Consider the following 57,671-nt stretch of genomic DNA (forward strand, 5'->3'; position numbering starts at 1 on the left):
CAGAAAAGCACCGCCACCAGTTGACAGGATGCCCTTTTCCTCGTCCAGCAAACGGCCGATGACCTGACTTTCCTTGGCGCGGAAAAACTGCTCTCCATCCCGTTCAAAAATTTCTGGAATGGTCATATTCGCTGCCGATTCGATCTCAGCATCGCTGTCGAGGAACGGAACGCCCAACCTGGCTGCCAGAGCGCGACCAACCGCGGTCTTCCCAGCACCCATCATCCCAACAAGGACCACAGTTTTGTGCAGATAAAAGTGCTGCCCTGTGTCCGCCGAGTGAGTGTTATGCTTTATTTCGCTCATTCTTCCGTGAATGACGTGATCTTGGAAAGAATGCCAGTTATAACTTGGCCAAAATCAAAATTTGAGGCAGCGTGACGCCATGAGCCGTGTGATCAAGTTCCTGATATATTTAGTTTGCCTGGGGTTCATCGGGCTGGTGGCCTATGCCTATGTCGGCCCGTATTTTGGCGCGGATTTTTCGGCCCCGCAAAGTGAAATCCGAGAGCCGGTCGTCCTGGATGTCGACTAAGCAAACGCTTCTGGCATTGGTATTGGCGGGTTCTGCGCAGGCGCAAGAGCCGCTGTCAGTCATTGAATGGCTGACCGAACCACCAGAAAACCTGCCTGGCACCGTATTACTTGAACCACCCGTGGCACAGAACGGAATTCAACCGAATATCGAGGTGACACCGCTTGAGGCATTGTCCCAGCCCTTGGGGCTTGTATCCTCGTCCGTGACTGGCCTGCCGGTCGATCTGTGGCAAGGCAGCGATCCCGAGCGGTTGGCGGAGTTAATTTCGCGCGTTCCCGTCAAATACAACCCTTCAATGCAGCGCCTGCTGTTCACATTGCTGCTGTCCGAAGCCCGGGCCCCCGCTGGTCCCAGCGCGGATGAAACCCTGCTACTGGCACGGCTGGACAGGCTGATGCAGCTTGGTGCGGCGGATCCCGCGCAATCATTGGTGCAACTCGCTGGCCCAACGAACACGCGAATGCGGTTCCAACGCTGGTTTGACGCGACGCTGTTGACCGGAGATGAAGACCGCAGCTGCACGGCCTTGATTGCGCAACCGCATCTGTCGCAGAACTATGCCGCGCAGGTGTTCTGCAAGGCACGACGGGGCGATTGGGCTTCGGCGGCTCTAACGCTTGAGGCAGCCCATGCGTTGGAAATCCTGCCGCCCGAAGAGCTGGCGGTTCTGGATCGGTTCCTAAGCCCTGAATTGTTCGAAGGCGCAGCCTATCTTCCCCAACCGGACGACCCAGATCCGCTTAGTTTCCGTTTGTTCGAAGCGATTGGAGAGCGCTTGCCATCGGCTCCGCTGCCTCGGGCGTTTGCAAATGCGGACTTGCGCGATGTTGCCGGGTGGAAAGCACAGATCGAAGCAGCCGAACGTCTGACACGAATTGGGGCTTTGACGCCAAATCAGTTACTGGGTCTTTATACCGAGCGTGATCCGGCGGCGTCTGGTGCGGTTTGGGATCGGGTTGCAGCGATTCAACGCTTTGAAAGCGCGCTGGAGAGCGGAAGTCCCGAAGCAATCGGCAAAACACTACCCCAAGTTTGGAAACAGATGCGCAGTGTTGGGCTCGAAGTTTCTTTTGCCGAGCTGTTCGCCAACCGTCTGGCAAGTGTCGCTTTGCCCGTGCCCGCGACAGAGAGCTTGCGCTGGCGCATTCTGATGTTGTCCGAGCTCTATGAAGAGGCTGCATTGGCAGCACCCGATCGCTCAACTGACACCCAGTTCCTGGTCGCTCTGGCTCAGGGTGATCCGGGACGTGCGGTTTCGCCATCCCCGCTGGCCGATGCTGTGTCACAGGGTTTCGAATGGGCCGCGCCTGTTCCATCTGACATTGATGCTTTGTTGGCAAATGGTCAGCTGGGTGAGGCTATTCTGGAGTCCATGCATCTGTTTGCTCATGGCGCGCGCGGTAACTTAGTGGATCTGACTGCCGCGATCGCCGCCTTTCGACGCGTAGGCCTTGAAGACACGGCCCGACGCGCGGCCCTTAATCTACTGATCCTGCAAGATCGTTGACGATGGGCGCCCCGGCTTCACAGAATCTGTGGATTTCCACGTTTCTTCAGGCTCAGGCCGCCGAATTGGGCGCTGCTACGAATACATTACTGGCCTATGGGCGAGACTTGAAAGACTTTGCAGCTTGGCTCGACCATCGGAAAGTGGGGTTCGATCAAGCGGATCGTGACGAGATCGAAGCTTATCTGATCGATTGTGATGCGCAGGGTCTGTCGCGATCCACCCGCGCCCGGCGGCTGTCGGCAATCAAGCAGCTATTTCGCTTTGCGTTCGAGGAAGGCTGGCGCGACGCGAACCCCGCTATTCAGATCAAGGGTCCGGGTCGGCAGAAACGCCTGCCAAAAACACTGGATGTACCCGAAGTGGATCGCCTGCTTGAGGCCGCAAGAACGACCGGACGCAGCAAGGCGGACCGGGTGCGCAATACCTGTATGATGGAAGTACTCTATGCCACGGGCATGCGTGTGACCGAGCTCGTGTCGCTGCCCGTCTCGTCGGCGCGCGGTGATCCCCGGATGCTATTGGTTCTGGGCAAGGGGGGAAAAGAACGCATGGTGCCCCTGTCGCCACCTGCCCGCGATGCACTTACGGCATGGTTGAGCGTGCGCGATCAAGCTGAAGATCAGACTGTAGCAGATGGTGGTCAACAGTCTCGTTTCCTGTTTCCGTCACGTGGCAAATCCGGGCACCTGACACGGCATCGGTTTTTTCTGCTGGTCAAAGAATTGGCGGTTCAAGGCGGCGTTTCGCCGGAAAAAGTCACCCCTCACACCCTGCGGCACGCCTTTGCGACACACCTGCTGGCCAACGGCGCGGATTTGCGTTCAATCCAAACGCTTCTTGGCCATGCTGACGTAGCCACGACCGAGATTTACACCCATGTTCTCGACGAACGTCTGGCTGAACTGGTGTTGCAGCATCACCCGCTGACGAAAGACCCCGACGCTGAAAAGGGCTAACCCCTTGATCGGACGGGGCAGCATCCCCATAACGAATGCAGGAACACGAACAAACAAGGACCGATGGAACCTGATTCTTCCCTGATCGACAGCGCCTTTTGGGTAACCTCAGGCGCTATTGTGCTTTTGCTTTTCCTGTCGGGCTTTTTCTCGGGATCTGAAACCGCATTGACCGCGTCTTCACGCGGGAAACTGCGTGCGCAGGCCGACAAAGGCTCGCGTGGCGCACAAAAGGCTCTGAAACTGACCGACGACAATGAACGCCTGATCGGGTCGGTTCTGCTGGGCAACAACCTTGTCAACATTCTGGCGGCATCACTGGCCACTGCCCTGTTCACGCGACTTTTCGGTGAAAGCGGCGTGGCGCTGGCGACACTGGTCATGACCCTATTGGTTCTGATCTTTGCCGAAGTTTTGCCGAAGACCTATGCCATCACGAACTCGGAAAAAGCAGCCTCCGCTGTGGCACCAATTATCAGTGTCGTTGTGACCGTCTTCTCACCCATCGTGGCGGCGGTGCGTCTTTTGGTGCGCGGTGTATTGCGCCTGTTTGGTGTGCAGATCGATCCCGACAGCAACATTCTTGCCGTGCGCGAAGAAATCGCAGGCGCGTTGCAATTGGGCCATTCAGAAGGCGTCGTTGAAAAAGAAGATCGGGACCGCATTCTGGGTGCGCTAGATCTGGGTGAGAGAGCTGTTGAAGAGATCATGTTGCACCGCTCGAATATCGAAATGATCGATGCGGACGCGGCACCCGAGGCGATCCTGAGACAATGCCTGGAAAGCCCGCACACGCGTTTGCCTGTGTTTCGGGACGAACCTGAGAACATCGTGGGGGTCGTCCATGCAAAAGACCTGTTTCGTGCGATGTATGCGCAAGCCGGGGGCACAGATGGAGACCCTAGCCGACTTAAGTCGTTCGACATCTCCAAAGTGGCGAATGACCCGTATTTCGTCCCGGAAACAACAACGCTTGACGACCAGATGCGGGAATTCCTGCGCATGCACAGCCACTTTGCACTGGTCGTTGATGAGTATGGATCACTTCGTGGCCTGATCACTTTGGAAGATATTCTTGAAGAGATCGTTGGTGAAATCGCTGATGAGTTTGACATCGATGAAGAAGTTCCTGTGACCCGCACAGATGACGGCCAATTCCTGGTCGAAGGCGCCATGACAATCCGCGATGTCAACCGCGCGCTGGATTGGTCTCTGCCCGATGAAGAGGCCAATACACTGGCCGGGCTAGTCATTCACGAGGCGCAGATGATTCCGGTTGTGGGTCAGGTCTTCTCATTCCACGGGTTCCGGTTCGAAGTGACCGCGCGCGAAGGAAATCGCGTTACCGGCCTCAAGATCCGCCCTTTGTGATACTTTTACAGACAATCAGGATCGGCACGTAATTTAGTGCCGGTTTTGGCTTTGGCGTAATCTCCCTAAGCGACAGGTTTTGTCGTATTTGATATTGCGTCCTCGCCCCCTCCGATCAGACTGACAAAAATAGTTCGGAGAATTCCATGAAACTCGAAACCCGTGTGGCAGTCATAGGCGGCGGTGTCGTCGGTTGTTCTGTTCTGTATCACCTGACCAAACTGGGGTGGTCCGACGTGATGCTGTTGGAACGGTCCGAGCTGACCTCAGGCTCGACCTGGCACGCGGCGGGTGGATTTCACACGCTGAACGGCGACACCAATATGGCGGCGCTGCAGGGCTACACAATCAGGCTGTATAAGGAGCTGGAGGAGATCACCGGCATGTCCTGCGGGCTACACCATGTCGGTGGTGTAACATTGGCCGACAACCAGGACCGGTTCGATATGCTTTTGGCGGAACGGGCCAAGCACCGGTTCATGGGGCTTGAGACGGAAATAGTCGGCCCCGATCAAATCAAGAAGATCGCCCCGATCACCAATACGGACGGCATCATCGGAGCGCTTTACGATCCGCTGGACGGCCATCTTGACCCGTCCGGCACAACCCACGCCTATGCTAAAGCCGCGCGTATGGGCGGAGCCACGATTGAAACCCACTGTTTGGTGCGAGAAACCAACCAGCGTCCTGATGGGACGTGGGATGTGGTCACCGACAACGGCACGATCCACGCGGATCACATCGTCAATGCAGGCGGATTGTGGGCCCGCGAGGTCGGTGCAATGGCCGGAGTCTACTTCCCGCTGCACCCGATGGAGCATCAATATCTGGTCACTGATGCGATCCCACAAATCGAAACCATCATCGATGCCGGAGGTGAACACCCGCATGTGATGGACCCTGCTGGTGAGAGCTATTTGCGTCAGGAAGGCCGGGGCCTGTGTATCGGGTTCTACGAGCAAACCTGTAAACCGTGGGCGGTCGATGGCACACCGTGGGATTTCGGCCATGAGCTCCTGCCCGATAACTATGACAAGATCACCGACAGTATCGAATTTGCCTACAAGCGCTTTCCGGTGCTGGCCGAGGCGGGTGTCAAATCAGTGATCCACGGCCCGTTCACCTTTGCCCCTGACGGCAACCCTCTGGTCGGCCCGGTCCCCGGGATGCGAAACTATTGGTCGGCTTGTGGCGTGATGGCCGGATTCAGTCAGGGTGGTGGCGTTGGACTGACATTGGCACAGTGGATGATCGAGGGCGAACCAGAACGCGACGTCTTTGCCATGGATGTGGCCCGTTTTGGCGATTGGATCAGCCCGGGTTACACCCGCCCCAAGGTGATCGAAAACTATCAAAAACGTTTCAGCGTCGCCTACCCGAACGAGGAACTCCCCGCCGCACGCCCCAACCGCACCACGCCGATGTATGACATCTTCAGCGATCTGGGCGCCGTATGGGGTCAGCAATACGGGCTGGAGGTTCCAAACTACTTTGCCCAAGACGATGAGCCCGGGTACGAAACCCCATCCTTCCGCCGGTCAGACGCGTTCAAGGCAATAGGCCGCGAAGTGCTCGCGGTGCGTGAAGGCGTCGGGATCAACGAAGTCCACAATTTTGGCAAATACCGCATCAACGGACCTTCCGCGCGAAACTGGCTCGATCGGGTCATGGCCGGGCGTATCCCCCAGCCAGGCCGTGTGTCCCTGACACCGATGCTGTCGCCCAAGGGCAAGTTGATTGGCGATTTTACGGTCTCTTGTCTGGATGAGGTCACGTTCCAACTGACCGCCTCTTATGGAAGTCAGGCTTTTCACATGCGCTGGCTCCAAGAGCATCAAGAGAACGGTGTCACAATTGAAAACATCAGCGATCGGTTGAACGGCTTTCAGATTGCCGGGCCAAAAGCCAATCGGGTTTTGGAAAGCTGTACGCGTGACGATATGTCAGACCTCACATTTCTGGATGTGCGCCCGATGACCATCGGCATGACTGATTGCATCGTGCAAAGGGTCAGCTACACAGGTGATCTCGGTTATGAAATCTACTGTGACCCGATAGCTCAGCGGCAGCTGTGGTGGACGTTGTGGCAGGCGGGCGAACCGCATGGCATGGTGCCGTTTGGCATGCGTGCGATGATGTCCCTGCGTTTGGACAAGTTCTTCGGGTCATGGATGCGAGAGTTCTCACCCGACTACACAGCTGCGGAAACCGGTTTGGACCGGTTCATCTCGTTTTCCAAAAACACAGACTTCATTGGCCGCGCGGCGGCAGAAGTCGAAAAATCCACGGGTAGTGCACGCAAGTTGGTGGCATTTCAGGTTGATGCAGACGATGCCGACGTCAATGCGTATGAGCCGATTTGGCTGAATGGAACAGTTGTCGGGTTCTGCACATCGGGGGGATATTCCCATTTCGCGCAAACATCCGTCGCGCTGGGCTTTTTGCCAACAGAGCGCGCCACTGATGGGTTGGAAGTCGAAATTGAGATCCTGGGCAAGATGCGAAAAGCCCGTGTTATCTCAAAACCACTGTTTGATCCGGATGGTCGCCGCATGAGGGGATGACTTGTCGATCTGCCAAAGGCATGGTGACGGGATGAACGATATTCCCGTCATAATGCTGGCCGCAGGACAATCCCGTCGCATGGGCGGTGCCGACAAGCTGATGAAAGAGGTCGATGGCGTACCATTGGTGCGACGATCGACCGAGATCGCAATGACTGCTGGTCCTGTCATTGTCGCCCTGCCTCCGCGCCCTCATCCTCGGTTTGATATTTTGGCAGATCTTGAAATACTGCGCGTTCCAATCGCTGACGCGGCAGAGGGCATGAATGCCAGCCTACGCGGGGCCTTGCGGCATGTAACCACTCAAGCCCCAGCCGTTTTGGTGATGTTGGCAGATCTACCTGAATTAACCTCTGTGGATTTGGCCACTGTGATTGGCGCGCGCAAAGACCAGCCAGACTATCTGATCTGGCGCGGTGCGACTGACAAAGGTAAACCCGGCCATCCCGTCCTGTTCGACCGCAGCCTGTTCACTCAACTCGGCAAACTGCAAGGAGACGAGGGAGCGCAATCAGTCGTGCAAGCACACAAAGACAAAGTGCATCTGGTGAGCTTGCCCGGACAGCACGCATTGCGAGATTTGGATACCGAGGAAGACTGGGACGCCTGGCAGGCAAACCGGACCCTTTAAATGAGCGCGGCCCGGTCATTTAAGACCGGGCCGGCTACCCAAATTAGGACTACCACTTTTCACCAATCAAATAAGCGCGACCAACTTGCCTTTGAAGACACATTGGTATGGAGCCGCAAAACCTAAACAAGACCCCCTCGTTAACATGCTGCTAGCGCTCATAAATGATCGAGCTAGCCATCGGCACCCCCTAGCGCCTCAGGCCCTCCGTAACTGGGCAAGTTCATATTTGCCGATCCGATGCCTCGAAACAACGTAAAATTGGAAGAAACGGTTAATTTTGGCCAAACGCGGTTGGCTTTTGCGCAACATCTCGCCTGAGGTGATTCAGCTTTAAGTTGACAACATTTTCCGCCTCTGAGTGCAAACCCAATTAAGCATTAACGTATTGCTCATTATGCTAACTCTTCAGGTTATTTACTGGAAAAATTGACGGGTTTCGATCAACCCCTACAACCTTAAGTCGATGACCTATGATCGCGCAAAAACGACGTTTCAACTGTAAGCGAAACATAACCAATTCAACTTGTTTGAAAGTTTGACAGCTGTTTCGGCAACAATCCTCTGATTCGCGCAGCCTAAAACAGACGGATTTTTCGAATCCTCTGCCATCTTCGCCGGAAGTAGACACCGGATTTATGGCAAAATTAAGTTTTCTTAATTGATCGGTCAGGAACGGCAAAGATTGGTCATCCATGTCTTGTTTCAACGCGCGGCCGACATCGTGCGCATCAAACAGGAGACCAAAATGAGCACCCGCAAATCCTCGCTTCTTTTACCGCGTGCATCCAACTGGATGGGCGTCAGCGCCCTGAGCGCCGCAATGCTTGCAACCACCGCCCTGCCCTCGTTGGCGGACGAAGCATTGGCCGATCTGGTCGAGGCTGTATCGCCATCGGTTGTGACAATCATTGCTGAACAAGACGCCACAACAACACCAACGCAGAGCCAGGACTTCGATTTAGAGAGCCACCCGTTCGGAGAGTTCTTCAAACGCTTCGGCGGACCCGAAGGATTCAACACACCTGAACGTGGACCGTCACAGGGTTTGGGATCAGGTTTTGTCCTGGATGAGGAAGGTTACATTGTCACCAATCATCATGTCGTCGACAACGCGTCCACCGTCACCGTAAGGCTGAGCGACGACCGTGAATTCGAAGCCGAAGTGGTAGGAACCGACCCACTGACCGATCTTGCCGTACTTAAGATCGATGCGGGCGAAAGCCTTCAGGCCGTAGATCTGGGCGACAGCGATGTCATCCGCGTCGGTGAAGATGTCGTAGCGATTGGCAACCCCTTCGGACTGAGCTCGACCGTCACTACAGGCATCGTTTCGGCCAAAGGGCGCAGCATCTCACAAGGACCTTATGCCGAATTCATTCAAACGGACGCGGCCATCAACAAAGGCAACTCAGGCGGGCCCCTGTTCAACATGGAAGGCGAAGTGGTTGGCGTGAATTCGGCCATCTATTCGCCCAGCGGCGGCTCGGTCGGTCTTGGTTTTGCTGTCACGTCCAACATCGTCGACCATATCACAACCGATCTGCGTGACGATGGTGAGATCAGCCGCGGCTGGCTGGGCGTATCGATCCAGAACGTCAGCCCAGAGCTTGCGGCTGCCCTTGGTATTGAGGCGTCAAGCGGTGCGCTGGTTTCCGATGTTGTCTCTGGCAGCCCGGCGGATGGTGTATTGCTGCAAGGCGACGTGATTTTGTCGTTCAATGACGACGCCGTTGATTCAAGCCGCGATCTGCCCATTCTGGTTGGAACCACCAAAGTCGGCACCAACAGTGTTCTGACCGTCCTGCGCGACGGCAAACAGGAAAAGTTGGAACTGACAATCGGCCAATACCAGACTGCCGAGGCAGACGTGGACCGCACAGTTGACAACAATGTGTCAGGCACCGCGTTAGGCGTAACCGTTGCACCGTTGACGGAAGCAGCCCGGGCTGAAATGGGCGTTGGAGACACCGTGGATGGTGTGGTTGTCACCGACCTGAAGCCCGATAGCCCGGCGGCCAAAGCGGGTCTGCAACGTGGCGATGTGATCGTAAAACTCGGGTCTCAAGACACCGCGACGCCGGACGCGTTGAAGGCTGCGTTAGACAGCGAAAAAACCGACCCGGCACTGGTGCTGATCAATCGGGGCGGCAGCCAAATCTTTGTCGCCGTTGAGATCGCCTGACCCGAGAGCCGCGCGCGCCACATGATGGGGAAATCTGGCGCGCGCCTCACCCCGGCGGATTTGATTTGTCCGCGATCCGTCGGGCTTGCCGGATGTGCACAGGGCGCATCCGGCAAGACCAAACCATGTGCTTTGTTCAAAAATTGTGTTTAAATCCCGATAGAAAGGATCCCCGATCATGAGCCGTCGCCTGCTAATTGTCGAAGACGATGAAGATACCCGTGAGTTCATCGCCAAAGGGTTTGGCGAAGAAGGGTATGTGGTCGAAGCTGCCGCCGACGGCCGCGAAGGATTGTATCACGCCACAGATGGTGGCTTTGATGCGGTCGTTCTGGACCGGATGTTGCCCGGGTTGGATGGGCTGTCCCTGATCAAATCCATGCGTGCGGCCGGTCTTAAGACGCCGGTTCTGATGCTGACCGCCATGAGCGCGGTGGACGAACGCGTCAAAGGGTTACGGTCCGGCGCAGATGACTATCTTGTCAAACCCTTCTCCTTTCAGGAGCTGCACGCCCGAATCGAAGCATTGTTGCGCCGCCCGCAAGAGGCCGAGGAGACGCCTACCCTCACCTGCAAAGACCTTGAGATGGATCTGCTGACCCGTAAGGTTACCCGCAACGGATATGAAATCACTCTGACCCCGCGCGAGTTCCAGATTCTTGAGTTTTTCCTGCGCCGCAAAAACCGTGTGGTGTCACGCACCATGCTTCTGGAAGGGGTTTGGGATTATCATTTTGACCCCAACACCAATGTGGTCGACGTTCATATCTCTAAGCTTAGGCGTCAGCTTGACGAAGGCGGAGACATACCGTTGATTGAAACCGTCCGCGGAGCGGGTTACATGATGTCTGATGGATAACCTACGGCTTTCCCTAAATAATTCACGGACTCGTCTTGTTGCCGCCAGTATGGTTCTCAGCACCATTCTGACGGCAACAGTATTGGCGTTGGTCTATGTAACAGCCAATCGCAGCATTGAATCCGAAACACGATCGGTCGTGTCCGCAGAACTAACCGGGTTGGCAGATGAATACGAAAGGCGCGGGTTGATCGGCCTGATATCAGCCATCGAGCGGCGCTTGCCGAGTGCCTCGGAACGGGATGCATTGTATCTTTTGACGGACCGAAACGGCGTCAAACTTGTCGGAAACCTGAAGTACTGGCCCGCGGACATCACAGCTGGGAGTGGCTGGGTTGATCTGGAACTGCGCCGCGCTGACAACGATCAACTGGTGCCTGTCTCTGCAGCCTCCATTCGGCTACCTGGTCGCGAGCGTTTACTTGTCGGGCGGGACGCCGTTGCGCGCCAGCAATTCGACCGGGTCTTGTTGCGCTCAGTTGTTTTGGCCCTGGGAATTGCGCTGGTTCTGAGTGTTTTGACAGGCTGGCTTTTTACCCGTCTGGTGTTCTCTCGGCTGTCCGACATCGCCAATACGGCCGACAATATCGTTTCGGGCGATCTATCCAGACGCATGCCACTGCGCGGAACCGGAGATGAGTTCGATCAAGTCGCCGGGACACTGAACAACATGCTTGACCGGATCGAAGAGTTGGTCAGCAACCTGCGCACAACGTCCAACTCGATTGCCCATGATCTGCGGTCCCCGTTGTCCCGACTGCGGCAGAGGGTCGAGGCCTTAGCAGACCCCAGCAAAAGCGATCAGGAACGAGAGATCGATATCGCCCGTGCAACCGGCGAAATTGACCATGTTCTGAGGGTGTTGGGACAATTGACCGAAATATCGCGCGCCGAGGCTGGTCTGGGCCGAGAGCAGTTCGAAGAGGTGGATCTGCAACAGTTGGTAAGCGACGTGGTCGAACTTTATGAGCCCGTCGCGGCAGATCAGGGCATCCGGCTAGAAATCACCGGTCAGGCCGCCCCTATTCAGGGACATCGCCCACTGTTGTCACAGGCTTTGTCCAACCTGCTCGAAAACGCTATGCGTTATGCCCCGGAAGAAACAGTCGTCACGATCTCGATTGCCGAGGATGGTGGTTTCACACGTCTGAGTGTCCGCGACCGAGGACCCGGTGTTCCGGCGGAAGATCTATCCCGGCTGCAATTGCCTTTTGTGACGCTTGATCCGGCACGCACCGAACGCAACGCGGGCCTGGGGCTGGCCCTGGTGGCAGCCATTTCTCACATGCATGGTGGTGGGTTCGTGGCGCGCAACTGTGAGCCCGGTCTTGAAACAACACTCAATCTGGCGCATCGACCCTAGGTCGGCACACCCTCGATTGCCATCATCTTGTTTTTATAGCGTTTATCTTCTGTCACATCCGCACCGAACCAGGTTGGTGGGATATATGACAGCGCCTCGGCTTCTGTAGCAAACTCAACTTCGACCAATCGCAAAGGTGCCAGATCGCCGGAAAACACGTCCAGTTCAAAAATGTGCCCGTCAGGCAAGTGTCCGGTATAGCGCTCTTTTTCGACCCGCCGCCCTTTGGTTTCAGGCCAGAATGTCTCGAATTGCTCGGCCGAGATTTCGGCTTCACGCTCAACCCGCGCCAGGTTACCTCCGCCTTTGAGCGTCAGGAAATAACTGTCATTTTTCTGGCGCAATCGCAGCTCGGTTGAATCATCTGGTGACGTCAAATACCCCTGACGCACCAGTGCTTTTTGCGTCCCGCTCAGATCTGGCAGCTCTGCGACAAGAAACTTGCGTTCGATTTCCATACTCATTTGGATGACACCACTCCGTTTTCCAACTCGCCATACAACGCTTGATACGCAGCACTGGCCGGGCTGCGCCCGGCATAGGTACTGACCGGTGCGCGATGCTGCCCCATTTTTTCGATGTCTGCCGCGAAAGGTACAGAGGTCTGCAGGAACCGCTTACTATACGCCGTGCGCATATTCTCCATTGTCTCGTGGTGCAGAGTCTTGCGCAGTTGCACCATGGAAAAGAACGCTCGCAGCTTTTTCTTTCTCAGTTTGTTTTCGTCAAAAAAGCGTATCAGCTGTTCGAATGTCCGTTCTGACAATGTCGTTGGGATGACGGGCACAATGATCTCATCTGCCGCCTTAAAGATGTTCTCGGACAGGGTCGAAAAATTCGGAGGGCAGTCCAACACAATCACGTCATAGTCGCTGCCAGCCGACGTTAGGGCTTTTTTCAGGCGCGAGCGTTTGTTCCGCATTCGACACAAAAACACATCGAAGTCGCGAAAGGTCAGGTTGGCGGGCAGCACGTCCAACCCTTCGAAGTCGCTGGCCCTAATGGCGTTCGTGAACCGTTTGACGTCTTCGAAAAAACGGGCTTCGGTCAGTTTTTTCGAGGGTTTGACCCGAAAATAGAAGCTTGAGGCACCTTGCGGATCAAGATCGCACAGCAAGACCTGTTTGCCTGCCTGCGCATAGGCATGGGCTAAATTCACCGACGTCGCGGTTTTGCCGACGCCCCCTTTGTTGCTGTAGCAGGCAATGATCTTCATCCCTCACTCCTCTGTCTGATGAAACAAGCTGCGAAACAGATGTCGAATGTCCGGCCCATCGAATTGCTGAAAGCTCGACATAACCCGATCCCGCTCGGCCCGTTGGCGTTGATTCATCATGGCGATAAGGCCACCCGCGGCCAGTCCGATCTGCGCATCAACGCGACCTTGTGTCGTGCTGTAACGGGAAACAAAACTCAGCAAAGCCGCTTGCTGTACTGAGAAGTCGTTAAACAGGCCAAGGTTATCCTGCAGCCTTTTCAATGGCTTGATGATGGCTTTGAAGTCTTTGGCGTCGAACAGTGGCACAAAGAACTCCATCAAATATCGCAATTTCTTGCAGTCGATCCGAAGATCATGCACCAGATCATCCGGTGTGTTTTCGCTGATGCTGCGCGCCAGTTTGCAGACCTTGCGATAACGTTTCCAGATCAACGCGCAGGCGTATTCATAAGCCCCGCGCTGTGCATTTTTGCCCGGTTCCAATTGACTGGGGCCGTCAAATACTGCGCTCAGATCCTTCATTGTCTTGTCGTATGCGGCGCTTCGTAACCGCCGCTTCAAGCGAGTAAATTCCTGCCCGCGCTCTTCCTGAAATTGTTCAAACATTGTTTGCAATCCTGCATGAAGATTAGGCGGGATCAGTTTGAAATACATGTCTTTTTCTAAAAGATAGACATCGAGATCGCGCATACGTCCCGTCGATGCCATGAGCTCTGAAAAGAGCCGCTTTAGTTCAACGGTCTGACTTTCAGAAAACACCCCTTTGAACAAACTAATGACCGAGCGGATTTTCCGTAGCGAGACGCGGTAGTCATGCAGGAATTCGGTATCGGTGTCCGCGATCACGCCTTCTTCGTTTTGCCGTGCGACCGCCAAGTATGTGCGGATGATATCGGCAGCGACCTCGATTGAGGGTTCGTTTTTGCCAAGATGAATATCGGGCTTGGCATGATAGGGGCGCATATCGGGAAAAAGCCCCTGATACACCGCTTCGAACCGTTCATCTTTTGCCGCTTTCTCGGCCAGAGCTGCACAGACCTTTGCAAACACCCGTTCGTATCCGCGCAACTTTTCGATCCCGACAACGGTCACTTGGCCAACATCCGTCGACATCGACCAAACAGAACCGCGTACTTGTGTCTTTTGCAGATCATCCAGAATGGCCAACGAGTTGGTTTGGATTTCGCCCTGCCCGACTGCGATCAACGCCCGCAGAACCGGGAATCCTTTCAATGCACTGCTTACAGGACCAGCTGGCAGATCCTGGGCAAACTGGTCTTTAGCTTCGCAGTGTTGGATGAATGACTGCCCATCGCTTCGCAAAAGCTGCAACATCCCATCGCTCTGGATCAAAAACCGACCCTTGGCCCTTAGCGATTGATCATGACAGTCTAACAACGTGAAAGATCTTGGTGCGGAATTGGGTTCGATTTTGACCGAAAGATGTTCAGGCATCTGGTCGAGTGTTGTTTCATTAAACAGGAATGGCAGTACGAAAAACCCTGCATTTTTCATCTTCATGAATTGCCTCTCCGAGGTCTGTCATGATGCGTACTGACCTCAATGAAAGCATGAGAACGCAGTTCAATCTGCCTATCAACAATAATCTGGACTGAACTCATCAATACGCGGGTGACAGCTAAAGACTGCGAGGCTAAGACAAGAAAATGACTGATCCTGTCTCAACCATTCGAAACCTTGGTCCGGCTTTTGAACAGGCCTGCGCAGAAGCTGGTATTCATTCAGCAGACGAATTGCGAGAGTTGGGCGCCGATGAGGCCTATAGCCGATTGCTGCGGTCCGGTACCAAGGCCCATTTCATTGGGTACTATGTGCTGGTCATGGGGTTGCAGGGTCGCCCTTGGAACGATTGCAAAGGTGACGAGAAAAAAGCCCTGCGGCAGAGGTTCGACGCGATCAAGGCCAGTGCGCGTCCAGCACCAGAAAACCAGATGATTTCAGAACTGGATGCGATCGGCGTGCGTGTTGCGGCCAACGATCTCAAGCTGGATTGATTGGCCACAAAAAAGGCCGCACCCAACAACGGATACGGCCCTCAAATTCTTTTAGAATGGCGGATTAGCCAACCAGTTCGATGCCCGAAAAGAAATAGGCGATCTCGACGGCCGCTGTTTCCGGTGCGTCCGACCCGTGAACCGAGTTTTCGCCAACAGATTCAGCGAATTCAGCGCGGATGGTGCCGGGCGCTGCGTCTGCGGGATTGGTTGCGCCCATGACTTCGCGGTTCTTTGCAATGGCGCCTTCGCCTTCCAGAACCTGAACAATGACCGGCTCGGACGACATGAATTCGCACAGTTCGTCGTAGAACGGACGCTCGGCATGCACGTCATAGAACTTGCCAGCCTGGGCTTTGGTCATGTGGATACGCTTTTGCGCGACGATGCGCAGACCTGCGTCTTCGAATTTGGCGTTGATCTTGCCTGTCAGGTTGCGGCGGGTTGCATCAGGTTTGATGATCGAAAATGTGCGTTCCAGTGCCATGTCGGCCTCTCCTTACGTGATGGCGCGGGGTTCGCGCCGAAATCCATCGCGCGCCGCGTAACATGGTATTGGCTTCGTGAAAAGTGGAATGATGGGCCGCCCAATTGATTGACCGTTAGATTGTATCCGGCAACGGGTCGCGAAGGTCGACCCAGCATACATAGAGCACCGCCAATAAACCAGCGAAGCTGCTGGCACACATCATTCCCAACACCAGGAACGGTCCGTTTTCTGCGCTGACCAGTGCGCCGGTTAGGGTCGTCAGCACAGCCCCAAATGCAACGATCATTGCGCCAGACAGGCCTGCTGCACTGCCTGCAAGCTTGGGGCGGACAGACATCAACCCGGCCGAGGCGTTGGCGTTTGTCAGGCCATTGCCGAAGCCCACAAAGATGGCCGAGCCGAAGAAAACCCAGACCGAACCAAGACCCGACAGAAAAAGCAGCAATCCGCAGAACGGCCCTACAGACGCAATCACGCGTCCAATCAAGATCATTGTTGTCAGTCTCGTCCTCGCCGCAATACGCCCGGTGATGAAGTTACCGACCATGAAACCTCCGGTGATGATTCCGATCCCCAATCCCAGCATCGCAGGGCTAAGATCGAACCACGCCGCCGCCACCAATGGCGCACCGGTGATGAAACTGTAAAACCCACCGATCGAAAACGCTGCACACAAGGCGTAGCCCCAAAACCTGCGCGCCCGGAACAGGTGCGGGTATTCGCGAAGTTGCGCAGCAAAGGTTGATGATCGATCTGTATTGGTTTCACCCATATCCGCCCAAAGCAGCGCCAGCATCCCTGCCCCCAGTGTCGAATACAGAACAAACCCGGCGCGCCATCCAAAGAGCGAATCCAACGCGCCGCCGAGCATTGGTCCAAGCATGGGTGCCAGTGCCATAGCCATTGCCACATAGCCCAGCTTGCTGGCGGCCTCATTTGGGGGATACATGTCGCGGATGGAGGCGCTGGATAAGACAGGCCCAGCAACGACCGCAGCCTGCAGTAAACGAAACCCCAGGAATACCCAGATCGACTCGGCCATTACGCATCCGACGGACGCGCACGCAAAGATCGCCATGCAGATCAACAACACAGGCCGCCGCCCATATCGATCTGACAAAGGCCCCATGATCAGTTGCAGTACGGCGGATACTGCCAGATACCCTGCGATCGACAGATTCACCACGGCATAGTCGACCTGAAAATCCTCTCCCATCCGTGCGAGTGACGGCAGGAACATGTTCAGTGACAACACCGATAGGGCTGTTGCAAAGACCAGTGTGACCAGAGATGGGGGCGATTGAGCCGGGCGCATGACGAAAACCGTTGTAAAATGCCAACCGGAACAGCGCTAACACATCCCTTGCACCTTGAACATGGCAGGCTCTGGCGGCGCCATCAACGCTCTGTTAAGAGCGCCCTATGTTACGGATCGAAAATATCACTTATGCCGTCGAAGGCCGCCCCCTTATTGACGGGGCCAGTGCCACCATTCCTGATGGCCACAAGGTAGGTCTTGTGGGGCGTAACGGCACCGGGAAGACCACCTTGTTCCGGCTGATCCGGGGCGAATTGGCACTGGAATCGGGCGATATCGCGCTTCCAAAACGGGCGCGGATTGGCGGCGTGGCGCAAGAGGTTCCCTCCTCCGATGTCTCGCTGATCAACACGGTCCTGGCCGCGGATACCGAGCGCAGCGCTTTGATGGTCGAAGCGGACAGCGCGACCGACCCCAATCGCATCGCCGAAATCCAGACCCGGCTGGTGGATATCGACGCCTGGTCCGCCGAGGCGCGCGCGGCGTCGATCCTCAAGGGCCTCGGTTTTGATGACGAGGATCAACTGAAACCCTGCTCGGACTTTTCGGGCGGCTGGCGGATGCGCGTTGCATTGGCGGCTGTGCTGTTTTCGCAGCCTGATCTGTTGCTGCTGGACGAACCGACCAACTATCTGGATCTTGAAGGCGCGCTGTGGCTGGAAAGCTATCTGGCCAAGTATCCGCACACTGTCATCATCATCAGCCACGACCGCGGGTTGCTGAACCGCGCAGTTGGATCGATCCTGCATCTGGAAGACCGCAAGCTCACTTACTACGCGGTACCCTATGATAAATTCGCGGAACGCCGTGCCGAACGACTGGCGCAGGCGGAATCCGAGAATGCAAAGTCCAAGGCGCGTATCGCCCACTTGCAAAGCTTTGTGGATCGGTTTCGATATAAAGCCTCCAAAGCGGTACAGGCCCAATCGCGGCTGAAGATGATCGAACGCATTCAATTGGTCTCTACCCCGCAAGAAGCCGCGCTGCGCGCCTTTTCCTTCCCGGAGCCTGAGGAGCTTTCTCCGCCGATCATACAATTGGAGAGCGGTGTAACCGGGTATGGCGACACCGAAGTGCTGCGCCATTTGAACCTGCGTATCGATCAAGATGACCGCATCGCCTTGCTGGGCAAAAACGGACAAGGCAAATCGACCCTGTCAAAACTGCTATCGGATCGCCTGCCCCTGATGGCGGGCAAAATGACCCGCAGCAGTAAGCTGCGCATCGGCTATTTCGCGCAGCATCAGGTGGATGAGTTGCATGTGGACGAAACACCGCTGGACCACCTGCGCCGCATGCGCCCCGACGAAGCCCCCGGTAAGTGGCGCTCACGCCTGGCCGGGTTCGGCCTGGGGGCCGATCAGGCGATAACCGAGGTCGGTCGCCTGTCAGGTGGTCAAAAGGCGCGCCTGTCACTGCTGATCGCCACCATCGACGCACCGCATATGCTGATCCTTGATGAGCCGACCAACCATCTGGACATCGAAAGCCGCGAAGCCTTGGTCGAGGCGCTGACGGCCTATTCCGGTGCCGTCATTCTGGTCAGCCACGACATGCACTTGCTTGGATTGGTCGCTGATCGCCTTTGGCTGGTGTCGGATGGAACGGTCAATCCGTTCGAAGGTGATCTCGAAGCCTATCGCTCGCTACTGCTGGGCCGTGACAAACCAGCCAAAACCAAGCAACCGACGGCAAAACCCAAACGTCAGTCCCGAGAAGCGGTTCTGGCCCTACGCGCCGATCTTCGCAAATGCGAGGACAGGATTGCGAAACTCGCAGAGATGCAGGACAAACTCTCGGCTAAGCTGGCCGATCCAGCGCTCTACGAAGACGATCGCGTCAGCGATCTGGAAGTATGGAACCGGAAGTTTGCCGAAGTCACAGATGCGATGGAAAAGGCCGAAACCCTTTGGGTCGCCGCCGCCGAGCGCTTGGAACGTGAAGAGGTGACAAGATGAGCCCAATTCCGGTTAAAGAGACGCAGGCGATGATCGCTGGCATGGAGCCAAAACTGCAGCCCGGTTTATATGCCTTTACTCTATGGCCAGAGGGTAAAAAATGGCCAGTCGGAACTCGGGCCAGCTGTGTGGAAGATGAAGGTCTTTCCCTTATTGTACCGATCAATGCGGCGAACGGGGATGCAGTCGCAATGCGCTGCATCACTCTTCAGGTCCATTCTTCGCTTGAAGGCGTCGGATTGACGGCTGCAGTTTCCACTGCCCTGGCGCAGGCTGGCATTCCAGCCAATATGGTTGCAGGATTTCACCATGACCATGTCTACGTTCCGGGCGACTTGGCGACGAAAGCTGTTGATGTCTTGAAAAACCTTCAGAAAGCTGCCGATACATGATCGAAACAGCGTTCCTGATTACGTCATTCACCACATTGCTTGTGGTAATAGACCCTCCGGCTCAGACGCCGATCTTTGTGGCGTTGACGCAGGGCATGGATAAAAGCATGCGGCGAGCCATCGCTGTCCGGGCCTGCCTAACGGCGGCGGGTATTCTGGCCATGTTCGCAGCTTTCGGCGAGGCTGTGCTGGGCTTTGTCGGCATCTCGATGGAAGCGTTTCGCGTGGCGGGCGGCGTTCTGCTGTTCCTGACCGCGCTGGACATGTTGTTTGAACGTCGCACCAAACGACGAGAAAACAGCGCCGAAGAAGAAGAACACCCCGACCCGTCGGTCTTTCCGTTGGGCATCCCCCTGATCGCCGGACCCGGAGCCATTGCCACCATGATCCTTCTGGCGGGTCAGCAACCGGGCATCGAGGGGCTTTTTGTGGTCATCGGCATGATGATCATTGTCGTTGCCATGGTGTTTGTGACCTATCTTACCTCGGGCGCCGTGGCGCGACTGTTGGGAAAAACCGGTCTAAATGTCCTGACTCGTCTGCTTGGAATGCTGTTGGCCGCCCTTTCGGTTCAGTTCATTCTGGATGGCCTCAAGGCCTTTGGCTTTGCGTCGTGAGACCCCATATTAATATGAAGATGACTTATTCCGGGTGACGGTATGGATGGTTATGAAATCGGGCGTTTGACCTATTTGGTCTTGCTGGGCGCGGCCTTGCTGATGTGGTTCTTCACCCACAACCGACAGTCGCTGGGCAAGACCCTGCAGCAGGTTATGGCCTGGGTGTTTATTTTCATTGGGGTCGTCGCTTTGGTGGGGCTTTGGGACGATATCCGCTCGACCGTGGGCACCACGCCTCAGATGGCGGTGTCCGGCAACACCATCGAAGTTCCCCGTGCCTTTGACGGGCATTATTATCTGCCAATGCTGGTGAACGGAGAGCCCATCACCTTTCTGGTCGACACCGGCGCCAGTCAGATCGTCCTGAACGCGCAGGACGCCAAACGTGTGGGCATTGATCTGGACCAACTGAATTATCTGGGCCGCGCGTCGACCGCGAACGGAGTGGTGCGGACGGCCCCTGTGCAATTGGATAGTCTCGCGCTGGGACCGATCCTTGACAACGGCGTCTCAGCTTGGATCAACGAAGGCGACTTGGACAAGTCGTTGCTCGGCATGGATTACCTGCACCGTTTTTCCAACATTCAGTTTGCCGATGGTAAGTTGATCTTGTCGCGCTGAACGCTCGAATAGCTATGCCATGTGGCTGGCCGATCTGACGCAAATGCCGTGACGCGTGGCAGCTGACTGAGCCAGAAGAACCCTCGGGTGAAAGCACGAAGATCACGCAACTTGTGACTGGTCAAAACCTGGCCCGCACCCTAGCGTCGCGGCATGAGCCATCCAATCCATGACAGCCGCTATTCCTGGCTTCGCCTTCTGATCACGCTCGCCATCGCAGCCGTGGCGAATGTCGGGATGTGGGCGGTGATCGTGGTCATGCCCGCCGTCGAAACACAATTCGGTGCCGGGCGGGCCGAGGCGTCGATGCCCTATACGCTCGCCATGATCGGCTTTGCCCTGGGTAACATGTGGCTGGGGCAGTTGGTGGACCGGTTGGGGGTGACCAAAGCATTGATAGGCGCATCGATCCTGAGCGCCATCAGCTACCTGCTGGCAACACTTGCACCTAACATAGCCCTGCTGTCCGTCGCGCATTTGCTGCTGGGATTGGGCACTTCGATCGGCTTTGGACCCCTGATCGCCGATATCTCACACTGGTTCATGCGCAGACGCGGGATCGCCGTGGCGCTGGTCGCCAGCGGAAACTATCTGTCCGGGGCGATCTGGCCCACTATGCTGTCAGGTATTCTGGCGCGGGATGGCTGGCAGCAAGTCTATCTGACACTGGCGGTACTGACACTGGTTGTTGTCATTCCCCTGTCCCTGCTGTTGCGCCGGCAGGTCCCAGTCGAGGCGCACACAACCGCCGCTGCCACTGCAAAGATCAATGCGCGCAGCGTCGGAATCTCACCAAGGGCGTTGCAATACATTCTTGGACTGGCAGGCATTGGATGCTGCGTGGCGATGTCGATGCCGCAGGTTCACATCGTGTCCTACTGCGTAGGTCTCGGCTATGGGCCCGCTGTCGGCGCAGAGATGCTGTCCCTGATGCTGCTGGGCGGCGTGGTGAGCCGCATCGTTTCCGGCCTGGTGGCTGACCGGTTGGGTGGCGTCCATACACTGCTCATCGGGTCGATACTGCAATGCATAGCCCTGTTCCTGTTCTTACCTTATGACGGGATGGTCTCACTTTATGTCGTCAGCATGCTGTTTGGGCTGGCGCAAGGTGGAATCGTACCCAGCTATGCGCTGGTGGTCCGCGAATACATGCCTCCGCAAGAGGCTGGTGCGCGCGTGGGTTTTGTCATGATGATGACCATTCTGGGCATGGCCTTGGGTGGGTGGATGTCGGGGTGGATCTATGACGTCACAGGCAACTACCAATTGGCATTCGTGAACGGGATTTTATGGAACGGTCTTAACATTGCCATCATCGTGATGCTTCTCAAAAGGTCTCGGCCCCGCAGACAAGAGGCACTCGTATGACAACCCTATCGCGTCGCGGCGTTCTCGCAGGGCTCGCTGCCCTGCCCTTCGGCAATCCCGCGCGCGCAGCGCGAAAGCCTTACGCCCTTTCGCCAGACGGCACCCATGTCAGCTTCATGTTTGACCTCTCGGGGATCGCGCAAACGGGGTCTATGCCGATCCGGTCGGCTGACGTTCAGATCGACACGCACAATTTACAAAACAGCGAGGTGGATGTGGTCCTGGATGTTGCGAAGGCAAAAACCCGGCTGCCATTTGCCAGAACGCCCATGCTCAGCCCTGGTGTCCTGAATGCAGAGCAGCATCCAACTATCCGGTTCTCCTCGACAAGTGTACAATTAGGGCCAACTGGGCGGATATCGGACGGCGCCCGCATCACAGGAAACCTGACCGTGCGAGGTGTAACTCGGCCTATCACATTGAACGCCAGCCTGTATCGACAGGCGGGTACAGACGAGGATGATCTTGATCGTTTGTCCATCCGGCTGACAGGTGGGTTGAATCGCCACGACTTTGGGGCGTCCGGATACCCTGACCTGGTTCAGGAAACCGTAGGTCTGGACATTCATGCTGAAATCATGCGTGTAACGTGATGCCAAATGGGTAAAAAACGACGCAATTGAGTCGAATAGATGCGCGCATCTTGTGATGGCGTCGCCAATCTGGGACCACTATGCGCACGATCATTTCTTTTGCCGCCCTTTTTCTTTCCGTCATTCTGCTGCAGCTTTCGACAGGCGGCGTTGGGCCGCTGGATGCAATCTCGGGCATAACACTGAACTTCACGACCGAGCAGATCGGTATTCTGGGTTCGGCACATTTCTTAGGGTTTTTTATTGGATGCTGGTGGGCGCCCCGCCTGATGGGCAGTGTTGGGCATTCGCGCGCCTTTGCAGTCTGTACCGCGCTGGGCGCCATGGGGTTATTGGGCCACACCTTGACCGACAACCCATATATCTGGGCCGCGCTGAGAATTGCGTCAGGTACATGTGTGGCCGGATGTTACACGGTCATTGAGGCCTGGCTGAATGCCAAAGTCACTAATGAGACGCGCGGGCGCGCCATGGGCACCTATCGCATCGCGGATATGGGCGCGTCTTTGTGCGCACAGTTGATCATCGCTATTCTGCCACCGGCCTCTTACGTCTCATACAACCTGTTAGCGATCCTGTGCTGCGCATCGCTTTTGCCACTTGCACTGACGCGGGCCAGCCAACCGAAAACACCCGACGCGCCTCGCCTGCGTCCGAAACTGGCCTGGCAAAGCTCTCCGTTGGCGGTTGCAGGCGTAATCGTGGCGGCGCTTAGCTCAGCCTCTTTCCGAATGGTTGGGCCGGTCTACGGACAAGGGGTCGGCCTGGGCGTGGATCAGATCGCCTTTTTCCTTGCTTCTTTCGTACTCGGCGGCGCCTTGGCGCAATACCCGTTGGGGTGGCTCGCAGACAAATACGACCGTCGCTGGGTTCTGATCTGGCTCTCTGCCGCCGCGGTGCTCAGTTGTGGTGTCACGATGGCGGCTAGCGGTGCTGGCACAATCGGAGTGATGCTAGCTGCCGGATTCTTTGGCTTGACGACATTCCCGATCTTTTCTGTCTCATCTGCGCATGCCAACGACTTTGCGACCACCGAGCAAAGGGTCGAGTTGTCTGCTGCATTGATGTTCTGGTACGCGTTAGGGGCAATCGCGTCGCCCTATGTCTCATCAACGTTGATCCAGCAATTCGGACCAAGCGCATTGTTTGCCTTTGTCGCGGTGGGTCATTTCGCGCTGATCCTGTTCGGTCTGGCACGGATGCGATCACGCCCGACACCGGATGAACGCACAAATTATGTCTATGCCCCACGAACTTCGTTCACTATCGGGCGCCTGCTGAAACGGTCACGGGAACACGACGACTAGGCGCTTTGAAGCCCGTCCCTAAGCCGAAGCAGCAACTCTTGTAATCTCAATAGCTCAGCCTGGTCCAGTCCGGTGTCTTCAATCATGCAGGCGGTGATTCCAGGTGCTTCGTTTCCAAGCGACGCCCCCTGATCTGTCAACGTAACATCGACCGCCCGCCTGTCCGTTTGACTGCGGGTTCTAGTGACGTACCCCATGGTTTCCAACCGTTTGACCAAAGGGGTCATGGTGCTGGTTTCCATACCTAACTGTTGCGCCAGCTCATTTATGTTTTGCCCGTCCCTCTCCCACAGAAGGGTGAGCGTAATGTACTGAGGATAGGTCACCCCCAGCCGTTTCAGGTACGGCGAGTAAGCACGATTGATCGCGTGCGACGCGGTGTAAACTCCAAAGCAGAATAGCTCGTTCGCTCGGGTCGGGATCTGGGCATTATCCATATTTTGGCTCCAAATATATCGTGCACGATATTATTCTTGACTTCCAATCTCGCCTCGTCAACTCTGCATTTAGGTCGCACACGATATAATGGAGGGCAAGATGTCCTGGCTACCCACACTTAAAACCGAAACACCTGAAGAGGGGTACGAGCTTGCCATCAAGCTTTCACGCATGGCCGTTAAACTGACGCAACCCGATGATGAGGCCCGAAACCGGATGCGCCCCGACTATGCAAACAACGCCGACAGCCTGATTGGCGCATCCCAGGTCGTAGCGGTTAATTTTCAGACAGTTTCAAAGGCCAATAACTTCTGGATGTGAGTTCGGGCATCTTTAGCAAGCCGCTGAATTGAAAAGGGCCGGGAAAACCCGGCCCTGTCTTCGTCTTAGTGATCTGTCCGCGGTTCTTCTTCGATCGCGTCCACGTTTTCGGGCTGATCTACAGTCGGCTCTAGTGCGCCGTTCACAACACCGCTGACACCATGCTCCATCGACAGACCCAGCTCTTCACCGAGCTTCTTGAGCGCGGGCATCTGAACGGCCATCCCCATGATCGAGTCCAGCGCCTGATTGACCACTGGCTTGTCACCTGTTGATGCACTGCGCCCATTGGCGCCACCGATACCACCAACCTGATGGATCTTGATCGAGTCGATTTTCTCGGCAGGTTTGACCATCTCCGATATGATCGACGGCATGGCTTCAATCCGCGCCAGATCAACTTTCATGCGGATCTGATCCACTGACAGAGCATTTTCGGACTCGACAATCGCACGTTTACCTTCCGCCTCGGCTAACATGTCGTTCTTCTTGGCCTCAGCCCGAATGTTCAGCGCATCGGCTTCGGCCTGCGCCTCTTCGCGGCGGGCTTCGGCGCGGTCAACGGCGGCCTCTTTGTCAGCCTGCGCGGCCAAGCGGATTGCGGTCGCCTGACGTTCAGCTTCACGAGTTGCTTCAATCAGCACGATCTGCTTCTGACGCTCGGCTTCTGCCACCTGACGGGCGGTTGCCACTGCTTCGGTCGCTTTGGTCGCTTCGGCACGAGCCAGATCGGCAGATGCACGCGCGCGGCTTTCCTCTTCGGATTTCTGCGCGATGATGATCTGACGTTCCTGTTCGGCTACTTCGATCTCACGCTCTTTGGCGATCTCCGCATCGCGGATCTTGCGCTCGCGTTCGATCTCTGCCGAGCGGATGGCTTCTTCCCGCGCGATCCGGGCGCGTTCGGTCTCACGCACCGAATCTTCGGTCCGGGCCGCTATCTCGGCCTCCTGCGCCACGCGCAGAGTCTCAACCTGCTGCGTCTGCTCAATGCGCGCCTGTTCTTCATCCTTTTCGATCAACAGCTTCTGACGCTGTGCTTCCATCGAAGCGCGGCGCACTTCAACCTCGGCATCGGCGTCAATCTGCGCGCGTTCTTTCTTTGAGGTCGCGATCACCTCGGCCAGTTTACGCATACCCACGGCGTTAAAGGCGTTGTTCTCGTCGAGTGCTTCAAACGGTGTCTGGTCCAGAGCGGTGAGCGAGACGGATTCCAGCGACAGACCGTTCTTAAGAAGGTCTTCGGACACTGCATTCTGCACCTCTTGCACAAAGTCGGCGCGATTTTCGTGCAACCCGTCCATGGTCATCTGGGCGGCCACGGCACGCAGACCATCGATCAACTTGCCTTCGATCATCTCGCGCAGTTGCTCGACATCAAATGTGCGATCACCCAACGTCTGAGCAGCGCGAGCGATACCCTCTTCGGTGGCCATCACGGAAACGTAGAACTCCACTCCGACATCGACACGCATCCGATCCTTGGTGATCAAGGCGGCCTCGTCACTGCGTTGAACTTCAAGGCGCAGGGTCTTCATGTTGACCGGGCTAACTTCGTGCAGCAACGGCACGATGATAGCACCCGCATCCATGATAACTTTCTTTCCGCCCTGGCCCGTCTTTACCAAACTGATTTCTCTTGTTGCACGCTTATACAATCGAGCCATCACAAGACCAATTAACAGCATTGCGGCCAAAACGACCACAACACTAATGAGTAGGAATGAAGCTTCCATGCAAAATCCTCCGATTTTTTGGGTTTGAAATATGGTTAGTCTGACAAGCCGACCAGAACGAACCGGTCGCGCCGTCGGTCGCGTAGAACCAGCACATCTGTGCCCTGATCCAGCGCATCCTTGTCCTGCAGCGGCTCGGCGCGCAGGTAGTGGGTATTGCCAAAGCGATCCATGACCCGAACCTCGGCCGGGCGGCCGCGTGACGCGGTGCCTTGGGTGATGACACCCCGGCGGCGGGCCAACATCCGCTCAGACATCGCCTCGGTCTCGGTCTTGGGCAGCAGGCGGGCAAAGACACCGCCAAAGCCACGGGCAAACCACAGGCCAAAGGCACCGGCTGGGATCACAGCCACCCAAGGCGGCAGATCAAAGCCCAGCACATCGCGCAGCGCCAGTTGCAGGCCAATACCCGACAGGCCGAAGCCCGCCAGCAGAACCACAAGCCAGATCATGATGGGTATCTTTCCAACACCCAACCACGCCATTGGACCCGCCGCAGAGGTATCGGGCACATCGCTTTCGACCTCTGCCAGTTCGAAATCGCCGAGATCGACATCCGGGTCGATATCCAGACCTAAATCACCAATGTCCAGATCGGGGGCATCCACCATATCCAGATCGATTTCCCCTTCGCCAGCTAGCAAGCTGCCACCCAAGACCAAAGCGATCAGTTCCACTGCCAAAAGGCCGAACAGAAGCGCAAGCGCCAGAGTAAAAGGCGCAAATGCACCCTCGAGTAGGAAGTCGAACATCAAATATTAGCCCTCGCTTTTGTATACATCAGTATACATTCAATATGGGAAGCCATAACGAGAATTCAAGAGGTTGTGAGGCGGCGCTCAACCTGCGGTTATTGCGAAGATCATGTCAGATACAATGCGAATTCCCGATTTTCCGTCTTTTTTCTGCTCGTAAGGTGCGAAAGTGACATCCATGCGACGGGCGGGCTTTTGCTGGCCGATTACATAAGGTAGACGGGCGCGCAGACAGATACGTGGAAACGCAATATGGCTCGGATTCTCATCACCTCGGCGATCCCTTACATCAACGGGATCAAACATCTCGGCAACCTGATCGGCTCGCAATTGCCGGCGGATCTGTATGCACGTTATCAGCGTGGCCGGGGGAATGAGGTGATGTTCCTGTGTGCCACAGATGAACACGGCACCCCGGCTGAGCTGGCCGCGGCCAAAGCCGAAAAGCCGATTGCTGAATACTGTGCCGAAATGCACGGCGTACAGTTGGACATCGCCAACCGCTTTGGGCTGAGCTTTGATCACTTTGGCCGCTCGTCCAGTGATCAGAACAAAAGGCTGACGCAACATTTCGCGGGAAAGCTGGATGAAGCTGGTCTGATCCGCGAAGTAAGCGAAAAACAGGTCTACTCAAACACTGATGGTCGCTTTCTGCCCGACAGGTACATCGAAGGCACCTGCCCCAATTGCGGCTATGACCGCGCACGAGGCGATCAGTGCGAAAACTGCACCAAACAGTTGGACCCGACCGATTTGATCGATCCGCGTTCGGCCATTTCCGGCTCGACCGATCTTGAAGTGCGCGAGACCAAGCATCTGTACCTGCGCCAATCGGCGATGAAAGATCAGTTGGATGCCTGGATTGACAGCAAGGCCGATTGGCCGATCCTGACCACATCCATTGCCAAAAAGTGGCTGCATGACGGTGACGGGCTGCGGGACCGCGGCATCACCCGTGATCTGGACTGGGGTGTTCCGGTCAAAAAAGGAGATCAGGATTGGCCTGGGATGGAAGGCAAAGTCTTCTACGTCTGGTTCGACGCGCCTATCGAATATATCGCCTGCGCCAAGGAATGGGCTGATTCCACTGGGAAACCCGATGCCGAGTGGGAACGCTGGTGGCGCACGGACAAAGGTGCCGACGACGTTCGCTATGTCCAGTTCATGGGCAAGGACAACGTACCGTTCCACACGCTTAGCTTCCCAGCCACCATTCTGGGGTCAGGCGAGCCGTGGAAGATGGTCGACCATCTGAAATCATTCAACTACCTGAACTATGACGGCGGCCAGTTCTCGACCTCTCAGGGGCGCGGCGTGTTCATGGATCAGGCGTTGGAACTCCTGCCGGCTGACTACTGGCGCTGGTGGTTGCTGAGCCATGCGCCCGAAAGCAGCGATAGTGAATTCACCTGGGAGAACTTCCAGCAATCGGTGAACAAGGATTTGGCGGATGTTTTGGGCAACTTTGTCAGCCGCATCACCAAGTTCTGCCGATCCAAGTTTGGCGAAGCCGTGCCCGAGGGTGGCGTATATGGCGAGCGGGAAAATGCGCTGATTTCGGAATTGACGCGCCGCATCCGCGCCTATGAAGGCTTTATGGAGGCAATGGAAGTTCGCAAGTCGGCGCAAGAGCTGCGCGCTATTTGGGTGGCCGGAAACGAATACCTACAAGCCGCAGCTCCCTGGTCGACGTTTAAGGAAAACCCGGAACAAGCGGCAGGGCAGGTGCGCCTGGGTCTGAACCTAGTCCGTCTATACGCTGTACTGAGCGCGCCGTTTATTCCAAACGCGTCTGCCCGGATGCTGAGTGCCATGAACACGCTCGCGACTGATTGGCCGGATGACGTTGAGACTGCACTGAACGCGCTGCCTGCGGGTCACGCATTCACAGTGCCGGACGTACTGTTCGCCAAAATAACGGATGACCAACGCGAAGATTGGCAGGCCCGATTTGCAGGCACGCGCGGTTAAAATCCCGCCAAGTTGCGTCATGACAACGGAGGCCTAATCGGCCTCCGTTTTTTAGTTTGTTTTGCAGCATCGCCGCCCGTTGCTCAAAGCGCATCGACCTAAGTCAGGGAACTGACGAGATAATTTAGACTGCGCACCAGAAGCACTCGTACTCAAGAAGCTTGAGATATGGCAACAAAAGCGCCATCCTGAGTCTGAATTCTATCGACTCGCCGCGGTGTCAGGTGTGCCCGGTCACTTAATCCTTAGTTTGAACGAGGCATTTTCCATGGCCCTTACACTTAAATCCGTTGACCCCAGCAATTGCGGACCCGCTTGGGCGATAGGAAAGCAGTTTGCTTTGGTTTTCTGTCTGGCCATAGCGCAACCGTCTCTGGCGCAAGAAGGGCAAGGCGATGCAACGCCCCCCAAGGTTTCAATCGCGGCGGCCTATACACAGGAAATCACGGATGAGGCGGTTTTCATTGGCCGTGCCGAAGCAATCGACAAGGTCGACATCGTCGCGCGGGTCAATGGGTTTCTGGATAGCCAGGATGTGGAAGACGGCGCTTTGGTCCAAAAAGACGACCTGTTGTTTACGATTGAGCCTGACCTCTACGAAGCCACGTTGGAGGCCCGCAAGGCTGATCTGGACCGCGCCGAAGCCAACCTTGAGCTGGCCAGGGTCGATTTGGCGCGAAAGGAAGAACTGTACAAACGCGATGCCACTCCAGAATCAGAACGTGACATCGCCCGTGCCAATGAGCTTGTCGCCGAGGCCGAAGTTAAAGCTGCCAAGGCTGCTATTCAACAGGCAGAGTTGGACCTGAGCTATACGCGAATTCAGGCACCATTCGCCGGGCGCATTGGTCGCGTGACCACGAGCGTTGGCGATGTTGTAGGGCCCAACAATCCCGCATTGGTCAATCTCGTCAGCGAAGCACCGATCTACGTCAACTTTTCGCTGAATGAAAAACAGTTCACATCGATCCTCGAAACTTTTAACGAGAATGCGGCGTCGCTGTCGGAAAGCGAACAAAGCCCCAACGTGCACGTAACACTGCCTAACGGAACCGATCTGGATGAAACCGGAAAAATAGTGTTTGTGGACAACCGCATCGATCCTTTAACCGGCGCGATAACCATGCGGGCCGAGTTCGACAATACCAAACGCCTGATCCTGGATGGTGCATTCCTGAGTGTTCACATCGAAGCGTTGGAGCCAACGCTGCAGGTTCTCATCCCGCAGGCGGCTTTACAGCGGGATCAACGGGGTGAATTCGTACTGGTTGTCAATGACAAGCAGATGGTCGAACAGCGCTACATCACCACTGGCGACACAGTCGGTACGGCAATCATCGTTTTAGATGGGTTGCGCGAAGGTGAGAGTATCATTGTCGAGGGTCTTCAACGGGTACGCCCGGGCGTCGCCGTAGATGCGGTCGTCGCCTCTGAACAGCCGGGAGAATAACTGATGTTCTCAGCCCTGTTCATCAGCCGGCCCAAGCTGGCGCTTGTCATCTCGCTTGTCCTGACAATTTTGGGCGGTATCGGATATATGGTCCTTCCGGTGGCGCAGTTCCCGGACATTACCCCCCCGGTGGTCAGTGTTACGGCCACCTATACCGGCGCCAATGCCGAAACCGTTGAAAACACCGTTGCCGCCCCGATTGAGGCGCAGGTCAACGGTGTGGACGACATGATTTACATGACGTCCACGTCATCAGATAACGGGTCCTACTCGCTGAACGTCACCTTTGAGGTCGGCACAGATCCTGATATCGCGTCCGTAAACGTGCAAAACCGCGTCGCGCAAGCGACCTCCTCCCTGCCGACCGAAGTTACGTCCTCGGGTGTTGTCACGCAGAAATCTTCGACCAACATGCTGATGTTGGTCACACTGACCTCGCCCGAAGGCACCTATGACAGCGTTTTTCTATCGAATTACGCGTCGATCAATCTGCGCGATGCGCTGGCCCGTGTTCAGGGCGTTGGTAAGGCCGACGTTCTGACCAACTTGGAATACGCCATGCGGATCTGGATGGATCCCGATAAGATGGCGGCCCTGTCCATTACGCCCGGTGACGTAATCAACGCCATTCGCGAACAGAATATCGAGGTGTCCGCCGGCTCCATTGGGTCTCCCCCGGTGCCCGAGGGGCAGACATTTCAATACACGATCAAATCCAAGGGCCGCCTGACGTCGGCCGAAGAGTTTTCCAATATTGTGATCCGCACCGGCGAAGCCGGTGCTATCGTTCGCGTCAAGGACATCGCCAGAACCGAGTTGGGCGCCCAGTTCTATTCAGCGTCCGGATATTTCCAGGCAGTTCCGGCCACCGTGATCGGCATCTATCAGGCCCCTGGTGCCAATGCGCTGGCCGTGTCCGAGCGGGTTCAGACTGAGTTGGAGCGCCTGTCACGCTCTTTCCCTACTGATGTGGAATACGATGTGCCCTTCAACACCACGGACTTCGTCGAAGCCTCTTTGAACGATGTGGTGTCAACGCTGATCCTGACTTTCATTCTGGTGATCTCGGTCGTGTTTGTGTTCCTAGGCAGTTGGAGAGCGACAATCATTCCGGCAGTCGCAATCCCGGTCTCCCTGATCGGAACATTCGCGTTCTTGCTGATGTTTGGCATGTCGTTGAACACGATTTCTCTGTTCGCGTTGGTGTTGGCTATCGGGATCGTGGTGGACGATGCCATCGTTGTTGTTGAAAACGTGGAACGCATCATTGCAGATGAAGGCCTTCCCCCGGCCGAGGCGACCCGAAAGGCAATGGGTCAGATCACAGGTCCCGTCATTGCAACCACCCTGGTTCTGCTGGCTGTGTTCGTTCCAGTGACCTTCATGCCCGGCATCACGGGGCGGCTTTATTCTCAGTTTGCCGTCACAATCTCGACCGCTGTCGTAATCTCGTCGATCAACGCGCTTACCCTTTCGCCTGCGCTGTGCGGCCTCGTGCTGCGCGCCCGGTCCGGCCCCCCCAAAGGAATTCTGGCCCTGTTCGAAGGGCTGATCGGCACGGTGCGCAGCGGCTATGTCGCCATTGTGCGCAAGCTGCTGATCATGCCAGTGATCGCACTGGGACTGATTGTGGCGCTGGGTATGGGCACCGGGACGATCATGTCCAACACATCAGCGGGTTTCATTCCGCTTGAGGACAACGGCTATCTGTTCGTGGATGTGCAGCTGCCTGACGCAGCGACCCTGGAACGCACGGAAACAGTTACCAAACGTGTGGACGAACAAATTCGCGAAATCCCCGGGGTCGCCAGCACCGTTCTGGTTAACGGCTTTTCGATGCTCAATGGCACCATCACCAACGGCGCAGCGATTTTCGTCAATCTCGACAACTGGAGCGAACGGCAGGAAGATGACCTGAGTGCCGACGCCATCCTTGCCAAGATCCTCGCCATCGCCAACGGCGAGTCAGCAGCGTCTATACTGGCCTTTAACCCGCCACCCATTCAGGGATTGGGCATGTCGGCTGGCGTTGAGATGGAGGTTCAGCAAACCGGTGGTGGGACGCCGCAAGATCTGGCCTCAGCGGTCGGGTCCTTTGTGTATGCGGCCAATCAACGACCTGAAATCGCACAGTCTTACACGACATTCCGCGCAAACGTTCCCCAGCTGTTCGTTGATCTGGACAGGGAAAAAGCCAAAACTCTGCAAGTGTCTGTTTCAGAGATTTTCCAGACGATGCAGGCTCAGTTGGGATCGTATTATGTGAACGATTTCAACCTGTTTGGTCGGGTCTATCGCGTGATGATTCAGGCAGACGGGACATATCGCGACAATGTCGAAGATATCTCGAACCTCTATGTGCGATCCACCCAGGGTGACATGGTGCCGCTGGGCACGCTGATTGATGTAGAAAACGTGTTGGGGCCGGTTTTGCTGAAACGCCACAACCTGTTCCGATCCGCCACGGTGACGGCGGTTCCGGCGCCAGGACTATCCAGCGGGGATGCGATCAATGTGATGACCGAGGAATCCGCGACCGCCCTGCCCCCGGGCTACGCGTTTGAGTGGACCGGAACGGCGCAGCAACAATTGGCATCGGGCAGCATTGTGATCGTGATTCTGGGGCTCGCCATTCTGTTCGGCTATTTGTTCCTGGTTGGCCAATATGAAAGCTGGTCGCTACCGGTGTCTATCCTGCTATCGGTCGTCGTCGCCTTGTTCGGCGCGGTTGCTGCGGTGGCGATCGTGGGCAGCGATATCAACCTGTATACGCAGATCGGGATGATCATGCTTGTGGGTCTTGCGTCCAAGAACGGCATTTTGATTGTCGAATTTGCGATGGAACAACGCGCCAAAGGCCTTTCCATCAAAGAGGCAGCGGCAGAAGCTGCCCAACAACGGTTCCGGGCCGTGATGATGACAGCATTGTCCTTCCTGCTGGGCGTTGTCCCGCTGTTGGCGGCAAACGGTGCTGGCGCGGCCAGTCAAAAAGCCATCGGTGTCGCCGTGTTTGGTGGCATGCTCGCGGCAACTCTGGTTGGCGTTATCCTAGTGCCGGTCCTGTACGCCCTTATGCAGGGGCTCAGAGAATGGCTGAAGGGCAACAAAAACGACCCGGGCACGCCCGAAGAAGCAACCTGATCACTATAGTGATCGAACAAAAAAAGCCCCGCAGATACTGCGGGGCTTTTTTACTTCTCAGAAACTGATTGGAAAGTTCTGGACCGCTAAGTGCGCGCACTATGTAAGAATTGTGCCTCGGTTCGGGCCCGTCGAAGGGACGTTACCGTGTGGATCAACATTTCCGCTTCTGCGGGCGGGGCTTGCTCAACTCGTTTGTAGTCGGTTCCGTCGTTTTTCCGTGTCAGAAGGCCGCAAGAAATCATGCTCCGCCGCAAGATTGCCGGATCGCCGAACATGTGTTCACGGTTAAGATGCGCATTCACATCGCGCTCGCGAAGCGCCTCACCGGCAGGCAAAGCGGCCCACAGCGCCCAGAGCGCAAGCGTTTGCACGGACCGTTTCGATGGCCACTGGCGTAGACGCCCATGTTTGTCGAACTGCAACAGCGCACGTTCGACCGAACGCATGTCGAGAGGGGGTTTGTGTCTTTGCACCTCCAACCGCCGTTGGGCTGCATTTTCAGATCGCATATGCTGAACATTTTGAAACCCGGCTGCCCGAGCGATCATATTCATCAGCGTCAGATGCGGCGGGCTCGCTTCGGCAAGTTGCCCGGATAAGGACTTGGTAAACACCGTCAGATCATCTGCGTGCAGGGGTAAAGGGGTTTTGGTCATCGTGCATCCATCGCGGGCGTTTTGCTCGATCGTCGGTCGCTGGCTTAACGAAACAACGCCCTGGTAATTGCGATGCCGTTTGAGAATGAATAGCAGGTTTAGCACTCTGGTAAGAGCAGCGACGCCTCGGTGTCTGCCGACCGTGCCCGTTGGGTAGCACGACCGGAGACGAATTCAAAGCACCATTCAAACAGGACCTACAAAGCCAGCGCTAAGCGGCGCTTTGGGTGTTTTGCCGTTCACCCATCCACTGGTCCAACCGGGCGATTTGATCCGCGGACAGGCGAAGCCCCAGCTTATTGCGACGCCAGACTACATCTTCCGCGTTGTGCGCATATTCTTTGTCCATCAGCCAAGTCACTTCGCGGGCACTCAGGGTCGCACCAAAATCCTCGCCCAGATCCGAAGCCTGGTTGGCATCACCAAGCACCGCCGTGGCCTCAGTGCCATAGGCCCGGATCAGGCGTGCGGCCCAAGGTTGGCCGAGAAACGGGTAGTCAATCATCAGCCGAGCTATCTGATCCTGCACACCGGTCACCGGGAAATCACCGCCCGGCAGGGCAACGCCTGCCGTCCAGGGACCTGGCAAATTCGGGAAATGCTCAGCAACTTTCTCTAGCGCGCTTTCGGCCAAACGACGATAAGTTGTGATCTTGCCACCAAACACGTTCAGCACGGGCGCTCCGCCCTGCGCATCAACTTTCAAAGTATAGTCCCGCGTTGCCGCGGTGGCGCTGCTGGCCCCGTCATCATACAGTGGGCGCACACCGGAATAGGTCCATACGACATCGTCTCGGGTCACCGGCTTCTGGAAGTACTTTGAGGCAAACGCACACAGATAATCTTGCTCGGCTACCGTGCACAAAGGAGGAACAGATGGGTCGGAATGATCCTGATCAGTCGTGCCAATCAGGGTAAAATCCTGCTCATACGGGATCGCGAAAATGATGCGGCCGTCTTCGCCCTGAAAGAAATAGCACTTGTCATGATCATAAAGCTTGGGCGTAACGATATGGCTGCCGCGCACCAAACGCACACCTTCACGAGAGTTCACGCGGATCTTGGTCTGAATGATGTCGCCCACCCATGGGCCACCCGCGTTGATCAACATCTTTGCCCGGATCAACCGGGTTTCGTCACTGTCTTTGTTCCGGATCGTGATATGCCACAGGTCGTCTACCCGCTCGGCCGAGGTGACCTCGGTCCGCACCATGATCTCTGCGCCCCGGGATTCCGCGTCACGGGCGTTTAGAACAACCAGTCGCGAATCCTCGATCCAGCAATCGGAATACTCGTATGCTGTCTCAAACTTATCCTGAAGGGGTTCGCCTTCGGGCGCTGTATGCAAGGTCAGCGAGGTCGTGCCCGGCAGGATCTTACGACCACCCAGGTGGTCATATAGGAACAATCCCAACCGGATCAGCCAAGCCGGACGACGCCCGCGCATCCGCGGCATAACCGTGCTTAGCAGTTTTGACGTCGGCGTTTCAGCATCAAACCGCATGTCTTCGTGATAGGGCAGCACAAAGCGCATCGGCCAACTTATGTGGGGCATCGCGCGCAGTAGGGTTTCACGCTCGATCAGCGCCTCGCGCACAAGGCGGATTTCGAAGTACTCAAGGTACCGCAATCCGCCGTGGAACAGTTTGGTCGACGCGGACGACGTAGCGGACGCCAGGTCGTTCATTTCGGCCAGCATGACCGATAATCCGCGACCGGCTGCGTCCCTTGCTATACCGCACCCGTTAATCCCACCGCCGATGATGAACAGGTCGGTGATCTGGCTGTCTCGCTTGTCCACGGCAGGATGATCCTTTGTGTTTAGACTCGAACGTGTTCGTTTAATAAACTTTTTCTTTCGTTTATATTCGTTCGCTAGCGAAGACAACACCAAAGCAGGGCATCCTTTGCAATATCAGATCAGGCAACGATTAAGTCATAGGTCGGGCCGACTAACGCGAGCATAGAAGACACTCACATAGAACAACGCGAGTCCTTGCAAATTTTCCGAAAAAGAACAAAAACGAACAAATCGAAGATTACTGGAGCCGCTTATGCCGCTTTCTTTTCGCCAGTCCGACATTCTGAATATGGCCAAACAAAACGGCCGCGTGGCGGTCGACGATTTGGCCGCGAAGTTCGGCGTAACGGTCCAGACCATCCGCAGGGATCTGTCCGAACTGTCCGATATGGGCGAACTGGATCGGGTGCATGGCGGCGCGGTTCTGCGGTCAGGCGTTTCGAACATCGGGTATGAAGACCGCCGCAGCCTAAACGAAGGCGCCAAAACCCAGATTGCACAAATCTGTGCCGCGGAGATTCCGGACGGTGCATCGGTGTTCATGAATATAGGAACGTCGACAGAGGCTGTTGCACGCCAGCTATTGACCCACAAGAACCTCATGGTGGTGACCAACAACATGAATGTCGCCAATATTCTGGTCGAAAACCCAGAATGTGAGATCGTTGTCGCAGGTGGAATTCTACGCCGTTCGGATGGTGGACTGATCGGCAACCTGACCGTTTCGACCATCAGGCAGTTCAAATTCGACTATGCAATTGTAGGATGTTCCGCGCTGGATACCGATGGCGATCTCTTAGATTTCGATTTCCAGGAGGTCCTTGTCAGCCAAACCATTATCGAACAGGCGCGGCGAACATTGTTGGTTGCGGATCACTCAAAGTTCCAGCGCTCTGCCCCGGCGCGCATCGCGTCACTGCGTGACATCGACTTCTTCTATACAGATTCTCCCCTGCCTGAGGATCTGGCCCGAAAGTTGGTGGAGTGGGATACAGCACTCCGCGTGTGTACATAAGCCTCATCACATTTCGCTAAAAACGCGAATTCCTCTCGGTATCCTTGCAAGACAAGGTCGAGCCTGACAGTATCCCTAAACATTGCGATCGTAGCACGGAATGGGAGAACCGGGCCATGATAGCGCTTTTATTTGCGTTACTTACAGCCACCATGGGGCTGAACTATTTCAAGATGACAACGGCTGCCAACACGCTGTTTTTCATCACGCTGGCGTTGAGTGTTTACTGGCTGAAGTTCCACGCGACCAGCCAACTAACCATTCAACTTTAAGGGGCCGTGATGACATCTGAATTGTCCAGAACACTGAATGCCTTTGGAATGCTGGCTGTCAGCTTAGTACTGGTATTGGCATTTTTCTATCAATTGAAACTCTATGAATTGCCCTGCCCGCTTTGCCTGTTGCAGCGTGTTGGCTTCGTTGCCGTCGGTGTTGGTCTGGGCCTCAACCTGTTATACGGGCCACGCCCTCAGCATTATGCGATCATGTTGATCGCGGCGCTATATGGGGGCAGCGTTTCTGTGCGCCAGATTTTGCTGCATATCGTACCGGGTACAGGGCACTATGGCTCACCCGTATTGGGCCTGCACTACTATACCTGGGCCGCGATCTGCTTTTTCCTGATCCTTCTGGGCACGTCAATCATGTTGATGTTTGATCGCCAATACGCAGATCGCACAGACGCAACGGAAAGGTTTGGCGGCAGCTTACTTGCAAAGGTGGCTTTCATCATCATGCTGGGCCTGGCGGCACTGAACGCCGTCTCGACATTGATTGAATGCGGACCTGGCATCTGCGCCGATCCACCGACCAGCTACAAATTGATTGACGAATTGGGCACCAACAACTGAGGATGGGACAACCGTCCTGAAACGAGGAACGCGCATGGGACTTTTGGGCCAGCCGCTGGGCTACTACGACTATCTGACATTTGTCGCACTGATCCTGCTTTTGGCGGCCGTGATGGGGCTGTTTCTGTTCATCATGGGTCTGCCCGGACGGATCGCGATCAAGCGCAACCACCCGCATGCCGAGGCCGTAAAGATCATGGGTTGGATGGGCTTTTTGGCCGTCGTACCTTGGGTACATGCCTTTATGTGGGCGTTCCACGACGGCATGACAGTCGACATTCGCCGCCTGCCCGAGGACGAACGCGACGCCATCAGAAAAGAGATCGAACGGTTAGGCGGTACGGTCAAAGAAGAGTATCAGTCCCAGACTGGCGAGACGCAGAAAAGCTAAGGCCGAAGGAAACAAAACACTATGTTCGTCGCACTTGGCATTACGCTTTTTTACATCATTTTCGTCTGGTTCATTTTCTTCAAGGCGCAATGGCTGAAATTCAACATCACCTGGGGGATTGTTTCGTTCTGGGTCGGCGCGCATTTGCTGCTGATCTTTCTGGTCGCGCTGCGGTTTTTCCAGCCCTTCTCCGTCGACAGTCATGTGGTGCGCTCAACAATCCAGATCGTGCCAAAATTGACCCAGCCGACAATTCTGACCGAAGTGCTGGTCGAACCAAACACACAAGTCACCAAGGGCGATCCATTGTATCGCTTTGACGACACGATCTTCTCGCTTGCGGTCGACAACGCCAATGCCCAGCTGGTTGCGGCGGAACAAAATGCCAAGATTCTTGAACAGGACGTGATCGCCTCGACAGAATCGGTCGAACGGGCAAATGCGCAGCTTGCTTACGCCCTGACGCAAAAAGCGCGTTATGAAAACCTGGTCCCTGCGGGCGGTGCGCGGCAGGACGAACTGGATCGCTGGAATGAGCAGGTCACCGAGGATCAGGCATCGGTCAAACAAGCCGAAGCAAATCTTCAGAAAGCACAGCTGGCTTTGGAATCGCAAATCGACGGAGTCAACACAGGTATCCTTCAGGCACAAGCCCAGTTGGCCGAGGCCGAGTACTTCCTGGAAAATACGACCATCTATGCCCCCGAGAACGGCATGATCGTTTCGCAACAGGCACGCCCCGGATTGGTTGTCGGAGACGTCCGGTTGGGTGCCATTGCCAGCTTTGTGACCGAAGACAGCCCCTATATTCTGGCGACGTTTCGACAGCAGAACCTAAAATTTGTTGAACCGGGGCAAGAGGTTGAGGTGGCTTTGGACCTATACCCGGGCGAAATTCTGCCCGGCAAGGTCGAGGCGATCTGGTGGGCCACCCGCCAGGGGCAGTATCTGCCATCAGGCCGCCTGCCCGGTTTTGAGCTGCCAAAGCTGCCTGGCCGGATCGCGGTACAGATCACCGTAGATGTTCCCAAAGAACGCACATTCCCTGCAGGCGGCCACGCGGCGGTCGCGATTTACACCGGCCAGGGTAAAACCTTTGAGTTTCTGCGACGCATCAACATCCGCCTCTACTCATTCGCCAACTTCATCCGACCGCTGGATATTTAAGGACACGCATCATGACACGGGCCAAATCCTTTCGCAGATTGATGGGGACTGCCCTTTGCGCCGCCGCGCTTGTTGCGTGCACCCCTGTCGGCCCCGATTTCGTCCAGCCGAATTCGCCCGTCGTCAAACAGTGGATCGAGGTGAACAGCCCCAGTGTCGGCCAAAGCGGGCTGACTTCGCGCAGTGCACCGGTGGTCAAATGGTGGGAGACGTTCAACGATCCGACCCTGAACAAGCTGATCGCCGAAGCTTATGCGCAAAACCTGACTTTGCAGGTGGCTGGTGCCCGTGTGCTGCAGGCGCGCGCGCAACTGGGCATCGCATTCGGAGAGCTCTACCCTCAGTCACAAGCAATCGGCGGATCGCTGGAACGGCGACAGATCAGCGATAACCTTGCCCCTGTCGCAGACATCAACCGGATCATCCCATTGGATACCGAGTTTTCCACGTCGCAGGTTGGATTTGATGCGCAGTGGGAACTGGATGTCTGGGGCGCACAGCGGCGCGGTGTCCAAGCTGCCCGGTCGAACCTGGCCTTGCAGGTAGCCAATTATGACGACGCGCTGGTCACACTGACCGGCGATGTAGCAGCCCTGTACGTCAATATAAGGGCCTTGCAGGAGTCGCTGTTCGTTGCGCGCGACAACATCAAGCTGCAACAGGAATCCGCAGACCTGACCCAGCTTCGTTTTGACAATGGTGTCACGACCGAGCTGGACGTGCAGGAATCCAAGGCGCTGTTGAACAACACCAAAGCTCTGGTGCCCGAGTTGGAAAGCGATCTGCAGCAAACCAAGAACGCATTGGCGGTTCTGTTGGGTGCCACCCCATCGCGCATGACCAGTTTGCTGGGCAACTCGGGACGGATTCCATCGGCCCGGTCCAATGTCTCGGTGGGTGTTCCAGCAGAGTTGCTGCGCCGCCGCCCAGATGTACGCGCGGCTGAGTTGGCCGCTGCCACGCAATCAGCACAGGTAGGGATCGCCATGGCGGACCTGTATCCGCAGTTTGTGCTCTCTGGATCTATCGGCTTGCAGGCCTCGGGCGGACGCGACCTGTTCAGCTCAAACAGCGCCACCGGGCTGGCAAGCGCGGGCGTTGTTTGGAACGTGTTGAACTACGGGCGGATCAAGAACAATGTGCGCGCGCAAGACGCCGCCTATCAAGCGCTGATCGCCAATTACCAGAACACCGTTCTAACAGCCTATTCCGAGGTCGAAAGCGCCATGGTTGCCTATGCCCAAGCGCGCAAACAGGTAGGATTCTATCAACAGAGCGTGGACGCGTCGCGTAAGGCCGCTGACATAGCCGTCAGTCAGTACAGGGACGGGATCGCCAGCTATTCGCGCATCCTGAACACACAAACTGCTCTTTTACGGTCGCAGGCCAATCTGATCCAGGCGCGCCAACAGGTCTCGAGCAATCTGGTCGCAGTTTACAAAGGCTTGGGTGGCGGCTGGCAGATCCGTCAAAATCAGGAATTCCTGCCCGAAACGGTGTTGGCTGAAATGGCATATCGGACCGACTGGGGGGACCTGCTGGAACAGGCCCCAACACGCGCCAGCCTGAACTGACAGCTATTTCGTCAGTCCGCGCAACCCGCCCGAGATCAGAATGTTTACCTCATACAGAATCCGCGGTGCCGCAAGGCCGCCGGGGCTGGCTAAGTAATTTGGGCTCCATTCCGGGTCGAATTTTTGCTTGAACGATCGCAGCCCTTCGAAGTGATAGAACTGCTCACCATGTTCATAGACGAATCCTCCGATCTTGTTCCAAATCGACGCCAGTTGACGGTTTTCGATCCCCGAGAAAGGCGCCGCGCCCAATGAGAACCAGTGAAATCCCTGCTCGGCCCCCCATGCCATCATCTCTGCAAAAAGCGCATCCATGACAAAGCTGGGGCTGTCAGGCTCATACCGCATAAGATCCAGCGATAGCTCGGATTTATTGCCGCCCTGAAACAGATTGGCAAAGGCCATGATCTTGCCTGTTTCGCCGTCTCTCAGAACTGCATGGTCGAAATAAGACAGGTAATCGTCGTCGAACCCGCCTAGGGCGAACCCCTTCTCGGCCCCGGCCTTCTTTTCCAACCAGCGATCTGAAATCTGACGCAGTTCCGGTAGTACAGGCGCAAGTTCTTCCTTGGGTATAATCTCGAACACATACCCTTCTCGCTCGGCCCGGTTCTTGGCTTGCCTAAACCGCTTGCGGGGCTTTCCATCCAACGAGAAATCTTCCAATGGCACGCGCGCGACCTCTCCGATTTTCAGGATCGAAAGGCCAAGATCCAGAAACGTGGGCAGGTACTTGGTCGAAACACTGTAGAATGCACAGAGCTTCCCTTCACGGTCTGCCATCTCACGCAATTGCCAGATCAGTTGCTGTCCAGCCGTTTCATCTCCAACAGGTTCACCTTTTGAGATAATGGCGTTTCCAGTATCGGCATAGGCGATAAAGGCAGACTCGTCCGGTGATATCAGAAACTGCTTGTCACCCGTCAGGGAAATTTGGGACTCGGTGTCCTCACTTTCCATAACAAGCTTTTCAACCGCCTCGGGGATGCCGACGCGCGCTGGCGCAGGGATTTCACGACCAAAGAGTGAGGTCACCGCGACGACGCCAAGGATGACAGCCACCACAAGGCTGGACCGTAGAAAGCGTGATGCATCGCCGTTCCACGCAAACTCCCACCACAAGGCGTTTTGATACTGAACATGAGAATAGGCAAACAGGCCGACCCAGAAGATGACCGCCAGCAAGGCGATAACGCTGACCAGCCACGGGACGTTCAACCTAAAGATCGACGCACCGCTGACGCGATAAAATGCACCTCGGAACGTGGCAAGTAGCGCAATCGTACCCAACATGCTGATCGCTTCGTGAGTGTCCAAACCTTTGGCCAAGGAGGCCACGAAGCCCGCCACCATCAGGAGCATGGCGACAGCCCATGCGCGATAGAGTTTGCGGAACAAGCCGCGCGACACCAGGATGAGCAAAACGCCCACGACGCTGCCGGCCAGATGCGACGCCTCGACAAAGGACAGGGGCAGAAACTCGCGCAAGACGCCCAGGTTCTGGCTATCGGATGGTAATGCACCCGAGACCAGCAGGATCACACCGGCGATAGCCGCCACGCCTGCTGCAACCATTGGCACGATCGGTCGGATGACGCGATAGACCCATGTCGCCGCCCCGCCGATCCGGCGGCGTTGGGTAAGGGCCGAAGCCACACCGATGGACACGCTGGCAATTCCAAAGGGTAGGAAGGTGTAAACTACGCGGTACAGCAGTAGCGCAGCGATCACGTCAGACCGGCCTGACGCACCGAGACCGGCAATCAGTGTCGCCTCGAATACACCTATGCCGCCGGGTGCATGGCTTAGGATTCCGACAGCAATTGCCGCCACGTAGATTGTAAAGAAATACGGAAATCCGACGCCCAGATCATCTGGCATCAGAACGTACAGCGCCATAGATGCACCAAACAGGTCACCAAGCGCGGCCAGAGTCAGTAGGCTGGCTAGTTTGCCTCCGGGTAGATCAAACCCGACCCCGGCAAAAGCCAACCGGCGCCCACCGCTGGATAACCAGATGAACAAAACCACCAAGCCGGCCAGCATGGAAAGCCCGATGATAGTTTCGGTCGTTTCGCTGATTGGCATCACCTTGGAAATTCCGTCAGGGTGCAGCGTCAGCAGGACACCCAAAATCAGAACCAATCCCATCCAGAAGGCGACCCAGGACGTGGCAATCACCCCAGCCACACGCCCCAGATCCAGCCCTAGCGATGCGTAGATCCGATACCGTATCGCAGTTCCAGTGATGTACGAAAACCCGAGGCAGTTGGAGACTGCGTACCCACTTGCACCCGCCATACCGGCCACAGGTAATGGCACCTTGCCACCTGCAACGCTTTGAACCGCAAAGACATCATAAAAAGACAGAGAAACAAAGCTGAATGCGGTCCAGCACAGGGCGAAGAACATCAACTTCCATGAGGTTACCGCAATGTCGGTTTGCACATCTGACCATTTCACATGCGCAGACAGATCATGCAAAATCGTCAACGCCATGAATGTGACAAAAACCGGTATCGCGATCCGTACCCAAGGCTTTTCAATAAGCGCCGCGAGCTTTTCCGCCCAGTTCTTAGCGTTGGAGTCTGCGCCTTGATCTTGTGTCGTCATGCTTAAACCACCCACCCGAACCTTTGTCGCCCGTGACACTCGCGCCTGCCGATCTACAGACGAGGCTTACGTCACCCTCATTGAAATTCTGTCACGATTTCCTTCAAACTCAAAGCATTACAAGAACCCTGAGCGACCAGGTCTAAAACCGGCCCTTGCGTGTTGAAAGCAACAGGTTCGTTTCGGATCGATTGATGCCTTCCATCCGTCGGATTTGAAACAGCACTTCGTCAAGCTCTGCCAGCGTTTCCGTGCCGATCTCGGCGATCAGATCCCAGCTTCCGTTTGTCGAATGCACCGCACGGACCTGACGCATAGCTGCAATTCTGGCCATGGTTCTTTCCGTGCCTCGACCTTCGATTTCCAACATCATCAGACCACGCACCGGGCTTTGCGCCACATCACGGCGGGTTAGAACGGTAAAGCCAACAATCTCACCCGATTGCTTCAATCGTTGCAGCCTGCTGCGCACCGTCGTGCGGGTCACACCAAGGATTTCAGCAAGCTCGGACAAAGATGCCCGGGCATCTCTGTGTAGGGCGCTCAGCAAGCGAGTGTCCAAATCGTCCATATTTCATTCCCATTTCGGATTTCTTGTTTTCATTTTGAACAATTTGCTTTCTTCACGCAAGACGCATCGACAGGCTAAATGAGCACATGGATATGAAAGACATAATACTGATCGGCGCACCCATGGACGCCGGGAAACGCCGACAAGGTTGCCGTATGGGCCCGGACGCTTATCGCGTCGCCGGTCTGCAAAACGCACTGACGGACCTTGGTCATACCGTAGCCGACCGAGGGAACGTTCACCCCGAAGACGTCGATGTGCCCGAACACTCACACTTGTACTCGCTACCTGAATGCATCGGCTGGACACGGGCCTTAAGCAAGGCGGCACAGGACGCAGCACCCAACGGCGTTCCGATTTTTATGGGCGGCGATCACGCCTTGTCGATGGGCACTGTTGCCGGGATGGCCGCCCACGCCAAGCAAATCGGACGCCCGTTATTCGTGCTCTGGCTTGATGCGCACAGCGATTTTCATACACCCAACAGCACAGGCAGTGGCAACCTGCATGGCACGCCCGTCGCCTATTTCACCGGGCAATCCGGTTTTGATGCTTTCCCACCCCTGCCCGATGTCGTCCCGACAGACCGGGTTGGCATGATCGGATTACGTTCGGTCGATCCGGCAGAACGCGCCGAGCTTGAGCAAGAGCGCGCCATGCTGGCCGACATGCGCAGCATCGACGAGAACGGCATCAAGGCCCCGCTCATGGCGTTTTTGGACCGTGTAAAGGCTGAGAATGGTATCCTGCATGTCTCACTGGACGTCGACTTTCTTGACCCTGCCGTCGCCCCTGCTGTCGGCACCACCGTTCCCGGCGGTGCAACCGAGCGTGAGGCGCATCTGGCCATGGAATTGCTACATGAAAGCGGATTGGTCTGCTCGTTGGATCTGGTCGAACTGAATCCGTTCCTGGATGAGCGTGGACGGACCGCCAAACTGATGGTCGACCTGGCCGCCTCGTTGATGGGCCGCCGTATCTTTGACCGCCCGACGCGGAGCTTTTAATGTTATCCCTGCAAGCCCCTTCTGCGGTCGTTATGATCCGCCCTCATGCCTTTGCCTCTAACCCAGAGACACGGGATGACAATGCCTTTCAAACTTTGGCCAACCGGTCAGCGGCGGCAACATCCGCCGCCGCGCGCAACGAGCATGACAAGGCTGTCGCGCAATTACAGACCGCCGGGGTCACTGTTCACGTCTTTGATGACCATGGCGATCTGGACACCCCAGACAGTGTTTTTCCGAACAATTGGTTTTCCACCCATCCGGGTGGTCACGTGGCGATCTATCCGATGTTTGTGCCGTCCCGTCGGCGCGAACGCCGCGCGGATGTGATCGAATTGCTGAAGCAGGAATACCGGGTTCAGGACGTTATCGACTACTCTGGTCTTGAACAGGACAACCTCGCGCTCGAGGGGACCGGGGCGATGGTTCTCGACCATGTCGGCCGCATTGCCTACACCGTCAAGTCCAACCGCGCCGATCCTGTTCTGTTGGAAAGGTTTTGCACCCACTTCAACTATGAACCGATTGCATTCGAAGCCCGCGACGCAGCCGGTCGGGACGTGTATCATACCAACGTATTGATGGGGATCGGCACGCATTACGCGTTGATCTGCTTGGACATGATCCCGGACGCCGAACGGCGCGCCACAGTCCGGGCACGACTGGAAGAATCCGGTCGGGCGGTCATTGATCTGTCTCATGGCCAGATTGCTGAATTCGCCGGCAACGCAATCGAACTCTTGGGAGACGACGGCCTGGTTCTGGCCCTATCCAGCAGGGCGCTCGCCTCTTTGACGCCCGACCAAATCGAGAAAATCGAGGCCAGCGCAAAGCCGCTGCCGCTGTCGGTTCCCACAATTGAAACAGCCGGTGGATCAGTGCGCTGCATGATTGCAGGCGTTCACCTGTCCCGCCGATAGGAGCGCGATATGAAACCTTCTGACAAGGCCCTTGTGCCCTTTGTTTCCGTCGACAACATGATGCGGCTTGTTCACCACATCGGTGTCGAACAGATGATCACGCAGATTGCTGCGCAGATCGAATCCGATTTCAAGCGATGGGAGAGTTTTGACAAAACCCCCCGCATTCCAGCGCATTCCCCCCATGGTGTGATCGAATTGATGCCAACCTCGGATGGTGAGGCCTATGGTTTCAAATACGTCAACGGCCACCCCAAAAACACCTCCGAAGGGCTGCAAACCGTCACGGCGTTTGGGTTGTTGGCAGATGTTTACACCGGTTACCCCACCCTTTTGACCGAAATGACAATGCTGACGGCGCTTCGCACGGCCGCAACATCCGCTCTGGTTGGAAAATACCTGGCACCCAAGAATGCATCCACTATGGCAATGATCGGCAATGGCGCTCAGTCTGAGTTTCAATGCTTGGCCTTCAAGGCCATGTGCGGGATCAACACCGTTCGACTATATGACGTTGATCAGAACGCCACAGCCAAATGTGCAGCGAACCTTCAGAACAAAGGTTTGACCGTGGTGGCGTGCAAAACGCCCGAGGACGCGATCGAAGGTGCTCAGATCATCACCACCTGCACGGCAGACAAAAAATATGCAACGATCCTGACCGATAACATGGTTGGCCCTGGCGTTCACATCAACGCCATCGGTGGCGACTGCCCGGGCAAAACCGAATTGCATCGGGACATTCTTCTGCGGTCAGAGATTTTCGTCGAATACCCCGAACAAACCCGCGTCGAGGGGGAAATTCAGGCGCTGGACGCAGATCATCCGGTAACCGAGATGTGGCAGGTGATGACCGGGCAAGCGAAGGGTCGCAACGATGACCGCCAGATCACTCTGTTCGATAGTGTCGGGTTCGCGATCGAGGACTTTTCGGCGCTTCGTTACATCAAGAATGCCATTGAGAGCACTGATTACTTTGAACCTTTAGACATGCTCGCAGATCCTGATGACCCTCGTGATCTGTTCGGAATGTTGATGCGGGCACAATAAAGAACCCGCAACATCACTCTACTCACCCCGGTTTTCGCCGGGGTGTTTTTTTATCCGGCCAATGATGGCAAGTAGAGCACGATGCCTGGAAACGCCACCAACAAGGCAATCGTCACTGCATCAGCGATGAAAAAGGGCGTCACGCCTTTAAATACGTCCTGAACGCTGAGGTCTGGACGCACCCCGGCCACCACAAAACAGTTCAGGCCAATGGGTGGTGTGATCAGACAGAACTCGGCCATTTTCACGACCAGAATGCCGAACCAGATGGCACACATGGGGCCAGACATGCCAAATGCGCTTTCGGCAGCGCTGACAGCCTCTCCTCCGTTCAAAGCCATTACGGCAGGATAAACCACCGGCAGTGTCAGAAGAAGCATACCGATCGCGTCCATAAACATGCCCAGAACGGCATAGGCCAACAGGATACAGATCAGGATCAGCATGGGCGACATTTCCAACGACGTGATCCAGTCTGAAAATGCACCAGGCAAGTCCGCAAACCCCAGGAAACGCACGTAAATCAGGACACCCCAGATGATCGAGAAGATCATGGCCGTCAGTTTAGCGGTTTCCAGCAGGGCTGATTTGAATTCGGGCCACCGCATCCCGTGGAACAGGGCGAAACAGAACACGATGAACGCGCCGATCGCACCGCCTTCTGTCGGAGTGCCCCAGGCTTTGTCTCCAAACGGGTTATAGACAAAGCATATGATGATCAGGATGACCGCCACGATAGGCAGCGCACCAGGAAGCGCGGTGAAACGTTCCTTCCATGTAAATCCTGTCACAGGGGGGCCGACATTCTTGAAAACAACGGCGATGCCAACAATCAGCAATCCGTAAACAAGTGCGGAAAACGCGCCCGGTATGAACCCAGCCAGCAGTAGCTTGCCGACATCCTGTTCAACGATAATGGCGTAGATCACCAGAATCGCGGATGGCGGGATCAGCGACGCCAACGTGCCCCCTGCCGCCACAACCCCTGCAGCAAAACGTTTGTTATACCCGACGCTCAACATCTCGGGGATCGCGATGCGGGCGAAGACGGCTGATGTTGCTACCGACGCTCCGGACACAGCTGCAAACCCAGCCGTTGCGAAAATCGTGGAAACGGCCAACCCGCCAGGAACCCAGGCGACCCAACGTTTGGCTGCCTCAAACAACGCTCGGGTCAGACCTGCGTAGTAGGCAAGATACCCGATCAGGATAAACGTCGGGATCAGGCTGAGCGTATGTGAGGCAACCTTGGAGTGCGGCACCTGTCCAGCTGTTTTCACGGCAACGGTCAGAGCCTTGCCAAAACGATCAGGGTCATAGCCGAACTTTGCCCAGAAAATCCAGACGAGCCCGATCAGCCCGGTCAGAGCGGCTGCAAAGGCCACGCGCATGCCTGTAAGCACCAGAACAAGCAGCCCGCCTGTCACCCACAGGCCAATTTCAATCGTGTCCATGTCCTAGTCCTGCCCTTCGAACTGCTCGGCCTCGGCGGCCGCTAAGGCTGCGGCATCCTGAATCAAAGGGACAGCGACTGGTGTTTTCAGCCCCAGCACAAAAGCCCGCCCATAGCCCCAGACCTGCAGGGCCAGCCGTAGACACAAAACCGAGAAGGCAATCGGTGCCAACAATTTGGCAGGCCAAAGAGGGATACCGATGTCAATGGAGCTATCCCTGCTCCACAGCGGGGCACCAAAATCAAAGGACCGGTCGAAATGGGACCAACTGCCCCAGACCAGTGCTAGCATCAGGACAAGGATCAGGATCACCGAAATCAGCTCGAACAACCACAACGCCCTGCCACGCAGGCGCGAGATGACGATATCCATCCGAATATGCCCACCGTCGCGCTGAACGTATGAGATGCCCAGGAAAGCAATCAACGGCATGGCTTGTTCGATCCAGTCAACATAGCCGGGCAAAGGCGCGTTTAAGGCGTTGCGCCCACCGACGGACACAACGGCCAACACCATCAATCCAAAAACCGCCATCCCGCTGATCAGCGCCAGAAATTTTTCTGCGCGCAGCAAATGCTGATCCAACTGGCTGAGGCGACTGCCGTCTTCCAGCACCGTGGCTTGTCCTGCCATTCCGGTGATCCCCTATTCTTGAAAAATTCCGGGCGCCCTATAGAGACGCCCGGTTGCTGAGATCAGTTGCCGCCGCGCTGCTGCTTCAGCGTCAACTGCACCAGATCGTATAGGTCCTGCCCAGGCAGACCTTGTGCGGTCATGTCTGCAATCCACTGTTCACGGATCGGATCAGCAGCTGTGGTGCGGAATTCATCGATCACGGCATCGTCGATCATGACCTTCTGAACACCCTTCTCTTCCAGAACACTGTCCCATTGTTCAAGCAGGCCGCCATAGTTCGCCAGATAGTGATCAATGGCCTCATCGATGGAGCTGTTCAGCGCTTCGCGATGTTCAGCAGGCAGCGCTTCGTAAGCGTCGATGTTCACCACAACCGGGCAATTGACCGTTCCGGGGTTCAGGTTGGCGGTCCACCAATCGGCTTCGTTGATTGTGCCAAAGGACAGATGCGCGTGCTGGGCAAAGGCCACAGTATCGACGACGCCGGATTCCATTGCGTTATAGGCTTCGGTCGCCGGAACGGATGTCGGCACACCACCAACGGCCTCGAAAGCCTGGCCAAGACCACCTGTGGCCCGGACGCGCATTCCGTCGAAATCAGCCAACTCATCACGTGGCTCGCCCGTTCCGACGATATTATACTGAGGCATGGGCGACGTCATGATGATGCGCGCATTCCATTGTGCCATCTCGTCCTTAACGGCAGGATGATCATAGACGGCGTGGCTAACTGCGACTTCTTCGTTCAGGTTGTTGACGCCAAGGAACGGCAATTCCAGAACAGTAATCGCACGGTTTTTGTCCCGGTGGTAACCCGCGCAGAACTGAGCCATCTCGAAGGCACCAATTTCGATGCCATCCAAGTTTTCCTTGGGTTTGGACAATCCGCCGTAGCTGACGTTGATCGTAAAATCTCCGCCGGTTTTTTCGCTGACCAACTCGGCCAGTTTCTCGACATGCTCGGTAAAGGCGCGGCGTTTGCCCCAAACGGACGCGTTCCATTCGGTGGCTGCGGCTTCGGATACGAAGGCAACGCCAAGGGCGGCGACAGCTGCACCGCTCAACATCTTTTTCATCGTAAGTTCTCCCATTGTGCGCCCCTTCCCGAGGCGCTTGCAAAAGAAGCTAGCGCCAACATTCGGATGTGCCAACCCTGGATAAAGGCGGGCAGATCAAGGACCGGTTCGGTCAGGTGTTCTTTTCCAGACTGGTCAGGTCTGATGAGAAACCGCTTCCAGGTGCTGCCTGCACATTCACACGCAAAGACTCGTTACATTCAAACATTTGTATTATTTGTAAATTTTCCACGCCTGAAAAATTTATTAACAGCGACTGTCAACGACGAGAAATTTATTTACAAACAAATCCAAGGATTCCTGCTATTTATTTATTTCTTTTCTGAACCCCGTATTATTCCGATCGGGGAGGAACGGGATCGACATTGCCCGATCGATTGGCAACAAAGATCCTAATTTAGTCCAGTCCAGAGGGAGGAGCCTCAAAAATGACAACCGCTGCCCAGGCAGATGCCAAGACATATCCGCCATCCGCAGAAACTGCTGCCCGCGCACATGTTGACGCTGACAAGTATGCCGACATGTATGCCGCCTCGATCAAAGATCCTGATGCTTTCTGGGGTGAGCAAGGCAAGCGCATTGATTGGATCAAACCGTTTTCTCAGGTCAAAGACGTCAGTTACGATTTTGGCGCAGTCAAAATCAACTGGTATGCAGATGGCACGTTGAACGTGTCGGCCAATTGTCTGGACCGCCACTTGAAAACGCGTGGCGACGAAACCGCCATTATTTGGGAACCGGACGATCCAAACGAGGCCGCACAGCATATCTCCTATGCCGAGCTGCATCGCCGTACCTGCCGGATGGCCAATATTCTGGAATCTCTGGGCGTACGTAAGGGCGATCGCGTTGTCATCTACATGCCGATGATTCCCGAAGCTGCCTACGCCATGCTGGCTTGCGCGCGGATTGGCGCAATTCATTCGATCGTGTTTGCTGGCTTCTCACCCGATGCTTTGTCGGCACGGATCAACGGCTGTGACGCAAAAGTAGTCATTACCGCTGACGAGGCCCCGCGCGGAGGTCGCAAGACTCCGCTGAAGTCCAACGCGGATGCAGCCCTGCTGCACTGTAAAGACACGGTGAAATGCCTGGTGGTCAAACGCACTGGCGGCCAGACCACTTGGATCGACGGTCGCGATTTCGACTATAACGAAATGGCGCTGGAGGCCGATGACTACTGCGCCCCTGCTGAAATGAGCGCCGAAGATCCGTTGTTCATTTTGTATACGTCCGGTTCAACCGGTCAGCCAAAAGGCGTCGTACACACAACTGGCGGCTATCTGGTCTACGCCGCGATGACCCATGAAATTACCTTCGATTACCATGAAGGTGATGTGTATTGGTGTACCGCTGACGTGGGCTGGGTCACCGGGCACAGCTATATCGTATACGGTCCGCTGGCCAATGGGGCGACCACGCTGATGTTCGAGGGCGTTCCAACCTATCCGGATGCGTCCCGCTTTTGGCAGGTCTGCGAAAAGCACAAGGTCAACCAGTTCTATACGGCCCCTACAGCTTTGCGCGCCCTTATGGGGCAAGGCAACGAATGGGTCGAGAAATGCGACCTAAGCGATCTGCGGACCCTTGGCACCGTCGGCGAGCCGATCAACCCCGAGGCCTGGAACTGGTACAATGAGGTTGTCGGTGGTGGTCGCTGCCCCATCGTAGATACTTGGTGGCAGACTGAGACCGGCGGTCACCTGATGACCCCTCTGCCAGGCGCACACGCGATGAAGCCTGGCTCGGCCATGAAGCCCTTCTTCGGCATTGAACCGGTGGTTCTGGATCCGCAATCGGGCGTCGAAATCAATGGCAATGGTGTCGAAGGCGTTTTGTGCATCAAGGACAGCTGGCCAGGTCAGATGCGGACCGTCTGGGGCGATCATGAGCGGTTCGAGAAGACCTATTTCTCGGATTACAAAGGTTACTACTTTACCGGTGACGGTTGTCGCCGCGACGAAGACGGCGACTATTGGATAACCGGCCGTGTCGACGACGTGATCAACGTCTCGGGTCACCGCATGGGCACCGCCGAGGTCGAAAGCGCGCTGGTAGCGCATGCCGCCGTGGCAGAGGCCGCAGTGGTTGGCTATCCCCATGACATCAAAGGGCAAGGCATATATTGCTACGTCACGCTGATGAACGATCGTGAACCCAGTGATGAGCTTATGAAAGAGCTGCGCACCTGGGTCCGGACCGAGATTGGCCCGATTGCATCCCCGGATGTGATTCAGTGGGCCCCCGGCCTGCCTAAGACACGGTCTGGCAAGATCATGCGCCGTATCCTGCGCAAAATTGCCGAGAACGACTTTGGATCACTAGGTGACACTTCGACCCTTGCGGATCCGTCGGTGGTTGAAGACTTGATCGAAAACCGGGCGAGCAAGTGAGGGTGTGATGGATACAGCCACGACTACCTCACCCGCCGTTCTTATCCTTCTCGGCCCTCCGGGCGCCGGGAAGGGAACGCAAGCCCGCATGCTGGAAGACAAATTCAGCCTGATTCAGCTGAGCACGGGCGACCTGTTGCGGGCGGCTGTTGCTGCCGGAACCGAAGCTGGCAAAGCTGCGAAGGCCGTGATGGAGGCTGGCGATCTGGTCAGCGACGAAATCGTCATTGCAATCCTGCGCGACCGTATGGCCGAGCCGGATTGTGCCAAGGGCGTTATTCTGGATGGCTTTCCGCGTACAACGGTTCAGGCCGAAGCGCTGGATGGGTTGCTGTCTGAAAACGATCAAAAGATCAGTGCGGCTATCAGTCTTGAAGTTGAAGACGCAGAAATGGTGATCCGCATTTCAGGCCGCTACACCTGCGCAGGTTGTGGCGAAGGGTTCCATGATCAGTTCAAGCAACCAGCTGTTAAAGGCAAATGTGACAAATGCGGTCACACCGAATTCAATCGACGTGCCGATGACAACGCCGAAACTGTGGCTTCACGGCTTGAGGCATATCACGCCCAAACCGCACCGCTGATCAATCACTACGAAACACACGGCGTCCTGCAACGCACGGATGCCATGGGGAAAATCGATGATATCGCCAGTGCTCTGGAAGGGATCGTCAGCGACGCAATGAGCTAAGGGGGAGGAGACAAGCCCAAGGGCTTTGATCCTGAAACAGAATACTTCAATGGACCCGCCTTGGCGGACCAGAGAGGTTTTGCCTGACACCAGCTGGTGCTTGGCACAATCGAGACGCGGCCCGCGGCGCTAGAGGTGTTGGGCACGGGTCGCCCAACGAGGAAGCGAAGGAGGAACCGCAATGGCGGATCAATCATCTAACTCCGCGCAGACTGCCGAGTCCGATAAGGGCTATTGGCAGGCCAACCTGCGCCTCATCTACATCAGCCTCGCGATTTGGGCGCTGGTGTCGTTTGGATTCGGCATCCTGCTGCGTCCGATGCTGTCGGGGATCGCCGTTGGCGGTACCGATCTGGGCTTTTGGTTCGCGCAGCAGGGATCGATCCTGGTCTTTCTGGTGCTGATCTTCAACTACGCCTGGCGCATGAATAAGCTGGACGCCGAATATGGCGTTGAGGAGTAAACCCCATGGATCAGTTTACCATCAACCTACTATTTGTCGGCGCGTCCTTTGCGCTCTACATCGGCATCGCGATCTGGGCCCGTGCGGGTTCCACATCAGAGTTCTACGCCGCCGGTCGCGGCATTCACCCTGTCACCAACGGTATGGCGACAGCGGCAGACTGGATGTCTGCGGCTTCGTTCATCTCGATGGCGGGCCTAATTGCCTTTACCGGCTATGACAACTCGACCTTCCTGATGGGTTGGACCGGTGGCTATGTGCTGCTGGCGCTGTTGCTGGCGCCGTACTTGCGCAAGTTCGGCAAATACACCGTGTCGGAGTTCATCGGCGACCGCTTCTACAGCCAGACAGCCCGTATCGTTGCGGTGATCTGTCTGATCGTTGCGTCGGTGACTTACGTGATCGGTCAGATGACCGGTGTGGGCGTGGCCTTTGGCCGCTTCCTTGAAGTGTCAAACACCACCGGTCTGCTGATCGGCGCGGGCGTTGTGTTTGCCTACGCGGTGTTTGGTGGGATGAAAGGCGTGACCTACACGCAGGTCGCTCAATACTGCGTGCTGATCACCGCCTACACCATCCCGGCGATCTTCATCTCGCTGCAGCTGACCGGCACACCTGTTCCGGCGCTGGGTCTGTTTGGCGACACTGCAAGTGGTGAGCCACTGTTGACCAAGTTGGATGCGATCGTGACCGAGCTGGGCTTTAACGAGTATACAGCCCACCACTCAAACACGTTGAACATGGTATTGTTCACGCTGTCGCTGATGATCGGTACGGCCGGCCTGCCGCACGTCATCATGCGCTTCTTCACAGTACCGAAAGTATCTGACGCGCGCTGGTCCGCCGGTTGGGCGCTGGTGTTCATCGCACTGCTGTACCTGACCGCCCCTGCGGTTGGCGCCATGGCACGCCTGAACATCAGTGACATGATGTGGCCCAATGGTGGCATCGAAGGTGGCGCAGTTTCGGTCGAAGAAATCGACAACGATCCACGCTATGATTGGATGGCAACTTGGCAGAAAACCGGTCTGCTGGACTGGGAAGACAAGAACGGCGACGGCAAGATCCAGTACTACAATGACAAGTCCGAAGCCATGACTGCCATCGCGGAAGAAAAGGGCTGGGTCGGCAACGAACTTACCAATTTCAACCGTGACATCCTGGTTCTGGCCAACCCAGAGATCGCCAACCTACCCGGTTGGGTGATCGGTCTGGTCGCTGCCGGTGGTCTTGCAGCTGCTCTGTCAACCGCTGCGGGCCTGCTGTTGGCGATCTCGTCAGCTGTGTCCCACGACCTTGTCAAAGGGGCCATCAACCCGCAAATCTCGGAAAAAGGAGAGCTGCTGGCGGCGCGGATCGCAATGGCCGTTGCCATCGTCGTGGCTACCTATCTTGGTCTGAATCCACCGGGCTTTGCGGCGCAAACCGTGGCCTTGGCGTTTGGTCTGGCAGCAGCCTCGATCTTCCCGGCGTTGATGATGGGGATCTTCTCGACTCGCATCAACAACACCGGCGCGGTTGCTGGCATGTTGGCAGGTCTGACCGTCACTCTGGTCTACATCTTCCTGCACAAAGGCTGGCTGTTCATTCCGGGCACCAACTCATTCACCGATGCTGATCCGCTGCTGGGTCCGATCAAGTCGACCTCGTTCGGTGCCATCGGTGCAATGATTAACTTTGGGACTGCCTACGTTGTCGCAGGCATGACCAAAGAGACCCCACAGGAGATCAAAGATCTGGTCGAAAGCGTTCGCATTCCCCGTGGTGCGGGTGCAGCTCAGGATCATTGAGCCTGATGCGGTCGTTGGATAACCTCTAAAGGCCGCGTCTTTCGACTTACTGTTCCCGCCCGGCATACCACCGGGCGGGATTTTTCTAAAAGAAACCCGGAGGCACTGATGACATCGTCGCAAAGTCGGATCATCCGGTTTCTGAAATCCGTTCACCCCTATGACGCCCTGCCCGACCCTGTGATGAACGATCTCGCACAAAAAATCCAAGTGCATGAGATCGAAGAGAACTCTGCGGTCTACGAACTGGGCCAGGAGTTGCCCGGGGTGTACATCATCTACGAAGGACAGGTCGAAATCACGGATGAGAACGGCGCCGTCGTATCTCATCTGGGATTGCGGAACTCCTTTGGCGAGCGTGGTCTTCTGAAAGACGGGATCGCCCTTACCAACGCCCACGCGCATATACCAACTGTGCTTTTCGTCGTGCCGACCGGGATGTTTCATTCTTTGATCAAAGAATATGACATTGTATCCCGGTTCTTTAACCGAAAACGGGCCAGCCGTACGGGCCCTCAAAGCCTTGCCACCACGGCAATCGACGTGCTGATGGCGCCTGCCCCAGAAACATGTGACGCATCCATCCCTGTGCAGAAGGCCGCGCAGATCATGCGGGACAAGCGTATATCTTCCCTTTGCGTGACAGAGGGCGACGGCCTGGTGGGCATTGCGACCCTGCGCGATATCTCAAGCAAGTTCGTGGCCAACGCCATGCCCGACACCACCACGATTTCCAAGATTATGACGCCCGATCCCATCACCTTGTCACCCAGCGACATCGGCTCGGATGTTCTCCACGTAATGATGGAACGCGGTATCGGCCATATCCCGATCTGCGAAGGTGGGCATCTGATTGGCATTGTGACGCAAACAGACCTAACCCACTATCAGGCCGTCAATTCCGCTGAGATGGTGCGCCGGATCGCTCGCGCAAAATCGGCCGAAGAGATGACCTTGGTCACCGCAGAGATCCCGCAGCTATTGGTACAGCTCGTGGCAGGCGGAAACCGGCATGAAATCGTAACGCGTCTGATCACTGACATCGCAGACACAGCCACCCGTCGCCTTTTGGCCTTGGCCGAACGGAAACTAGGGTCACCGCCCGCCCCTTATCTGTGGCTGGCCTGTGGCTCTCAAGGTCGGCAGGAACAGACCGGTGTGTCGGATCAAGATAACTGCCTGATGCTGGATAACAGTGTGACGGATGCCGACCTACCTTATTTTCAGGAACTGGCCAGGTTTGTCTCAGACGGGTTGGATACATGCGGATACTTCTATTGCCCCGGTGACATGATGGCGACCAATCCGCGCTGGTGTCAGCCCGTTCGGGTCTGGCGCGATTACTTCCGAGGGTGGATCGCAAAACCAAATCCCGAAGCACAAATGCTGGCCTCAGTCATGTTCGACCTGCGGCCCATCGGTGGCCAGTTCGAGCTCTTCGAGGACCTGCAGGCTGATACGCTGAGTGCCGCCAACGCGAACTCGATCTTTGTGGCCCATATGATTTCCAATTCTTTGAAACACACGCCGCCGCTGGGGCTGCTGAGAGGATTTGCGACGATCCGATCCGGTGAACATCGCAACACGTTGGATCTAAAGCACAATGGTGTTGTACCGGTCGTCGATCTGGCGCGGATCTACAGCCTTCAGGCACAATTGACCGAAACGAACACCCGCGCCCGTTTGAAAGCTGCAGAATCCACGGGCCTCCTCAGCCCATCTGGTGCCCGGGACTTGCTGGATGCCTATGATCTGATCGCAGAAACGCGGCTGGAACATCAGGTCAGGCTGGTCAAATCCGGCGAAAAGCCAAACAACTACCTACCGCCGTCGGATTTGTCCGACTTTGAGCGAAGTCA

The 57,671-nt window shown here is 56.2% G+C and carries 51 protein-coding genes (2 of these 51 cut by a window edge); 35 read left to right on the top strand and 16 right to left on the bottom strand.

All coding sequences use genetic code 11. The features are described 5' to 3' along the window. A protein-coding gene (locus ACR0BU_RS00265) for a shikimate kinase (RefSeq protein ID WP_480735350.1) crosses the window boundary here: on the bottom strand, positions 1–306 show its 5' portion. 282 nt of this gene lie to the left of the window's left edge; only the first 306 of its 588 coding nucleotides appear in the window; it begins with the start codon at positions 304–306; its stop codon lies beyond the left edge, outside the window. 79 nt (positions 307–385) lie between these two features. On the opposite strand from ACR0BU_RS00265, the gene ACR0BU_RS00270 reads away from it, so the two are divergent. The 9 genes from ACR0BU_RS00270 to ACR0BU_RS00310 all read left to right on the top strand — a co-directional run bounded on the left by ACR0BU_RS00270 (position 386) and on the right by ACR0BU_RS00310 (position 11,977). Further along, positions 386–535 carry a hypothetical protein gene (locus ACR0BU_RS00270; protein ID WP_299078625.1) on the top strand — a complete coding sequence of 50 codons (150 nt, stop codon included), beginning with the start codon at positions 386–388 and terminating at the stop codon, positions 533–535. Next, positions 525–2,045: a hypothetical protein gene (locus ACR0BU_RS00275; RefSeq protein WP_480735348.1), complete on the top strand. Its 1,521-nt coding sequence runs from the start codon at positions 525–527 to the stop codon at positions 2,043–2,045. Before ACR0BU_RS00270 ends, ACR0BU_RS00275 begins: the two co-directional genes overlap by 11 nt. Before the next feature lie 2 nt (positions 2,046–2,047). Further along, on the top strand, positions 2,048–3,004 hold the full coding sequence (locus ACR0BU_RS00280) for a site-specific tyrosine recombinase XerD (RefSeq protein WP_480735346.1): 957 nt from the start codon (positions 2,048–2,050) through the stop codon (positions 3,002–3,004). 63 nt (positions 3,005–3,067) lie between these two features. Continuing rightward, a complete protein-coding gene (locus ACR0BU_RS00285) occupies positions 3,068–4,375 on the top strand; it encodes an HlyC/CorC family transporter (protein ID WP_298932312.1) in 1,308 nt (435 codons plus the stop codon). 146 nt (positions 4,376–4,521) lie between these two features. Continuing rightward, positions 4,522–6,939, top strand: coding sequence for a GcvT family protein (locus ACR0BU_RS00290; protein ID WP_480735344.1), 2,418 nt, complete (start codon positions 4,522–4,524; stop codon positions 6,937–6,939). A gap of 31 nt (positions 6,940–6,970) precedes the next feature. Further along, positions 6,971–7,570 carry a nucleotidyltransferase family protein gene (locus tag ACR0BU_RS00295; protein ID WP_480735343.1) on the top strand — a complete coding sequence of 200 codons (600 nt, stop codon included), beginning with the start codon at positions 6,971–6,973 and terminating at the stop codon, positions 7,568–7,570. A gap of 748 nt (positions 7,571–8,318) precedes the next feature. Then, positions 8,319–9,755 carry a Do family serine endopeptidase gene (locus ACR0BU_RS00300; RefSeq protein ID WP_480735342.1) on the top strand — a complete coding sequence of 479 codons (1,437 nt, stop codon included), beginning with the start codon at positions 8,319–8,321 and terminating at the stop codon, positions 9,753–9,755. 178 nt (positions 9,756–9,933) lie between these two features. Then, on the top strand, positions 9,934–10,614 hold the full coding sequence (locus ACR0BU_RS00305; protein ID WP_298932320.1) for a response regulator transcription factor: 681 nt from the start codon (positions 9,934–9,936) through the stop codon (positions 10,612–10,614). 49 nt (positions 10,615–10,663) lie between these two features. Further along, entirely contained in the window at positions 10,664–11,977 is a 1,314-nt protein-coding gene (locus ACR0BU_RS00310) for an ATP-binding protein (protein ID WP_480735341.1), read from the top strand. Here ACR0BU_RS00310 and ACR0BU_RS00315 read toward each other — a convergent pair. From ACR0BU_RS00315 to ACR0BU_RS00325, 3 genes are read right to left on the bottom strand one after another with little or no spacing between them, the layout of a single operon-like run. Then, positions 11,974–12,441 (bottom strand): CYTH domain-containing protein, encoded by a 468-nt coding sequence (locus tag ACR0BU_RS00315; RefSeq protein WP_480735339.1) that lies wholly within the window; start codon positions 12,439–12,441, stop codon positions 11,974–11,976. The genes ACR0BU_RS00310 and ACR0BU_RS00315 overlap by 4 nt on opposite strands. Beyond that, positions 12,438–13,193, bottom strand: coding sequence for a ParA family protein (locus ACR0BU_RS00320; RefSeq protein WP_480735337.1), 756 nt, complete (start codon positions 13,191–13,193; stop codon positions 12,438–12,440). Before ACR0BU_RS00320 ends, ACR0BU_RS00315 begins: the two co-directional genes overlap by 4 nt. 3 nt (positions 13,194–13,196) lie before the next feature. Beyond that, positions 13,197–14,717: a CHAD domain-containing protein gene (locus ACR0BU_RS00325; RefSeq protein ID WP_480735335.1), complete on the bottom strand. Its 1,521-nt coding sequence runs from the start codon at positions 14,715–14,717 to the stop codon at positions 13,197–13,199. Between the two features lie 146 nt (positions 14,718–14,863). Here ACR0BU_RS00325 and ACR0BU_RS00330 point away from each other — a divergent pair, with 146 nt between their 5' ends. Further along, positions 14,864–15,211: a TfoX/Sxy family protein gene (locus ACR0BU_RS00330; protein ID WP_298932329.1), complete on the top strand. Its 348-nt coding sequence runs from the start codon at positions 14,864–14,866 to the stop codon at positions 15,209–15,211. Between the two features lie 64 nt (positions 15,212–15,275). Here the strand turns inward: ACR0BU_RS00330 and ndk are convergent, their stop codons facing one another. After that, positions 15,276–15,698 (bottom strand): nucleoside-diphosphate kinase, encoded by a 423-nt coding sequence (gene ndk, locus ACR0BU_RS00335; protein ID WP_058273797.1) that lies wholly within the window; start codon positions 15,696–15,698, stop codon positions 15,276–15,278. Positions 15,699–15,813: 115 nt separating this feature from the next. Then, positions 15,814–17,016, bottom strand: coding sequence for a multidrug effflux MFS transporter (locus ACR0BU_RS00340; RefSeq protein WP_480735333.1), 1,203 nt, complete (start codon positions 17,014–17,016; stop codon positions 15,814–15,816). 107 nt (positions 17,017–17,123) lie between these two features. Here ACR0BU_RS00340 and ACR0BU_RS00345 point away from each other — a divergent pair, with 107 nt between their 5' ends. The 7 genes from ACR0BU_RS00345 to ACR0BU_RS00375 all read left to right on the top strand — a co-directional run bounded on the left by ACR0BU_RS00345 (position 17,124) and on the right by ACR0BU_RS00375 (position 23,878). Further along, positions 17,124–18,977: an ABC-F family ATP-binding cassette domain-containing protein gene (locus ACR0BU_RS00345; protein ID WP_480735331.1), complete on the top strand. Its 1,854-nt coding sequence runs from the start codon at positions 17,124–17,126 to the stop codon at positions 18,975–18,977. Continuing rightward, positions 18,974–19,369 carry an ACT domain-containing protein gene (locus ACR0BU_RS00350; RefSeq protein ID WP_480735329.1) on the top strand — a complete coding sequence of 132 codons (396 nt, stop codon included), beginning with the start codon at positions 18,974–18,976 and terminating at the stop codon, positions 19,367–19,369. Before ACR0BU_RS00345 ends, ACR0BU_RS00350 begins: the two co-directional genes overlap by 4 nt. After that, positions 19,366–19,986, top strand: coding sequence for a MarC family protein (locus ACR0BU_RS00355; protein WP_480735327.1), 621 nt, complete (start codon positions 19,366–19,368; stop codon positions 19,984–19,986). Before ACR0BU_RS00350 ends, ACR0BU_RS00355 begins: the two co-directional genes overlap by 4 nt. Positions 19,987–20,028: 42 nt before the next feature. Beyond that, on the top strand, positions 20,029–20,610 hold the full coding sequence (locus ACR0BU_RS00360) for a retropepsin-like aspartic protease family protein (protein ID WP_298932344.1): 582 nt from the start codon (positions 20,029–20,031) through the stop codon (positions 20,608–20,610). A 153-nt stretch (positions 20,611–20,763) separates the two neighbouring features. Beyond that, complete coding sequence (locus tag ACR0BU_RS00365) at positions 20,764–21,978, top strand: MFS transporter (RefSeq protein WP_298932345.1); 1,215 nt, start codon at positions 20,764–20,766, stop codon at positions 21,976–21,978. Continuing rightward, positions 21,975–22,571, top strand: coding sequence for a YceI family protein (locus ACR0BU_RS00370; protein WP_298932347.1), 597 nt, complete (start codon positions 21,975–21,977; stop codon positions 22,569–22,571). The genes ACR0BU_RS00365 and ACR0BU_RS00370 overlap by 4 nt, the downstream gene beginning before the upstream one ends. An 80-nt stretch (positions 22,572–22,651) precedes the next feature. Continuing rightward, positions 22,652–23,878, top strand: a complete 1,227-nt coding sequence (locus ACR0BU_RS00375; RefSeq protein WP_480735325.1) for an MFS transporter — start codon at positions 22,652–22,654, stop codon at positions 23,876–23,878. Here ACR0BU_RS00375 and ACR0BU_RS00380 read toward each other — a convergent pair. Next, positions 23,875–24,315, bottom strand: a complete 441-nt coding sequence (locus tag ACR0BU_RS00380; protein ID WP_480735323.1) for a MarR family winged helix-turn-helix transcriptional regulator — start codon at positions 24,313–24,315, stop codon at positions 23,875–23,877. The genes ACR0BU_RS00375 and ACR0BU_RS00380 overlap by 4 nt on opposite strands. Before the next feature lie 100 nt (positions 24,316–24,415). Between ACR0BU_RS00380 and ACR0BU_RS00385 the strand changes: the two genes are divergently transcribed. After that, positions 24,416–24,637: a hexameric tyrosine-coordinated heme protein gene (locus ACR0BU_RS00385; protein ID WP_298932352.1), complete on the top strand. Its 222-nt coding sequence runs from the start codon at positions 24,416–24,418 to the stop codon at positions 24,635–24,637. 65 nt (positions 24,638–24,702) lie between these two features. Here the strand turns inward: ACR0BU_RS00385 and ACR0BU_RS00390 are convergent, their stop codons facing one another. Together ACR0BU_RS00390 and ACR0BU_RS00395 are read right to left on the bottom strand one after the other, a co-directional pair. Continuing rightward, on the bottom strand, positions 24,703–26,373 hold the full coding sequence (locus tag ACR0BU_RS00390) for a flotillin family protein (RefSeq protein ID WP_480735322.1): 1,671 nt from the start codon (positions 26,371–26,373) through the stop codon (positions 24,703–24,705). Positions 26,374–26,408: 35 nt separating this feature from the next. Then, positions 26,409–27,125 carry an OB-fold-containig protein gene (locus ACR0BU_RS00395; protein WP_299884665.1) on the bottom strand — a complete coding sequence of 239 codons (717 nt, stop codon included), beginning with the start codon at positions 27,123–27,125 and terminating at the stop codon, positions 26,409–26,411. A gap of 255 nt (positions 27,126–27,380) precedes the next feature. Here ACR0BU_RS00395 and metG point away from each other — a divergent pair, with 255 nt between their 5' ends. The 3 genes from metG (at position 27,381) to ACR0BU_RS00410 (ending at position 33,690) form a co-directional block, all read left to right on the top strand. Next, positions 27,381–29,099 carry a methionine--tRNA ligase gene (gene metG, locus ACR0BU_RS00400; protein WP_480735320.1) on the top strand — a complete coding sequence of 573 codons (1,719 nt, stop codon included), beginning with the start codon at positions 27,381–27,383 and terminating at the stop codon, positions 29,097–29,099. A 268-nt stretch (positions 29,100–29,367) separates the two neighbouring features. Then, positions 29,368–30,549 carry an efflux RND transporter periplasmic adaptor subunit gene (locus ACR0BU_RS00405; RefSeq protein WP_300067249.1) on the top strand — a complete coding sequence of 394 codons (1,182 nt, stop codon included), beginning with the start codon at positions 29,368–29,370 and terminating at the stop codon, positions 30,547–30,549. A gap of 3 nt (positions 30,550–30,552) precedes the next feature. Then, positions 30,553–33,690 (top strand): efflux RND transporter permease subunit, encoded by a 3,138-nt coding sequence (locus ACR0BU_RS00410; protein ID WP_480735319.1) that lies wholly within the window; start codon positions 30,553–30,555, stop codon positions 33,688–33,690. Positions 33,691–33,776: 86 nt separating this feature from the next. On the opposite strand, the gene ACR0BU_RS00415 is transcribed toward ACR0BU_RS00410, so the two are convergent. Next, positions 33,777–34,349 (bottom strand): DUF2087 domain-containing protein, encoded by a 573-nt coding sequence (locus ACR0BU_RS00415; RefSeq protein ID WP_480735317.1) that lies wholly within the window; start codon positions 34,347–34,349, stop codon positions 33,777–33,779. Positions 34,350–34,560: 211 nt separating this feature from the next. Next, a complete protein-coding gene (glpD, locus tag ACR0BU_RS00420) occupies positions 34,561–36,150 on the bottom strand; it encodes a glycerol-3-phosphate dehydrogenase (RefSeq protein ID WP_480735315.1) in 1,590 nt (529 codons plus the stop codon). Positions 36,151–36,403: 253 nt separating this feature from the next. Between glpD and ACR0BU_RS00425 the strand changes: the two genes are divergently transcribed. The 6 genes from ACR0BU_RS00425 to ACR0BU_RS00450 all read left to right on the top strand — a co-directional run bounded on the left by ACR0BU_RS00425 (position 36,404) and on the right by ACR0BU_RS00450 (position 41,148). After that, the gene (locus ACR0BU_RS00425; protein ID WP_480735313.1) at positions 36,404–37,165 is read left to right on the top strand and encodes a DeoR/GlpR family DNA-binding transcription regulator; all 762 of its coding nucleotides are present in this window, start codon (positions 36,404–36,406) and stop codon (positions 37,163–37,165) included. Positions 37,166–37,281: 116 nt separating this feature from the next. Continuing rightward, positions 37,282–37,437 (top strand): DUF5993 family protein, encoded by a 156-nt coding sequence (locus ACR0BU_RS00430; RefSeq protein WP_298932371.1) that lies wholly within the window; start codon positions 37,282–37,284, stop codon positions 37,435–37,437. A gap of 9 nt (positions 37,438–37,446) precedes the next feature. Continuing rightward, positions 37,447–38,016 (top strand): disulfide bond formation protein B, encoded by a 570-nt coding sequence (locus tag ACR0BU_RS00435; protein ID WP_299078544.1) that lies wholly within the window; start codon positions 37,447–37,449, stop codon positions 38,014–38,016. A gap of 34 nt (positions 38,017–38,050) precedes the next feature. Continuing rightward, positions 38,051–38,407 carry a DUF3302 domain-containing protein gene (locus ACR0BU_RS00440; RefSeq protein ID WP_480735312.1) on the top strand — a complete coding sequence of 119 codons (357 nt, stop codon included), beginning with the start codon at positions 38,051–38,053 and terminating at the stop codon, positions 38,405–38,407. Positions 38,408–38,428: 21 nt separating this feature from the next. Next, a complete protein-coding gene (locus tag ACR0BU_RS00445) occupies positions 38,429–39,574 on the top strand; it encodes an HlyD family secretion protein (RefSeq protein WP_480735310.1) in 1,146 nt (381 codons plus the stop codon). Positions 39,575–39,585: 11 nt separating this feature from the next. After that, positions 39,586–41,148: an efflux transporter outer membrane subunit gene (locus ACR0BU_RS00450; RefSeq protein ID WP_480735308.1), complete on the top strand. Its 1,563-nt coding sequence runs from the start codon at positions 39,586–39,588 to the stop codon at positions 41,146–41,148. 3 nt (positions 41,149–41,151) lie between these two features. Here the strand turns inward: ACR0BU_RS00450 and mprF are convergent, their stop codons facing one another. Next, a complete protein-coding gene (gene mprF / locus ACR0BU_RS00455) occupies positions 41,152–43,761 on the bottom strand; it encodes a bifunctional lysylphosphatidylglycerol flippase/synthetase MprF (protein WP_480735307.1) in 2,610 nt (869 codons plus the stop codon). A 142-nt stretch (positions 43,762–43,903) separates the two neighbouring features. Further along, positions 43,904–44,332: an Lrp/AsnC family transcriptional regulator gene (locus ACR0BU_RS00460; protein ID WP_298932381.1), complete on the bottom strand. Its 429-nt coding sequence runs from the start codon at positions 44,330–44,332 to the stop codon at positions 43,904–43,906. 86 nt (positions 44,333–44,418) lie between these two features. Between ACR0BU_RS00460 and rocF the strand changes: the two genes are divergently transcribed. From rocF to ACR0BU_RS00475, 3 genes are read left to right on the top strand one after another with little or no spacing between them, the layout of a single operon-like run. Beyond that, complete coding sequence (gene rocF / locus ACR0BU_RS00465) at positions 44,419–45,339, top strand: arginase (protein ID WP_300067263.1); 921 nt, start codon at positions 44,419–44,421, stop codon at positions 45,337–45,339. After that, on the top strand, positions 45,339–46,259 hold the full coding sequence (ctlX, locus tag ACR0BU_RS00470; RefSeq protein WP_299078535.1) for a citrulline utilization hydrolase CtlX: 921 nt from the start codon (positions 45,339–45,341) through the stop codon (positions 46,257–46,259). The genes rocF and ctlX overlap by 1 nt, the downstream gene beginning before the upstream one ends. A 9-nt stretch (positions 46,260–46,268) precedes the next feature. Further along, positions 46,269–47,309, top strand: coding sequence for an ornithine cyclodeaminase (locus ACR0BU_RS00475; protein WP_480735305.1), 1,041 nt, complete (start codon positions 46,269–46,271; stop codon positions 47,307–47,309). Positions 47,310–47,359: 50 nt separating this feature from the next. Here the strand turns inward: ACR0BU_RS00475 and ACR0BU_RS00480 are convergent, their stop codons facing one another. From ACR0BU_RS00480 to ACR0BU_RS00490, 3 genes are all read right to left on the bottom strand, one after another. Next, the gene (locus ACR0BU_RS00480; RefSeq protein WP_480735303.1) at positions 47,360–48,763 is read right to left on the bottom strand and encodes a TRAP transporter large permease; all 1,404 of its coding nucleotides are present in this window, start codon (positions 48,761–48,763) and stop codon (positions 47,360–47,362) included. A gap of 3 nt (positions 48,764–48,766) precedes the next feature. Next, entirely contained in the window at positions 48,767–49,396 is a 630-nt protein-coding gene (locus ACR0BU_RS00485) for a TRAP transporter small permease subunit (RefSeq protein ID WP_298932391.1), read from the bottom strand. A gap of 62 nt (positions 49,397–49,458) precedes the next feature. After that, positions 49,459–50,475: a C4-dicarboxylate TRAP transporter substrate-binding protein gene (locus ACR0BU_RS00490; protein ID WP_298932393.1), complete on the bottom strand. Its 1,017-nt coding sequence runs from the start codon at positions 50,473–50,475 to the stop codon at positions 49,459–49,461. A gap of 428 nt (positions 50,476–50,903) precedes the next feature. Between ACR0BU_RS00490 and acs the strand changes: the two genes are divergently transcribed. The 5 genes from acs to ACR0BU_RS00515 all read left to right on the top strand — a co-directional run. Then, the gene (acs, locus tag ACR0BU_RS00495; protein ID WP_480735300.1) at positions 50,904–52,868 is read left to right on the top strand and encodes an acetate--CoA ligase; all 1,965 of its coding nucleotides are present in this window, start codon (positions 50,904–50,906) and stop codon (positions 52,866–52,868) included. Positions 52,869–52,875: 7 nt separating this feature from the next. Beyond that, a complete protein-coding gene (locus ACR0BU_RS00500; RefSeq protein ID WP_480735298.1) occupies positions 52,876–53,559 on the top strand; it encodes an adenylate kinase in 684 nt (227 codons plus the stop codon). Positions 53,560–53,740: 181 nt separating this feature from the next. Next, positions 53,741–54,022 (top strand): DUF4212 domain-containing protein, encoded by a 282-nt coding sequence (locus ACR0BU_RS00505; RefSeq protein WP_299078517.1) that lies wholly within the window; start codon positions 53,741–53,743, stop codon positions 54,020–54,022. Positions 54,023–54,027: 5 nt separating this feature from the next. Then, positions 54,028–55,812 (top strand): sodium:solute symporter family protein, encoded by a 1,785-nt coding sequence (locus ACR0BU_RS00510; protein ID WP_298932401.1) that lies wholly within the window; start codon positions 54,028–54,030, stop codon positions 55,810–55,812. 108 nt (positions 55,813–55,920) lie between these two features. Further along, positions 55,921–57,671, top strand: partial view of a putative nucleotidyltransferase substrate binding domain-containing protein gene (locus tag ACR0BU_RS00515; protein ID WP_299078514.1) — the 5' portion only. 73 nt of this gene lie beyond the right edge of the window; 1,751 of the gene's 1,824 nt are visible here — the first part of the coding sequence; it begins with the start codon at positions 55,921–55,923; the stop codon falls past the right edge of the window.

The organism is Ruegeria sp. CK2 (assembly GCF_056536585.1).

Excerpts from the sequence above, each read along its gene's own strand:
- ctlX (WP_299078535.1), top strand. The coding sequence starts at position 45,339 with ATGTTATCCCTGCAAGCCCCTTCTGCGGTCGTTATGATCCGCCCTCAT.
- ACR0BU_RS00380 (WP_480735323.1), bottom strand. The coding sequence starts at position 24,315 with ATGGATAATGCCCAGATCCCGACCCGAGCGAACGAGCTATTCTGCTTT.
- ACR0BU_RS00355 (WP_480735327.1), top strand. The coding sequence starts at position 19,366 with ATGATCGAAACAGCGTTCCTGATTACGTCATTCACCACATTGCTTGTG.
- acs (WP_480735300.1), top strand. The coding sequence starts at position 50,904 with ATGACAACCGCTGCCCAGGCAGATGCCAAGACATATCCGCCATCCGCA.
- ACR0BU_RS00425 (WP_480735313.1), top strand. The coding sequence starts at position 36,404 with ATGCCGCTTTCTTTTCGCCAGTCCGACATTCTGAATATGGCCAAACAA.
- ACR0BU_RS00345 (WP_480735331.1), top strand. The coding sequence starts at position 17,124 with ATGTTACGGATCGAAAATATCACTTATGCCGTCGAAGGCCGCCCCCTT.
- ACR0BU_RS00350 (WP_480735329.1), top strand. The coding sequence starts at position 18,974 with ATGAGCCCAATTCCGGTTAAAGAGACGCAGGCGATGATCGCTGGCATG.
- ACR0BU_RS00475 (WP_480735305.1), top strand. The coding sequence starts at position 46,269 with ATGAAACCTTCTGACAAGGCCCTTGTGCCCTTTGTTTCCGTCGACAAC.
- ACR0BU_RS00365 (WP_298932345.1), top strand. The coding sequence starts at position 20,764 with ATGAGCCATCCAATCCATGACAGCCGCTATTCCTGGCTTCGCCTTCTG.
- ACR0BU_RS00280 (WP_480735346.1), top strand. The coding sequence starts at position 2,048 with ATGGGCGCCCCGGCTTCACAGAATCTGTGGATTTCCACGTTTCTTCAG.
- ACR0BU_RS00340 (WP_480735333.1), bottom strand. The coding sequence starts at position 17,016 with ATGCGCCCGGCTCAATCGCCCCCATCTCTGGTCACACTGGTCTTTGCA.
- ACR0BU_RS00505 (WP_299078517.1), top strand. The coding sequence starts at position 53,741 with ATGGCGGATCAATCATCTAACTCCGCGCAGACTGCCGAGTCCGATAAG.
- ACR0BU_RS00430 (WP_298932371.1), top strand. The coding sequence starts at position 37,282 with ATGATAGCGCTTTTATTTGCGTTACTTACAGCCACCATGGGGCTGAAC.
- ACR0BU_RS00410 (WP_480735319.1), top strand. The coding sequence starts at position 30,553 with ATGTTCTCAGCCCTGTTCATCAGCCGGCCCAAGCTGGCGCTTGTCATC.
- ACR0BU_RS00460 (WP_298932381.1), bottom strand. The coding sequence starts at position 44,332 with ATGGACGATTTGGACACTCGCTTGCTGAGCGCCCTACACAGAGATGCC.
- ACR0BU_RS00440 (WP_480735312.1), top strand. The coding sequence starts at position 38,051 with ATGGGACTTTTGGGCCAGCCGCTGGGCTACTACGACTATCTGACATTT.
- ndk (WP_058273797.1), bottom strand. The coding sequence starts at position 15,698 with ATGGCACTGGAACGCACATTTTCGATCATCAAACCTGATGCAACCCGC.
- ACR0BU_RS00300 (WP_480735342.1), top strand. The coding sequence starts at position 8,319 with ATGAGCACCCGCAAATCCTCGCTTCTTTTACCGCGTGCATCCAACTGG.
- ACR0BU_RS00480 (WP_480735303.1), bottom strand. The coding sequence starts at position 48,763 with ATGGACACGATTGAAATTGGCCTGTGGGTGACAGGCGGGCTGCTTGTT.
- metG (WP_480735320.1), top strand. The coding sequence starts at position 27,381 with ATGGCTCGGATTCTCATCACCTCGGCGATCCCTTACATCAACGGGATC.
- ACR0BU_RS00490 (WP_298932393.1), bottom strand. The coding sequence starts at position 50,475 with ATGAAAAAGATGTTGAGCGGTGCAGCTGTCGCCGCCCTTGGCGTTGCC.
- ACR0BU_RS00360 (WP_298932344.1), top strand. The coding sequence starts at position 20,029 with ATGGATGGTTATGAAATCGGGCGTTTGACCTATTTGGTCTTGCTGGGC.
- ACR0BU_RS00385 (WP_298932352.1), top strand. The coding sequence starts at position 24,416 with ATGTCCTGGCTACCCACACTTAAAACCGAAACACCTGAAGAGGGGTAC.
- ACR0BU_RS00375 (WP_480735325.1), top strand. The coding sequence starts at position 22,652 with ATGCGCACGATCATTTCTTTTGCCGCCCTTTTTCTTTCCGTCATTCTG.
- ACR0BU_RS00270 (WP_299078625.1), top strand. The coding sequence starts at position 386 with ATGAGCCGTGTGATCAAGTTCCTGATATATTTAGTTTGCCTGGGGTTC.
- ACR0BU_RS00305 (WP_298932320.1), top strand. The coding sequence starts at position 9,934 with ATGAGCCGTCGCCTGCTAATTGTCGAAGACGATGAAGATACCCGTGAG.
- ACR0BU_RS00325 (WP_480735335.1), bottom strand. The coding sequence starts at position 14,717 with ATGAAGATGAAAAATGCAGGGTTTTTCGTACTGCCATTCCTGTTTAAT.
- ACR0BU_RS00405 (WP_300067249.1), top strand. The coding sequence starts at position 29,368 with ATGGCCCTTACACTTAAATCCGTTGACCCCAGCAATTGCGGACCCGCT.
- ACR0BU_RS00315 (WP_480735339.1), bottom strand. The coding sequence starts at position 12,441 with ATGAGTATGGAAATCGAACGCAAGTTTCTTGTCGCAGAGCTGCCAGAT.
- ACR0BU_RS00415 (WP_480735317.1), bottom strand. The coding sequence starts at position 34,349 with ATGACCAAAACCCCTTTACCCCTGCACGCAGATGATCTGACGGTGTTT.
- ACR0BU_RS00500 (WP_480735298.1), top strand. The coding sequence starts at position 52,876 with ATGGATACAGCCACGACTACCTCACCCGCCGTTCTTATCCTTCTCGGC.
- rocF (WP_300067263.1), top strand. The coding sequence starts at position 44,419 with ATGGATATGAAAGACATAATACTGATCGGCGCACCCATGGACGCCGGG.
- ACR0BU_RS00450 (WP_480735308.1), top strand. The coding sequence starts at position 39,586 with ATGACACGGGCCAAATCCTTTCGCAGATTGATGGGGACTGCCCTTTGC.
- ACR0BU_RS00435 (WP_299078544.1), top strand. The coding sequence starts at position 37,447 with ATGACATCTGAATTGTCCAGAACACTGAATGCCTTTGGAATGCTGGCT.
- mprF (WP_480735307.1), bottom strand. The coding sequence starts at position 43,761 with ATGACGACACAAGATCAAGGCGCAGACTCCAACGCTAAGAACTGGGCG.
- ACR0BU_RS00510 (WP_298932401.1), top strand. The coding sequence starts at position 54,028 with ATGGATCAGTTTACCATCAACCTACTATTTGTCGGCGCGTCCTTTGCG.
- ACR0BU_RS00370 (WP_298932347.1), top strand. The coding sequence starts at position 21,975 with ATGACAACCCTATCGCGTCGCGGCGTTCTCGCAGGGCTCGCTGCCCTG.
- ACR0BU_RS00390 (WP_480735322.1), bottom strand. The coding sequence starts at position 26,373 with ATGGAAGCTTCATTCCTACTCATTAGTGTTGTGGTCGTTTTGGCCGCA.
- ACR0BU_RS00310 (WP_480735341.1), top strand. The coding sequence starts at position 10,664 with ATGGTTCTCAGCACCATTCTGACGGCAACAGTATTGGCGTTGGTCTAT.
- ACR0BU_RS00395 (WP_299884665.1), bottom strand. The coding sequence starts at position 27,125 with ATGTTCGACTTCCTACTCGAGGGTGCATTTGCGCCTTTTACTCTGGCG.
- ACR0BU_RS00485 (WP_298932391.1), bottom strand. The coding sequence starts at position 49,396 with ATGGCAGGACAAGCCACGGTGCTGGAAGACGGCAGTCGCCTCAGCCAG.
- ACR0BU_RS00275 (WP_480735348.1), top strand. The coding sequence starts at position 525 with ATGTCGACTAAGCAAACGCTTCTGGCATTGGTATTGGCGGGTTCTGCG.
- ACR0BU_RS00330 (WP_298932329.1), top strand. The coding sequence starts at position 14,864 with ATGACTGATCCTGTCTCAACCATTCGAAACCTTGGTCCGGCTTTTGAA.
- ACR0BU_RS00285 (WP_298932312.1), top strand. The coding sequence starts at position 3,068 with ATGGAACCTGATTCTTCCCTGATCGACAGCGCCTTTTGGGTAACCTCA.
- ACR0BU_RS00295 (WP_480735343.1), top strand. The coding sequence starts at position 6,971 with ATGAACGATATTCCCGTCATAATGCTGGCCGCAGGACAATCCCGTCGC.
- ACR0BU_RS00445 (WP_480735310.1), top strand. The coding sequence starts at position 38,429 with ATGTTCGTCGCACTTGGCATTACGCTTTTTTACATCATTTTCGTCTGG.
- ACR0BU_RS00320 (WP_480735337.1), bottom strand. The coding sequence starts at position 13,193 with ATGAAGATCATTGCCTGCTACAGCAACAAAGGGGGCGTCGGCAAAACC.
- ACR0BU_RS00290 (WP_480735344.1), top strand. The coding sequence starts at position 4,522 with ATGAAACTCGAAACCCGTGTGGCAGTCATAGGCGGCGGTGTCGTCGGT.